48 protein-coding genes, 2 riboswitches and 1 other annotated feature (1 of these 51 cut by a window edge) are annotated in these 57,671 nt (G+C 31.4%); of the genes, 41 read left to right on the plus strand and 7 right to left on the minus strand.

The window, feature by feature from the left end; translation table 11 throughout:
* Window positions 1-123: 123 nt before the first annotated feature.
* On the minus strand, window positions 124-684 hold the full coding sequence (locus JHL18_RS25465; protein ID WP_200274565.1) for a class IV adenylate cyclase: 561 nt from the start codon (window positions 682-684) through the stop codon (window positions 124-126).
* A 292-nt stretch (window positions 685-976) separates the two neighbouring features.
* Between JHL18_RS25465 and JHL18_RS25470 the strand changes: the two genes are divergently transcribed.
* From JHL18_RS25470 to JHL18_RS25515, 10 genes are all read left to right on the plus strand, one after another.
* Window positions 977-1,474: a DUF6106 family protein gene (locus JHL18_RS25470; RefSeq protein WP_200274567.1), complete on the plus strand. Its 498-nt coding sequence runs from the start codon at window positions 977-979 to the stop codon at window positions 1,472-1,474.
* Window positions 1,475-1,490: 16 nt separating this feature from the next.
* The gene (locus JHL18_RS25475) at window positions 1,491-2,531 is read left to right on the plus strand and encodes a nucleoid-associated protein (protein WP_200274569.1); all 1,041 of its coding nucleotides are present in this window, start codon (window positions 1,491-1,493) and stop codon (window positions 2,529-2,531) included.
* Window positions 2,532-2,767: 236 nt separating this feature from the next.
* Window positions 2,768-3,214, plus strand: a complete 447-nt coding sequence (locus JHL18_RS25480; protein WP_200274572.1) for a MarR family winged helix-turn-helix transcriptional regulator — start codon at window positions 2,768-2,770, stop codon at window positions 3,212-3,214.
* Window positions 3,215-3,243: 29 nt separating this feature from the next.
* Complete coding sequence (locus JHL18_RS25485) at window positions 3,244-3,873, plus strand: class I SAM-dependent methyltransferase (RefSeq protein WP_338025509.1); 630 nt, start codon at window positions 3,244-3,246, stop codon at window positions 3,871-3,873.
* A 107-nt stretch (window positions 3,874-3,980) separates the two neighbouring features.
* Window positions 3,981-4,481, plus strand: coding sequence for a GNAT family N-acetyltransferase (locus JHL18_RS25490; RefSeq protein ID WP_200274576.1), 501 nt, complete (start codon window positions 3,981-3,983; stop codon window positions 4,479-4,481).
* Window positions 4,482-5,134: 653 nt separating this feature from the next.
* Window positions 5,135-5,833 carry an ABC transporter ATP-binding protein gene (locus JHL18_RS25495; protein WP_200274578.1) on the plus strand — a complete coding sequence of 233 codons (699 nt, stop codon included), beginning with the start codon at window positions 5,135-5,137 and terminating at the stop codon, window positions 5,831-5,833.
* The gene (locus tag JHL18_RS25500; protein WP_200274580.1) at window positions 5,823-7,145 is read left to right on the plus strand and encodes an ABC transporter permease; all 1,323 of its coding nucleotides are present in this window, start codon (window positions 5,823-5,825) and stop codon (window positions 7,143-7,145) included. The genes JHL18_RS25495 and JHL18_RS25500 overlap by 11 nt, the downstream gene beginning before the upstream one ends.
* 12 nt (window positions 7,146-7,157) lie before the next feature.
* A complete protein-coding gene (locus JHL18_RS25505; RefSeq protein WP_200274582.1) occupies window positions 7,158-8,465 on the plus strand; it encodes an ABC transporter permease in 1,308 nt (435 codons plus the stop codon).
* A 220-nt stretch (window positions 8,466-8,685) separates the two neighbouring features.
* Complete coding sequence (locus tag JHL18_RS25510; RefSeq protein WP_200274583.1) at window positions 8,686-9,399, plus strand: response regulator transcription factor; 714 nt, start codon at window positions 8,686-8,688, stop codon at window positions 9,397-9,399.
* Window positions 9,400-10,857: a HAMP domain-containing sensor histidine kinase gene (locus JHL18_RS25515; protein WP_200274585.1), complete on the plus strand. Its 1,458-nt coding sequence runs from the start codon at window positions 9,400-9,402 to the stop codon at window positions 10,855-10,857.
* A gap of 95 nt (window positions 10,858-10,952) precedes the next feature.
* Here the strand turns inward: JHL18_RS25515 and fba are convergent, their stop codons facing one another.
* The 3 genes from fba to JHL18_RS25530 all read right to left on the minus strand — a co-directional run bounded on the left by fba (window position 10,953) and on the right by JHL18_RS25530 (window position 13,032).
* Complete coding sequence (gene fba, locus JHL18_RS25520) at window positions 10,953-11,819, minus strand: class II fructose-1,6-bisphosphate aldolase (RefSeq protein WP_200274587.1); 867 nt, start codon at window positions 11,817-11,819, stop codon at window positions 10,953-10,955.
* Between the two features lie 134 nt (window positions 11,820-11,953).
* The gene (locus JHL18_RS25525; RefSeq protein WP_200274589.1) at window positions 11,954-12,334 is read right to left on the minus strand and encodes a DUF4363 family protein; all 381 of its coding nucleotides are present in this window, start codon (window positions 12,332-12,334) and stop codon (window positions 11,954-11,956) included.
* On the minus strand, window positions 12,331-13,032 hold the full coding sequence (locus JHL18_RS25530; protein WP_200274591.1) for a YetF domain-containing protein: 702 nt from the start codon (window positions 13,030-13,032) through the stop codon (window positions 12,331-12,333). Before JHL18_RS25530 ends, JHL18_RS25525 begins: the two co-directional genes overlap by 4 nt.
* A 191-nt stretch (window positions 13,033-13,223) precedes the next feature.
* Between JHL18_RS25530 and JHL18_RS25535 the strand changes: the two genes are divergently transcribed.
* The 13 genes from JHL18_RS25535 to JHL18_RS25595 all read left to right on the plus strand — a co-directional run bounded on the left by JHL18_RS25535 (window position 13,224) and on the right by JHL18_RS25595 (window position 28,055).
* The gene (locus tag JHL18_RS25535) at window positions 13,224-14,879 is read left to right on the plus strand and encodes a nucleoside kinase (RefSeq protein ID WP_200274592.1); all 1,656 of its coding nucleotides are present in this window, start codon (window positions 13,224-13,226) and stop codon (window positions 14,877-14,879) included.
* Window positions 14,880-14,901: 22 nt separating this feature from the next.
* On the plus strand, window positions 14,902-15,576 hold the full coding sequence (gene sdaAB, locus JHL18_RS25540; RefSeq protein ID WP_200274593.1) for an L-serine ammonia-lyase, iron-sulfur-dependent subunit beta: 675 nt from the start codon (window positions 14,902-14,904) through the stop codon (window positions 15,574-15,576).
* Between the two features lie 38 nt (window positions 15,577-15,614).
* On the plus strand, window positions 15,615-16,490 hold the full coding sequence (gene sdaAA, locus JHL18_RS25545; RefSeq protein ID WP_200274594.1) for an L-serine ammonia-lyase, iron-sulfur-dependent, subunit alpha: 876 nt from the start codon (window positions 15,615-15,617) through the stop codon (window positions 16,488-16,490).
* 114 nt (window positions 16,491-16,604) lie between these two features.
* A riboswitch (TPP riboswitch) is annotated at window positions 16,605-16,714 on the plus strand.
* A 163-nt stretch (window positions 16,715-16,877) separates the two neighbouring features.
* Window positions 16,878-17,405, plus strand: coding sequence for an energy coupling factor transporter S component ThiW (thiW, locus tag JHL18_RS25550; protein ID WP_243278168.1), 528 nt, complete (start codon window positions 16,878-16,880; stop codon window positions 17,403-17,405).
* A gap of 3 nt (window positions 17,406-17,408) precedes the next feature.
* Window positions 17,409-18,218: a bifunctional hydroxymethylpyrimidine kinase/phosphomethylpyrimidine kinase gene (gene thiD, locus JHL18_RS25555; protein ID WP_200274627.1), complete on the plus strand. Its 810-nt coding sequence runs from the start codon at window positions 17,409-17,411 to the stop codon at window positions 18,216-18,218.
* A gap of 266 nt (window positions 18,219-18,484) precedes the next feature.
* Window positions 18,485-20,266, plus strand: coding sequence for a DNA helicase RecQ (gene recQ / locus JHL18_RS25560; protein ID WP_200274595.1), 1,782 nt, complete (start codon window positions 18,485-18,487; stop codon window positions 20,264-20,266).
* Window positions 20,267-20,709: 443 nt separating this feature from the next.
* The gene (locus tag JHL18_RS25565) at window positions 20,710-21,603 is read left to right on the plus strand and encodes an ROK family protein (protein ID WP_200274596.1); all 894 of its coding nucleotides are present in this window, start codon (window positions 20,710-20,712) and stop codon (window positions 21,601-21,603) included.
* 323 nt (window positions 21,604-21,926) lie between these two features.
* Complete coding sequence (locus JHL18_RS25570) at window positions 21,927-23,849, plus strand: PrkA family serine protein kinase (protein WP_200274597.1); 1,923 nt, start codon at window positions 21,927-21,929, stop codon at window positions 23,847-23,849.
* Window positions 23,850-23,853: 4 nt separating this feature from the next.
* Window positions 23,854-25,029 carry a sporulation protein YhbH gene (gene yhbH, locus JHL18_RS25575; protein ID WP_200274598.1) on the plus strand — a complete coding sequence of 392 codons (1,176 nt, stop codon included), beginning with the start codon at window positions 23,854-23,856 and terminating at the stop codon, window positions 25,027-25,029.
* Window positions 25,029-26,399 (plus strand): SpoVR family protein, encoded by a 1,371-nt coding sequence (locus JHL18_RS25580; protein ID WP_200274599.1) that lies wholly within the window; start codon window positions 25,029-25,031, stop codon window positions 26,397-26,399. The genes yhbH and JHL18_RS25580 overlap by 1 nt, the downstream gene beginning before the upstream one ends.
* A gap of 198 nt (window positions 26,400-26,597) precedes the next feature.
* Entirely contained in the window at window positions 26,598-27,140 is a 543-nt protein-coding gene (locus JHL18_RS25585) for a rubrerythrin family protein (RefSeq protein WP_200274600.1), read from the plus strand.
* A 12-nt stretch (window positions 27,141-27,152) separates the two neighbouring features.
* Window positions 27,153-27,341 carry a hypothetical protein gene (locus tag JHL18_RS25590; protein ID WP_200274601.1) on the plus strand — a complete coding sequence of 63 codons (189 nt, stop codon included), beginning with the start codon at window positions 27,153-27,155 and terminating at the stop codon, window positions 27,339-27,341.
* A gap of 135 nt (window positions 27,342-27,476) precedes the next feature.
* Window positions 27,477-28,055, plus strand: coding sequence for a hypothetical protein (locus JHL18_RS25595; RefSeq protein WP_200274602.1), 579 nt, complete (start codon window positions 27,477-27,479; stop codon window positions 28,053-28,055).
* Window positions 28,056-28,090: 35 nt separating this feature from the next.
* Here JHL18_RS25595 and pssA read toward each other — a convergent pair whose 3' ends face one another.
* Entirely contained in the window at window positions 28,091-28,612 is a 522-nt protein-coding gene (gene pssA / locus JHL18_RS25600) for a CDP-diacylglycerol--serine O-phosphatidyltransferase (RefSeq protein WP_200274603.1), read from the minus strand.
* Window positions 28,613-29,119: 507 nt separating this feature from the next.
* Here pssA and JHL18_RS25605 point away from each other — a divergent pair.
* Together JHL18_RS25605 and JHL18_RS25610 are read left to right on the plus strand one after the other, a co-directional pair.
* On the plus strand, window positions 29,120-29,998 hold the full coding sequence (locus JHL18_RS25605) for a YegS/Rv2252/BmrU family lipid kinase (RefSeq protein WP_200274604.1): 879 nt from the start codon (window positions 29,120-29,122) through the stop codon (window positions 29,996-29,998).
* A 558-nt stretch (window positions 29,999-30,556) separates the two neighbouring features.
* On the plus strand, window positions 30,557-30,814 hold the full coding sequence (locus JHL18_RS25610; protein WP_200274605.1) for a hypothetical protein: 258 nt from the start codon (window positions 30,557-30,559) through the stop codon (window positions 30,812-30,814).
* Window positions 30,815-30,929: 115 nt separating this feature from the next.
* Here the strand turns inward: JHL18_RS25610 and JHL18_RS25615 are convergent, their stop codons facing one another.
* On the minus strand, window positions 30,930-32,951 hold the full coding sequence (locus JHL18_RS25615; protein ID WP_200274606.1) for a YgiQ family radical SAM protein: 2,022 nt from the start codon (window positions 32,949-32,951) through the stop codon (window positions 30,930-30,932).
* Between the two features lie 395 nt (window positions 32,952-33,346).
* Window positions 33,347-33,512, plus strand: a riboswitch (M-box (ykoK) riboswitch).
* Window positions 33,513-33,869: 357 nt separating this feature from the next.
* Between JHL18_RS25615 and JHL18_RS25620 the strand changes: the two genes are divergently transcribed.
* From JHL18_RS25620 to JHL18_RS25675, 12 genes are all read left to right on the plus strand, one after another.
* A complete protein-coding gene (locus JHL18_RS25620) occupies window positions 33,870-35,135 on the plus strand; it encodes a magnesium transporter (protein ID WP_200274628.1) in 1,266 nt (421 codons plus the stop codon).
* 80 nt (window positions 35,136-35,215) lie between these two features.
* Window positions 35,216-35,445, plus strand: a binding site (T-box leader).
* A 168-nt stretch (window positions 35,446-35,613) separates the two neighbouring features.
* Window positions 35,614-36,522 carry a cysteine synthase A gene (gene cysK / locus JHL18_RS25625; protein ID WP_200274607.1) on the plus strand — a complete coding sequence of 303 codons (909 nt, stop codon included), beginning with the start codon at window positions 35,614-35,616 and terminating at the stop codon, window positions 36,520-36,522.
* Window positions 36,523-36,541: 19 nt separating this feature from the next.
* On the plus strand, window positions 36,542-37,123 hold the full coding sequence (gene epsC / locus JHL18_RS25630; RefSeq protein WP_200274608.1) for a serine O-acetyltransferase EpsC: 582 nt from the start codon (window positions 36,542-36,544) through the stop codon (window positions 37,121-37,123).
* A 3-nt stretch (window positions 37,124-37,126) separates the two neighbouring features.
* The gene (gene queG / locus JHL18_RS25635; protein WP_200274609.1) at window positions 37,127-38,119 is read left to right on the plus strand and encodes a tRNA epoxyqueuosine(34) reductase QueG; all 993 of its coding nucleotides are present in this window, start codon (window positions 37,127-37,129) and stop codon (window positions 38,117-38,119) included.
* A 308-nt stretch (window positions 38,120-38,427) separates the two neighbouring features.
* Window positions 38,428-39,063 carry an endonuclease III gene (gene nth / locus JHL18_RS25640; RefSeq protein ID WP_200274610.1) on the plus strand — a complete coding sequence of 212 codons (636 nt, stop codon included), beginning with the start codon at window positions 38,428-38,430 and terminating at the stop codon, window positions 39,061-39,063.
* 527 nt (window positions 39,064-39,590) lie between these two features.
* Window positions 39,591-40,787 (plus strand): PAS domain S-box protein, encoded by a 1,197-nt coding sequence (locus tag JHL18_RS25645; RefSeq protein ID WP_207753118.1) that lies wholly within the window; start codon window positions 39,591-39,593, stop codon window positions 40,785-40,787.
* Window positions 40,788-40,810: 23 nt separating this feature from the next.
* On the plus strand, window positions 40,811-43,588 hold the full coding sequence (locus JHL18_RS25650) for a sensor histidine kinase (protein WP_200274612.1): 2,778 nt from the start codon (window positions 40,811-40,813) through the stop codon (window positions 43,586-43,588).
* A 232-nt stretch (window positions 43,589-43,820) separates the two neighbouring features.
* Window positions 43,821-44,723 (plus strand): D-alanine--D-alanine ligase, encoded by a 903-nt coding sequence (locus JHL18_RS25655; protein WP_200274613.1) that lies wholly within the window; start codon window positions 43,821-43,823, stop codon window positions 44,721-44,723.
* A gap of 587 nt (window positions 44,724-45,310) precedes the next feature.
* Window positions 45,311-45,973, plus strand: coding sequence for a phosphatase PAP2 family protein (locus JHL18_RS25660; protein WP_200274614.1), 663 nt, complete (start codon window positions 45,311-45,313; stop codon window positions 45,971-45,973).
* Entirely contained in the window at window positions 45,919-46,620 is a 702-nt protein-coding gene (locus JHL18_RS25665) for a response regulator transcription factor (protein ID WP_200274615.1), read from the plus strand. Before JHL18_RS25660 ends, JHL18_RS25665 begins: the two co-directional genes overlap by 55 nt.
* Complete coding sequence (locus JHL18_RS25670; protein ID WP_243278169.1) at window positions 46,610-48,139, plus strand: sensor histidine kinase; 1,530 nt, start codon at window positions 46,610-46,612, stop codon at window positions 48,137-48,139. The genes JHL18_RS25665 and JHL18_RS25670 overlap by 11 nt, the downstream gene beginning before the upstream one ends.
* Before the next feature lie 344 nt (window positions 48,140-48,483).
* Entirely contained in the window at window positions 48,484-49,506 is a 1,023-nt protein-coding gene (locus JHL18_RS25675; RefSeq protein ID WP_200274616.1) for a glycoside hydrolase family 25 protein, read from the plus strand.
* Window positions 49,507-49,572: 66 nt separating this feature from the next.
* Here JHL18_RS25675 and JHL18_RS25680 read toward each other — a convergent pair whose 3' ends face one another.
* The gene (locus JHL18_RS25680; protein WP_200274617.1) at window positions 49,573-50,613 is read right to left on the minus strand and encodes a M42 family metallopeptidase; all 1,041 of its coding nucleotides are present in this window, start codon (window positions 50,611-50,613) and stop codon (window positions 49,573-49,575) included.
* Window positions 50,614-51,032: 419 nt separating this feature from the next.
* Between JHL18_RS25680 and JHL18_RS25685 the strand changes: the two genes are divergently transcribed.
* The 4 genes from JHL18_RS25685 to JHL18_RS25700 form a co-directional block, all read left to right on the plus strand.
* Window positions 51,033-52,517, plus strand: a complete 1,485-nt coding sequence (locus JHL18_RS25685) for a VanW family protein (protein ID WP_200274618.1) — start codon at window positions 51,033-51,035, stop codon at window positions 52,515-52,517.
* 413 nt (window positions 52,518-52,930) lie between these two features.
* On the plus strand, window positions 52,931-54,274 hold the full coding sequence (locus tag JHL18_RS25690) for a glycoside hydrolase family 1 protein (protein ID WP_200274619.1): 1,344 nt from the start codon (window positions 52,931-52,933) through the stop codon (window positions 54,272-54,274).
* A 295-nt stretch (window positions 54,275-54,569) separates the two neighbouring features.
* On the plus strand, window positions 54,570-55,598 hold the full coding sequence (locus tag JHL18_RS25695) for a LacI family DNA-binding transcriptional regulator (protein WP_200274620.1): 1,029 nt from the start codon (window positions 54,570-54,572) through the stop codon (window positions 55,596-55,598).
* A gap of 289 nt (window positions 55,599-55,887) precedes the next feature.
* Window positions 55,888-57,671, plus strand: part of the annotated coding region (locus tag JHL18_RS25700; RefSeq protein WP_200274621.1) for a discoidin domain-containing protein (this coding region is incomplete at its 3' end). 2,235 nt of the annotated region lie beyond the right edge of the window; 1,784 of its 4,019 annotated nt are in view.

A 57,671-nucleotide genomic window follows, 5' to 3' on the forward strand; every position in this document is an offset into this window, starting at 1 on the left:
TGTTAGATCATATAGCATCTCCTGTAGTAATATCTAAATTTAATACGTAACAGCGTATATAACTAAAGATTAAGTAGTGTTAACATATATTCTATGAGTTTCGAAGATAATTAGTATGCTTTCTTAAAGTCCTTTCTGATCTCCTTTAGCAAGGCCTCTTTCTTCTAGTATCTCGTAGATTGTCTTTGAGGTAGTGTCTGACATTGTGTAGCCTAGAGCTTCAACAACTTCTTGTAATTCATCTTCATAAGCTGTTTCTATCTCTATGTAAGGGAAAGGACAGAAGTTTTTGTCGTTGATATCTATTTCAACTAATGTGTTTTTGTATTTATAGCTTTCTCGAGATTTTTTTATAGTTTCAACTAAAGTTAGTCCTAGAGCATTAAATAGCTTTTCTGCAGTATCACCGTCGTCAACTATTATTTCGTTTTCTTCCATTACTTTATATTTTTCTTGAGATAGCATCTTTTTAGTGGTCATAAAATAAACTATTTTGTTGTTAAGCTTGTCGTCAATAGTTCTAACTCTAGCGTAGCCTTTAGCTGATAATAGTCTTCTGTCTGGAAAATCGAAAATCTTATTTACTTGATCTTCATCTTTAACTTTATATCCTCCAAGAGCAGTTATTTTATTTTTGATTTCTTCAACATCAATATCTAAAATTCTTGTTTCTAATTCTTGCATAGTATCCTCCAAGTTTCTTTAAGTTATATAAAATGTATTTAAGATTTAATATAAACCTTAGTTTATCTCTAATAATAGTTTATCAAAGTGCTTGCAAAGTTCAATCTTTAAATTTATTAGTTTTTTATAAAGCCATTTTTTTACTGTATTGTACGAAATATATAAGAACTTAAGCTTATTTTAGTCAAAGTAACTAAAATGAAAATCCTTACGGAAAGGATTACATTTTATGCTATAATGATATCATTAAGGTATTCCATAATGGAAAAACAATGGTTGAGGGGGATGTTATATGGATCAATTTAAGGAACAATTAGTCAGAGCACAAAATCCAGGAAAATATAAGGTAGCAAAAATGGTTATGTACATAATAGGTGTACTTGCGGTACTTTCTTTGTTTACTGGAAACCTTATATTAGGGTTGCTACTTGTTGTGATTGCAGGTATACTTTTTTATGTGAAACGATTCTTCTATCTTGAATTTGAGTATGTAATAACCAATGGAGAAGTTGATGTTGATGTTATATATGAAACAACAACAAGAAAGAAGAAGATGTCCTTTAACATGAAGGAAGTTTCACTTTTAGCGCCTTATGAAAGTGATGAGTATAAGGCATTAAATAACAAACCTTCGAAGATAATAAATGCAATACCGGAAGGAAATAAAGATAGAGTTTATGTAGCCGTAGTTACAGAAGGAAATGATAAGGCTCAACTAATTTTTGTTCCTAATCAAGAATTTGTGAATATTTGCTTTTTATTCAATCCGAAGGTGGTAAAGAAAAATTAGTGCCAGAGGTGAGTAGATGGAGTACGTAAATGACATTAGTATCGTAGAGGCTGTAATTCATATATTGGATACAAATGGGGATGAACCTATATTAAATGAATATAGGTTAGAACTAAACGAAGATACATACAAATTTTTATACAGACATATTGAAAGAGCTTTTAAGGATGAAGAGCTTAAATATGCTGTATTTAATCCAGAAAGAAATATAGTAAAAGAAGTTTCTCAAGACTATCTAGATGGAATTAACTCAGATATTGTGTCTATTTCTAAGGAACTTGCAAGACAGATGTTTGCTGTAATGAAGGGCAATGTGAACATCCCATCCTGTGACCTTATAGTTGTAGCTATTTCCACAGATCAAGGACCAATGCTTGCAATTATGAAGATGGATTATGTAAGAAATTTTACTCATAAGATAGATTTTATTGAAGATAAGATTGGAATTGATATAATAGAACAGGCTTCAGGTCTTCCTGCAAGCAGCTCAAGACTTCAAAAGTGTGCATTTATAAAACCATTAAGAGAAGAGCATACAATTAATCTAATGGTTATAGATAAGCAAAAGAAGTCAAAAGAAGAGGAAGAATATGGAGCAAATTACTTTATAAATAATTATCTAGGCTGCTCAATTGTTACCAATGAGAGAGATATGACTAAAACCTTTGTAAAGGCTGCAGAAGCATGGACGAGGAATAATGTGAATGAAGATGCGGATAAAGCAGAGAAGATAAGAAGCACTATTAAAAGTAAGCTAAAAGAAGAAGATACAATAAATGTGCAAGAACTATCTCATGAGCTTTTTAAAGAAGAGCCTCAAGTTAAGGAAAGCTTCAACCAATTTGTATCTGCTCAAGGGTTAGACGAGGAAATAGCAGTAGATAAGCAATGGGTAGAGAAAAAGCTCAAAAGGGTAAGGCTTAAGATTGATAAAGATATAGATTTATATTTGACGGAAGAAGCCTATAATGATCCTCAAAGATTTGAAATACAGCGTAATGGTGATGGAAGTATAAACCTTGTGGTAAAGCATGTTATAAACTATATAGAAAAATAGATTTATGCCTGAAATTTAATATAAGTTAATGAAGAAAGACTGTGGGAGACTGCGGTCTTTCTTTGTCGTAAAAGAAAATATATGATTTTTGAGTTGGCGAAACCTAGATATTTCAATAGATTTTTCTCATATACATTCGTAAAGGCAGATGCGTTAAAAAATATGGTATGTTATGAAAATGATAGTTGTATGTTGCAACTATTGTGTGATACAATAATTGCAAGGAGTGATTGAATATGGTTTTTATGGATGATCCAAAGAAGTTAAGAGAACTGATAAGAATGCTTGAAAGAAAGCTTGGAATTTTACAAGATAATGGGTATTCGTGTTGTAAAATAACAATGTCACAGTGTCATGCTTTAGTAGAGATTGGTCGTGCAAAAGGCATTGCTCTAAATAAGCTAGCAGAATTATTAAATTTAGAGAATAGCACTATGAGCAGGACGGTAAATAATCTTGTAGCAAACGAGCTTGTAAAGAGAGATATTGATCCACAAGATAGAAGATACGTAACTATATCACTTACTGATAAAGGTAATGATATTTATCAAGGGATTGAAGAAGAAATGAATTTATACTTCGCAAAAGTTTATGAAACAATACCTTCTGATAAAAGACAGCAAGTTTTGGAAAGTATTGATATTCTTCTTGAAGCAATCGACAAAAGTAATTGCTGTGAATAATAGATTAAGAATATATGGGAGGGGTATGGGTGAGTAGTAAAGTTTATTTTAAAGAAGTAGCTAAAGAATGGGATAACATGAGACAAGAGTTTTTCTCAGAATCCGTAAGAGATAAGGCTTATGAGGTAGCGAATGTAAAAGAAGAAGAATTAGCGGCAGATATTGGAGCGGGAACAGGCTTTATAACAGAAGGGCTTTTACAAAAGGGTTTAAAGGTAATAGCTGTTGATCAATCTTATGAGATGCTTGAGGAGATGAAACAGAAATTTAATTCCTTTAATCAAGTAGAATATCGACAAGGTGATGCGGAGAGATTACCAATTGATGATGATACAGTAGATTATACAATGGCAAATATGTACCTACATCACGTAGAAGATCCATTTACAGCAATTAAAGAAATGGTAAGAATACTAAAACCTTCTGGAAAACTTGTTATTACAGATTTAGATCAGCATAATCATGAGTTTTTAAGAACTGAACAGCATGATAGATGGATGGGATTTGATCGAAAAGATATTGAAGATTGGTTTGTAGAAGCAGGCTTATCCAATGTATTTGTTGATTGTGTAGGTGGAAATTGTTGTGCAACCTCAAGTTGTGGATGTGAAAGTGCAAGCATAAGTATTTTTGTAGCTTATGGTGAGAAGTATAGATAAACCAGTTCCAAATGAAATGTATCTATAAATATAAAAAGTAATATATATTATAAAGACAAGTGACTCTCTATATAAAGTTGCTTGTCTTTATTAGAAGGAGAGTATAAATGAAATATAGTATAGAAGAGATGAAGCCATCGGATTGGGAACAGGTTAAGGATATTTATTTAGAAGGAATTAACACAGGAATAGCAACCTTTCAAAGTGAGGCACCAGCTTGGAATGCGTGGGATAGAGGACATGTTGACTCCTGTAGATTGGTTGCTCGTTTAGATGACAAGGTATTAGGTTGGGTTGCATTGAGTCCAACTTCTACTAGAGAATGTTATTCAGGAGTAGTAGAAGTAAGTATTTATGTAGGGGAGAAATATAGGGGCAACGCTATAGGCACAAACCTTTTAAAAAGAATAGTAGAGCAGTCAGAAGAAAAAGGAATCTGGACATTATATTGTGCTATTATCAGAGAAAACATTAAAAGTATAGAAATGCATAAGAAATGTGGATTCAGAGAAATTGGTATAAGAGAAAGGATTGCTAAGATGCCAAATGGTATGTGGCATGACGTTGTGCTAATGGAACGAAGGAGTAAGGTGGTTGGGATAGGATAATAGATGGAGATGAGGTGGCAGATAAATTTAAAGTTGATTTAATCGATGAGGATAATGGGCAATCGTTAAAATATGATTGTGCACTACATGAAGAATTCTTTGGATATCTGTTAGAAAACCAATAGTATCTAAATGCATAAGACTAGGTAAACTAACTCCATAAAATTAAATATATTGTGATTTTCAATATAGCATATATAAATATCAATCATATAAGCAATAAATAAACACTGCATAATATAAATTCTGCAGTGAGAGGTAACAATGTAAAAGAAGAGAAAGATTATTTGATGGGCTTACTTGAAAGTTACCCAATGGAGATACCAAAAAAATTAATATAGTTTTAAATGGAGTGTATTGGGAACCACAAATTTATTTTTAAGATGATTTGGTTAAATCCAATATTCTTGAGAGTCTATCTATACAACTAAAGAGTATTTTTGAATAAATAAGATTGAAAGCTTACCTTTGGAATATTTAATTGCAGAGGTAGGCTTTATTTTTTCATATTATCTAATCCACAACCCAATCTTAAGGTAATCTTAAGATAGTATTAATAACCGCTTAAACAAAAGTGGTTACAATTAATAATGTAGATAAACGTTGAAATAATGATTGCTACTAAAAGTAATAATGGTTTTGGGAGGATAAAGATGATTGAAATAAAGGAATTATCAAAGGTTTATAGGATGGGAAAGGAAAAAGTAATAGCTTTAAATAAAGTGTCTTTTAATATTGAAGATGGTGAGTTTGTAGCTATAGTTGGACCATCAGGATCAGGTAAATCAACTTTGATGCATCTTGTAGGGGGACTGGATACTCCAACTAAGGGAAGTATAGAGGTTGATGGTAAGGATATTGCAAAGCTTAAGGATAGAGATATGGCTAAATACAGAAATGAGAAAATCGGATTTGTATTTCAGGCCTTTAACTTAGAGAACACTCAAACTGCCTTAGAAAATGTTATGATGCCTCTTATATTTTCTGGAGTAGGAAAGAAGGAGAGAAAAGAGAGAGCTCTTAAAGCTTTAGAGCTTGTAGGATTAAAGGACAAGGTTAAGCATAAACCTACTGAGATGTCCGGTGGTCAGAGACAGAGAGTTTCTATTGCTAGAGCTATAGTAAATAATCCTCAGATTATCTTTGCTGATGAACCTACTGGTAACCTAGATTCTAAAACTGGTGAAAATATAATGAACTTGTTCCAAGAGTTAAATGATAAAGGCTACACAATAATAATGGTTACCCACAATCAGGTTGAGGCTCAAAAGGCAAAGAGAATGATAAAGATTATGGATGGCGTTATAACTGATGATTTGGTCACTGAAAGGGGAATAGAAAATGCGATTTAGGGACAATATAGGCATGGCCCTCCAGGACCTGAAAAGAAGAAAAGGAAGAACCTTTTTAACTTCACTAGGTATAGCCATCGGAACAATGTTAGTACTTATAATGGTAGGACTTGGTTTCACTTTAAAGAATTTTATAGTTGATGCTATGAATGGAGAGTTAAGCTCTAAGGTTATTACTGTATCTTCTATAAAGAAGGATGCAGAAGAATTAGATAATGCTGCAGACTATGAAGAATGGAATGAAAAGAATTTTAAAAAGATTGATAGCAGCATGTTAGATAAGTTCAGTGCCATAAGCGGTGTTAAAGAATTAAAAGCATCTATGACAACTATGGTTGAAAAGCTTAAAATAAATGACAGTACAAAGGAAGGTACTTTTAGCGTACAAGGCTTTGATTTAAATCACTCAATATTCTTCGAAGATGAAGTAGAAAATAAGAAGAAGGTTGAAAAGGATGATAATCTAAAAACTATAGTAAGTGGGAGCATGTTAAACAAGAACTCTAAAGCAGAAGCAATTATAAGTGAAGATATGCTTTCTCCTTTAGGTTTTAGCAAAGCTGAAGAAGCTGTAGGTAAAAATATATCCATAATAGTTGATAAAGCTAAAGGAATTTCTATAAAACCTGTAGAGAAGAATCTGAAGATTGTAGGAGTTGTAAATAAAAAGTTATTACCTGGAAACAGTATAATAACTTCCTCTAAAGATGCAGCTGAGATAATAGGTTTAACCACCTTAGAAGAAAACTACGAAAAGGAAAAAGGTTTTAGTTCTGTTCAGATTTCAGCTGATAATATTAAGAATGTTGAAAAGGTAAAAAATGAAGTACTTGCAGAAGGATACCAAGCAATCTCTAATCAAGATATGATAAAAGAGATAACTAAAGCTTTTGACAACATCAGCTTGGCGTTATCAGTGCTTGGAATAATAGTATTATTTGTTGCTGCCTTAGGTATAGTAAATACGATGGTAATGGCAATATATGAAAGAACTAGAAGTATTGGAGTAATGAAATCCGTAGGAGCAAACAATTTGAGTATAAGAAATATATTCTTAGTTCAATCGGGAACTATAGGCTTCTTAGGTGGAATTACTGGTATTGTTCTAAGTCTCGGAATATTTAAGATAGTAGAGTTTGGATTGGAAGCTTATTTAAAAGCTAAGGCTATAAGTATGAGTTTGAATTTTAGTATACCGCTATGGCTGATAGGGGCTACTTTAGGTTTCTCTATTGTTATTGCAGTACTCGCAGGATTATACCCAGCTATGAGAGCATCAAGATTAGATCCTATCGATGCACTTAAGGGTTAGGAGGAAAGATAAATGAAACTATCAGATGGTTTTTCAATGGCAGTAAATGATATAAGAAAAAGAAAGATAAGAACTGTTTTAACTGTAGTAGCTTTATCCGTAGGAAGTTTTTTAATGGTTACTATGATGGGGGTAGGAGATTCTATAAATAAAGGAGCTTCTAATCTATTTTTAAGTTTTGGAGATACGAAGCAGATTGGTGTACAACCAGAGAAATATGATAAGGCATCTTCTCCGATAAATGTTACCGTGAATACAGGAACAAGTAGTACCTCAACTACTCCTGAAAAGAAAGAAGATAAGTTTAAGAAAATTGATAAAGATGCATTAACAAAAATGTCAAAGCTAGATGGAGTGGATAAGCTTTATGCCTATCTCAACTCACAAATAACTGCTGTTGATATTGAAGGAAACAGTAGTATAAAGAAGAAGAGCACAAATATAGTGGGAGTATCTTTTGATTTTGATTATAAAACAGACGATAACGTAGCTTATGGTAGTGAGCTTTCTGGGAAAAATGATGATATTATTGTTGGTGAAAAGTACCTAAGTAAGATAGGAATAACAGATTATCAATCAGTTATAGGTAAAAAAATAACACTAAAAGTTGAGTTCCCTAAGATCAATGGAGTTGAGATTAAGAAACCTTATTCTATTGATGGAAAGATTGTTGGTATAGCTAAAGGTAAAAGTGATTTTGGAAATGAAATCTTAACCTCTGATTACCTAGTAAATAAAATTCAAGGGTATTATGAAGATAAAGATAACTACTTAAGTGAAAAAGGGTATTCAGGTGTAGCTCTGAAGGCTAAGAATGAAGACAGTGTAAAGCCTATCACAGATAAGGTTAGAAAAGATTTAGGTTATTCTGCGTCTAACATGGTAGAGATGCTAGATATGGTAAATTCTATGACTAAGGTTGTAAAGAGTATACTTTCGGTAGCTGGTATTATCGTACTTTTAGTTGCAAGTTTAGGACTTATAAATACCATGACAATGACCATTCAAGAAAAGAAAAAATCCATTGGAGTTATGAAGGCTGTGGGAGCTTCAAAGAATCAAATACGTTATATATTTATATTTCAATGTTTAGTTTTAGGACTACTAGGAGGCCTTGTTGGATGCTTATCATCCTCAGCTGCAATATATGGAATAAACTTATATATGAAGTCAGTATCTAGTACATTAACCTTAACTTTAAATATTAATAATGTTTTAATAGCACTTGGAGTATCAGTTGTTGTAGCCTTCTTTGCGGGTATAATACCAGCAGGTAGGGCTGCAAAGTTAAATGTAGTTGAGATACTAAGTTATGAGTAATAGGAAGTCTATTTAAAATAATCCAATGACAACTTGTGGATAAAAGCATAATTTTATCTGAAAAGATTATAATAAATTATAGATATTTTGCTTCACCTTTAGGTGGAGCAAATTTTTCTTGTGCCTAAGACCTCATTAAATTATAATATTTCTTATAACTAGAAAAAAATGTATAGTAGTAATTAAATTACATTACTATAAAGCTAATTTGGGGGTATTTATGGCAAAGAACATATTAATTGCTGATGATGAAGTTGAGATAGTTGAATTGGTTGAACTTTATCTTGAGAAGGAAGACTACAACATAATAAAATGTTTCAACGGAATAGATGCATGGAATATCATGTGTGAAAAAAATATTGATTTGGCCATATTCGATATAATGATGCCTGGTATTGATGGATATCAGCTTATAAAAAAGGCCAGGGAAAAACTTAATATCCCAATAATATTGATATCTGCAAAAAGTGATTTTAGTGATAAGATACTAGGATTAGGACTAGGCGCAGATGATTATGTAACTAAACCATTCAATCCACTTGAACTAATTGCTAGAGTTCAAGCACAACTTAGAAGGTATTACCTTTTAAAAGGGGATAGTAATAATGGGCTGAAGGCTGAAAGAATAGTGTATGGGGATATTGAACTTGATGAAGGAAGCTGCGAGGCTTTTAAAGGTGGAAAGCTTTTAGAGCTTACTTCAACTGAATACAAAATACTTAGTCTTTTTATAAAAAATATTGATAAGGTATTTACTAAGAAACAAATATTTGAAACTGTATGGGAAGAAGTATACTACGGTGATGACAATACAATAATGGTTCATATAAGTAATCTTAGAGATAAGATTGAAGATAATCCTAAAAAACCAGAATATCTAAAGACTGTGAGAGGATTAGGGTACAAGTTTACTGGAAAGTCAAAGGTGGACTAGATGAAAACAATTAAGAGGAAAAGAAAACCTAAGAGTATATACCTAAAAATAATGCTAGGATATTTTATATTTGGAGTTGTAACCATAGTTCTTCTTTTTACTCTTATAATAGCACTTGCTTTTTTTACACTATTTTCAGCAAGAAGACATAATGAAAATGATTTTCCAAAGTCTACAGCAAAGGCTATTGTATGCAGTGATTACAAAAATATTGATTCTACTTACATAGAAAAAAGTGGTGGATGGGTAGAGATACTAAATGATAATAAAGTTGTTTTTGTAAAAGGAGAAAAGAAGGATAATATAAATGAATATACGGAAGAACAGCTTATTAACTATACTTCCACAGATCTGAAGTCAAGCTTTGATTTTAACAGAGTAACATACTCAGCAGCAGCTTTTAAAGGGCAGGATGGGAAAAGCTATATCTGTCTTGTTAAGTTTCCACCGAAAAGTGGTGATATGACCTTTGGAGGGCAACTGAGTGGCTCTCCGCTTGAAAAGGAAATAGAGATGTTTACAACTTCGATCTTTAGTGGCGCAGCTCTTATACTTTTAATTATAATGTTTATACTTAGTAAAATAGTTGCGAAGCAAATAAGCAATCCAATTAAACATATAGTGAAAGGTATACAAACAATAAGTACTGGTGAATATGATTATAGAATTAAGTGTAAGGCGGATAGTGAGCTTGCTATGATAAGAGATGCACTTAATGACATGTCTAAAAGAATACAAGAGGCAGAGGCTGAGAAAAAACTTGCAGAGGAAAGTAAGCGAATGATTATAGCTGATATCTCTCATGATTTAAAAACACCAATAACTTCTATTCAGGGCTATGCAAGAGCTTTAAATGATGGACTTGTTGTAGATGAAGAAAAAAAGAAAAAGTACTTAAATTATATATATGAAAAATCTAATAGGATGAACTACTTAATAGATGAATTATTTACTTTTTCAAAAATGGATGCTCCGTCCTATAAACTTAACCTTATAGAAGGGGATTTAGCTAATTTCTTTAGGGAAAGCATAATAGGATTTATTCCAGACTTTGAAAAGTGCAATTTTAATTATAATGTAGACGTAAGAGAAGAGTATATAAAATATAGCTTTGATAGAGATGAACTGTACCGTGCTATATCAAATATAATAATAAATGCACTGAAGTATAATCCTCCCGGCACATCTTTAAACTTCTTTCTGATAAAAGAAGAAGATAAGATAACTATGTCTATAGAAGATGATGGAATTGGAATATCAGAAGAAGTCAGAAAGACTATCTTTAATGAATTTACGAGAGGAGATAGTGCTAGAAGGTCCGATGGTGGAAGTGGTTTAGGTATGGCTATTACTAAAAAGGTTATAGAACTCCATGGAGGAAATATAGGAATAGAAAGTGAACTCGGACAAGGAACCAAGTTTATAATTAATCTCCCAACTGTGGAGGATGAAAGTTAAGTTTGATTTAGTGCTTAAACACAAAAATAGAATAGTGATTTGGGAAGACAGATATAAAAAACCACTGAAGAAAGACACTTCAGTGGTTTTTTATATTAAGCTTGGTTAACTGAACCGAAAAGTTCCATCTTTTCTTTAACTGTAGCCTTTATAGCTTCGAATCCAGGTCCTAAAACCTTACGTGGGTCAAAGCCTTTTCCTTCTAAATCTTTACCAGCTTCTATATACTTACGAGTAGCTTCAGCAAATGCTAATTGACATTCAGTGTTAACATTGATTTTTGCAACTCCTAAAGATATTGCTTTTTTGATCATTTCTGCAGGTATACCTGTACCACCATGTAGAACTAGTGGAACTTCGCCTGTAGCATCATTGATCTTTTCTAAAGCATCGAAAGCTAAGCCTTTCCAGTTTGAAGGGTATTTTCCGTGGATATTACCAATACCAGCAGCAAGCATTGTTACTCCTAGATCAGATATTTGCTTACATTCGTTAGCATCAGCTATTTCACCAGCACCAACAACTCCATCTTCTTCTCCACCAATTGAACCAACTTCAGCTTCTAATGAAAGACCTTTTTCACTAGTTACTTTTACTAATTCAGTTGTTTTTGCTATATTTTCATCTATTGGATAGTGAGATCCATCAAACATTATTGAAGAGAATCCAGCTTCCATAGCTTTGTAAGATCCTTCGTAGCTACCGTGGTCTAGGTGTAATGCAACTGGAACAGTTATCTTTAAGTCTTCTAATAATCCATTAACCATTCCTACAACAGTCTTATATCCGCCCATGTACTTTCCAGCACCTTCAGATACACCAAGGATTACTGGTGAATTATTTTCTTGAGCAGTTAATAGTATAGCCTTAGTCCATTCTAAGTTGTTGATGTTGAATTGACCAACAGCATATTTTCCATCTCTAGCTTTATTTAACATTTCTTTAGCACTTACTAATGACATGTTTATACCACCTTTCTTCTCTATAAAAATCATATGGTAAGGGACTTATTGAGTCCCAGTGGGACTGTTTATCCCTTTATTACATTATATACTATTATTTTTATATTTTCTACCAGAAAATAATAAAAATAATTTTAAAATATATTTTCTATACTTGGTGTTTGAAGAGCTTTTATTGCTTTAGTAGAATATTTTATAAGATGAATACTTGAGAGAGCTTCGGATTTATCTTTGTATTTACTGTATTGGGATAGCTTTAGAGATTCATTTACAAGGACATCGCCTTCTTGATGATTGATGTAAACAGATAGCGGTTCAAAGCTTGTTTCTATGTACTCTTTAAGATCTACAGCAAGTTTATAGGAATCATCCCAGTTATCTTCTTGTAAGGATTTTTCTAGCACAGTACATTTTTCAGATATAGTATCACATATTTTTATAAGATTACTATGAGAATAAAAGATAAAACCTAATATACATAAAAAAATAAAAAGTGATGTAAGTGTATTTTTCATAAGTCTTCATCTCCAAAATCAATGACATCATCTTTCTTTTGAAGAAAAAATTGTGCATTTGAATCAGTCATAGCTATATATACATCTTTTATGCTTTCTACATTATTTTCTTTCAACATATCTTGAAGCCAATTTGAATCCCTATTTATTCGCTGAAGAGCCTTTTTCTCTAACTTACCATTTATAATCAAAATAACTGGAAGTTTGTCCTCTTCCCCTTCTACTTTTACATCTTCCTTTGTAGCAGGAGATACAGCTTTTTTAGGAATAACTGAAACCTGCCCGTTATTCTCTAAAATCGCATATTGTATGTCCTTGATATTAAAATAACCGCTTAATCTTAGCTCTTCCATAAGGTCATCTACATTTATTCTTTGACTTATAAGTGCCTCAAAGTTTACTTTACCTTCCTTTATAAGGACACAAGGAGTTCCATCAATAACCCTTCTAGCTATCTTGCTTTTTAACTGTATTTCTGATAAAAGGGTTTTTAGCATTAGTAATGTTATTATCGGTATAACTCCTAAAAGCAGCGGTAGCCTAGTATCTTGCATTGGTAATGCAGCAAGATCTGATATCATCATGGTTATTACAAATTCATAAGGTTGAAGTTCACCTATTTGTCTTTTTCCCATAAGTCTCATAACTAAAACTACTACAGAGTAAAGTATTACAGTCCTTATAAGTACTATTAGCAATTAAATCACCTCTCCAAAGTTATAGTTTGTTATACTAGTTTAAATTATTCAAATATTAGGATTTTTTTAAATGTAAAGATGTATAATATTATTAGAAAAATATTATTTTGAAAATTAAATTCAAACTTCTAAGGTAGTGTAAAAATATAAATTAAGTTTTTCATAAAATTGAGAGTTTTAGGAGTGGATACATGATGGTATTGAGACTTGAGATTAATAATCAAATTATCGAAGTGGAAAAGGGAACTACATTTAAGGAACTTGTTAATACTTATTACCAAGGGAATAACGTTCCTATAGTGTTAGGCAAGTTGAACAATAAGTACTATGAGCTTAGTTGCTTCGTAGAAGAGCCAGGTAAGGTGGAGTTTGTAGCTGCTGACGATAGAATTGGAAATAGAGCTTATGCGAGGACCTTACAATTTTTATTTATAAAAGCGACTTTAGACTTATTTCCAGGTGCTAAGATAACAATAGAACATTCTTTGAGTAAGGGTTTATTTGGAGAAGTTCATATGGAGAAGGCTTTGGATGCAGAAGATATCATATTGATTAAAAAGAAAATGGATGAACTTATAGAAAAGGATATTCCAATTAAAACTCTTAAAGTAAAAAAGGAAAAAGCAATAAAGATATTTTCTTCATATGGTATGGAGGATAAGTTAAAACTTCTTAAGAATCTTAAAAATAATGAACTTAGATTATACGAATTAGACGGAAGATATGATTATTTTTATGGTAAATTAGGCTATTCTACGGGAGCTCTTAAGCATTATGAACTTACTTATCATGAACCTGGTTTTTTGCTTAGATTTCCTGAAGAAGGAAAAGGGCTAGAGATTCCTGTTTTTGAACCTCAAGAAAAGCTTGAGAAGATATTTCAAGAAACAGAACAGTGGCTAAATATACTAGATATTGCGGATGTAGGCTCCTTAAATCAAAAAGTTCTTAGAAGGGAATTTGATGAAATAATAAGAGTTTCAGAAGCATTGCATGAAAAAAAGATAGCATATATTGCAGATATGATCCATGATAGAAATGAAGTGAAAATAGTACTTATTGCAGGCCCTTCATCTTCAGGAAAGACAACTTTTGCAAAAAGATTAGCTATACAATTAAGGGTTAATGGACTAATTCCAATACCTATTTCTTTAGATGATTATTTTGTAGATAGAGATAAAACTCAGCTTGATGAAGAGGGAAAACCAGATTTTGAATCAATTTATGCATTAGATTTAGAGCTATTTAATAAGCACTTAAACCTTCTGCTTGAAGGAGAAAAGGTAACTATACCATCCTATAATTTTAAAACTGGAACAAGAGATGAAGAAGGGCATGATATGCAGCTTCCTCAAAATGGGGTTTTAATAATTGAAGGAATACACGGGCTAAATGATATATTGACTTCAACTATACCTGATCACAATAAATTTAAAATTTATATAAGTGCCTTGACACAACTTAACGTAGACAATCATAATAGAATTGCAACAGCAGATGTAAGGAAAATAAGAAGAATTGTAAGGGATTTTCTATCTAGAGGTTATGGTGGAGATGAAACACTGAAAATGTGGCCTTCTATAAAGCGAGGAGAAGAAAGAAATATATTTGTATATCAAGAGCAGGCAGATGTTATGTTTAATTCAACTTTAGTTTATGAATTATCGGTTCTTAAAAACTGCGCTATTGAGGAACTATCCAAAATACATCAAGATAGTGAAGTGTACAATGAAGCTGAAAGGCTTATAGATTTTTTAAAACTTTTTGAAGCTATAGATAGTGATATGGTTCCTGAAAATTCTATACTTAGAGAGTTTATAGGCGGTAGTTGCTTTTATAAATATTGATTTTAAATATGGAGTGTGACAAATGAAAAAATACGGAGCTTTTGATATAATAGGCCCTATTATGGTTGGGCCATCAAGCTCTCATACTGCAGGGGCAGCTAGGCTTGCGAAAGTTGCAGCTGCCATTGCTGGCGAGAGAGTAAAAGAGGTTACATTTCTTCTTCATGGGTCTTTTGGTAAGACTTATAAAGGTCATGGTACTGATAGGGCTTTGGTTGCAGGAATACTTGGAATGGAGCCTAGTGATTTAAGACTTAGAGAATCTATTGAGATAGCTAAGGAAAAAGGAATAAAGATTGAATTCAAGGAAAAATATCTAGGAGAAGTACATCCAAACACAGTAAAGTTTGTAATAAAGGATGAAAATGATAGGATTTCCGAGATAACAGGTTCTTCAATTGGTGGAGGAAGTATTGTAATAACTGAAGTAAATGGCCAGGAAGTTAACTTTACAGGTCAGTATCCTACAGTAATAATATCTCATAGAGATGTTCCAGGAGCAGTATCTAAAGTCTCGTCAATTCTTTATGATTATAGTGTAAACATAGCTTTTATGAGCGTATTCAGAACTACAAAGGGTAAGGCTGCTACAATGATATTTGAAGTAGATAGTTTTCTTACAGAAGATGTTATAAATGAGATAAAAAAGGTAGAAGCTGTTGATAATGTTATAAAGATAAATCCAGTTAAAGCTTAATTATAAATTAATCCTATTAGGGAGGGATATAACAAAAGATGGTTAGGAATGGGGAAGAACTTATTAGTTTATGTAAGAAAAATAATTGGACTATTAGTGAATTTGCAATTCAATCAGAGATGGAGAGAAGTGAGGCTACGAGAGAAGCTATCCTTGATGAAATGATGAAAAGCCTTACGGTTATGATTGAAGCAACTACTGAAGGTTGTGAAAAAGAAGTACATTCAGTAAGTGGTTTGATTGGTGGAGATGGATATAGGCTTCAAAATTATTTAAAGCAAGGGAAGAGTTTAACTGGAGATGTGATGGTATCTGCTATGGCAAAGGCTATATCTTGCGCTGAAGTAAATGCATCTATGGGAAGAATTGTTGCGTGTCCTACAGCTGGTTCTTGTGGAATACTTCCAGCAGTACTTCTTACTGTAGGAGAAAAGTTACAACTATCTAATGAGAAGTTAGTTGAGGGCTTATTTGCAGCAGCTGCTATTGGAAGTATAATAGCTCAAAATGCAACAGTTGCTGGTGCAGAAGGTGGATGTCAGGCGGAATGTGGTGCAGCGGCAGCAATGAGTGCAGCTGCAGTTGTGGAACTCATGGGAGGAACACCTGAAATGAGCTTAGATGCTGCTGCTATAGTTATAAAGAACATACTTGGACTCGTATGTGACCCTATAGCTGGACTTGTTGAAGTTCCTTGTGCAAAGAGAAACTTCGCAGGGGCAGTGAGTGCTTTAACTACTGCTGACCTAGTTATGGCAGGAGTAAATTCAAAAATACCTTTTGATGATACTGTTGATGCTATGTATAGAGTAGGTAAGAGTCTGCCAAGTGAACTTAGAGAGACAGCCCAAGGTGGATTAGCCGTTACTAAGACTGGTATAGAACTTAAGAAAAAAGTCTTTGGTGATCAGTAGGGAAAGTTGATAAAAGTGATTTGAAATTAATGGTTAGGATAGGTTTGACATTGATGAAAACAGTGACAACCTATAGCTTTTATGTTAAGATAATTTATATTAAAAATAAATAATAATCTGTGCTAGGGGGGCTGGTTATGCCGGCTGAGATAGAGAACGATATTCTCTGACTCTTAACACCTGAACTGGTTAAAGCCAGCGTAGGGAAGCAACAATAATTTTGTTAATTAGTGCAGCTTTCTAGGCTGCACTTTTTTGGCTGTCTAGGAAAGTATAAAATTTTTCAGTTAGCTAAACCTAGATATTTCAATTACGATAAGAATTTTAAATAGGCTAAAAACAGAATTTATAACACTTCTTCACAGATTACAAGAAGGAGATCTTTTTATGAAACAGAGTAGTGCTAACACAAAAAACAATCAGAGTATGGTCTATAAGTTAACCCTAAGTGGTTTATTTATAGCTTTTGGTACAGTTACAGGATCGGTTTTTTATATACCTTTTTTAGGTGGAAAGATGTTTCCGGTTCAGCATTTTTTAAATGTAGTTGCAGCAGTGGTGCTTGGACCTTTCTACGGAGTAGCTAATGCTTTTTGCATCTCACTGCTAAGAAATATTTTAGGGACAGGTTCAATACTTGCATTTCCAGGAAGTATGGTTGGAGCTTTTTTAGCAGGAATAGTTTATAAGAAGTTTAAAAATATATATCTTACAGCTTTAGGCGAGTTCATAGGAACAGGGATAATAGGAGCTTTGATAGCATACCCAATGGCTACAATGGTCTTAGGTAAAAAGGTAGCTGCTTTTGCATATGTTTTCCCGTTCTCATTAAGCTGTGCTGGAGGAGCAATTCTTGCAGTAATATTATTATCAGTACCAGTTATAAAAAAAGTTATCAAAAGGGAGGCTTTATAAATGATAAGAAAAGCACTTACAATAGCAGGTTCAGATACTTGTGGAGGAGCTGGAATTCAAGCAGATATAAAATCATTTTCAGCTAATGGAGTTTATGGAATGAGTGTTATAACTGCAATAACAGTTCAAAATACTCAAGGTGTTTTCGGTATACAAGATGTTAATCCAGATATAATAGAGAAGCAAATAGAAGCTATATTCGATGATATTGAAGTTGATGCTATAAAAATAGGAATGGTATCCAAAATAGAATCAATTAATGCAATAGCATCGGCTTTAAAAAAGATAAATAAATTGCCACCGGTAATTTTAGATCCAGTAATGGTTTCAAAAAGTGGCTTTAAGCTTCTTTCTGAGGATGCAAAAGAAACCCTTATAAAAGAGTTATTTCCGCTTGCAGAGGTTATTACACCAAATATACCAGAGGCAGAAGAAATATTAGGATATCAAATAACAAACTTTGAAGAAATGTATAAGGCTGCAAAAGATTTAAAAGAGTTAGGACCTAGATATGTTCTTGTAAAAGGTGGACATCTTGAAGGAGATGCTATAGATTCTTTGTTTGATGGAGAAAGACTCATAAGCTTTAAACAGGAAAGAATAAATACAAAAAATACACATGGTACTGGATGTACATTATCTTCAGCTATAGCAGCTAATGTTGCAAAGGGCATGAGTATGGTTGAAGCGGTAGATGAAGCTAAAAAATATATTACAGTAGCTATTGAACACAGCATAGAGCTTGGTAAAGGGGTAGGTCCGACTAATCATTTTTACGAGCTTTATAAAAAATCTGGGTTTGATGTTGAATAAAAATATTTAATTCTAGTTGCTCGCTCATATAGCATCTCCTGTATAACCAATTAATTTCAATAGTACTAGTAAATATTTAAAATTTAAGAAAAGTATAAGATAAATAATACAAGTCAATAATTAAAGATGATATGAATCAGTTTATTTACAATTAAGCTGATTCATTTTTATTTTAATATAAATCTATACAATTATTTTCTTATAGAAATTGGATTGTATAAAAAGTATAATTAAAGATATAAATGTGACGAGAGCAGAGGTGTCAAATGGACAATTCACTAAAGGTATTAAAGAAAGTATTTGGTTTTTCTAGTTTTAGAGAAGGACAAAGAGAAATAATACAAACCATATTAAGTGGAAGAGATGTATTTGCTGTTATGCCTACCGGTGGTGGAAAGTCTGTTTGTTATCAGATACCAGCAGTTTTAATGGGGGGGATAACTCTAGTAATATCGCCTCTTATTTCTTTAATGAAAGATCAAGTAGATAGTATAAATAATGTAGGAATAAATGCTGCCTTCATAAATAGCACTATAAATAAAAATGAAATCGTTGAAATAATAGAGGATGCTCTTATAGGAAAATACAAGCTCATATATATTGCTCCAGAAAGATTAGAGTTAGATTATTGCGTTAAGCTTATAAGAAGTTTAAACATATCTCAGGTTGCAGTTGATGAGGCTCATTGCGTATCTCAGTGGGGACACGATTTTAGGCAAAGCTATAGATTTATATTGCCCTTTGTAAATTCATTATCAAAAAGGCCTGTAATAACTGCTTTTACCGCTACTGCCACTGAAGAAGTTAGAGCAGATAGTATGAAGCTTTTAGGACTTAACAATCCATATGTACATATAAGCAGTTTTAATAGAGATAATTTATCAATGAATATCCATAAAGAAGTAGATAAACTGGAATTCGTTAAAGATATAATAAGAGAACATGAGGATCAATCAGGGATAATATATTGCTCAAGAAGAAAAGATGTTGATGGACTTTATGAATATCTAAGAGAAAGAGGGTACAGCACTGCAAAGTATCATGGAGGTTTAAAAGACGAAGAAAAGGAATTTTTCCAAGATGAGTTTCTTTTTGATAGGAAAGATATTATGATAGCAACCAATGCCTTTGGAATGGGCATAGATAAGTCAAATGTCAGATATATTGTTCATTTCTCTTTACCTAAAAATATAGAAAACTACTACCAAGAGATCGGAAGAGGGGGAAGAGATGGCGAAAAGTGTCAATGCCATTTACTGTATTCAAGAGAGGATATACCTTCTTTAGAGTATATGATAAATACCTCCACTTTATTAAATCGAAGAGAAATTGAACTTAGAAAGCTTCAAGCAATGGTTGATTTTTGTGAGTCACATAATTGCTACAGGCATTTTATATTACAATACTTTGGAGAAAGCGATATAAAAGAATACTGTAATAATTGCTCTAATTGCCTAAGTAATGACGAACTTAGAGATATAACTGTGGAAGCACAAAAGATTCTTTCTTGTGTTTATAGAACTAAAGAACGTTATGGAATATCTGTGATGGTAGATATACTTAGAGGGTATTCAGGCCCTAAGATACTAGACAACAAATTAAATGAACTTTCAACTTACGGTATTATGAAAGAATATAGTACAAAGTTTATTAAAGATATAGTACAAACTTTAATAGATGAGGGCTTTGTAGATAAAAAAGAAGGTACTTATTCTATGCTGAAGCTTAATAAAAAGTCTGTAGATATTCTTAAGGGCAAAGAAAAGGTAATGGCGAAGCTTAAAGATACTAATGATGATACTGTTCTAGATGAAGAACTATTTAAAAAGCTAAGAATACTTAGACGTGATTTATCTCAAAGTGAAAATGTAAAACCATACATAATATTCTCTGATTCTACTTTAATACAGATTGCTAACTTAAGGCCACAAACAAAAGAGGAGCTTAAAGAGATACGTGGTGTAGGAGAGAAAAAGATTGATAGATATGGTGAACGAGTTCTTAGGGTAGTTCATAATCATATTTTGATGAAAAGCAAAGTTAATTAGTTAATTTCAATAAGCTTATTAAGCACAAGAAAGATTATAACAATATAAAATTTTATAAATATATAGTTATATCAAGGTTTTGAAAGGTCATTGCGTTAAAAAATATATTATAAGTTGTTGTTAATGAATGAGTACATCTATATGAATACAAAAATCAAAGACTAAAAATAAAAAAATAGGTCTTTGATTTTTTTGATTTTTCTATCATAATAAATATATACAAGTTAAAATCTTAAATAAATTTTGGTGTGTCAAAATGCTTTGGTGTGTGTGTAAATTTAATCATCACTTCTCCGATACTTTAATGAAGTTCGGTGATAGTAATGCCTAAATTTAAATAATATTAAAAAGGATTTAAGTTTTTAGTAGCAAGCTAAAAAGTATACTGTAAATATGAAGAAATATACCTTGATATGGTAATGTTTACAATGGAGGAGATTTTTATGAGTAAGTATGTGGTTATTGACGTTGGAGGATCAGCAATAAAGTATTCTATTATGGATGGTGAGGGTGTTTCTTATGAAAAAGGGAGTATTCCTACACCTAAGAGTGGGATAAATGAGTTCATTGAAGTAGTGGGAAATCTAGTAGAAGGTTTTAAGAACAGTTATGAAATTAGTGGATTAGCTTGTAGTATGCCAGGAGCAGTAGAACCAAAAAGCGGAATTATTTATGGTGCTAGTGCTGTAGATTATATACATGGTCCTAATATAAAAGAATTGCTTTCACAAAGAACAGGCTTAAGAGTATCCATTGAAAATGATGCTAATTGTGCTGGGCTTGCTGAAGGCTGGCTTGGGGCAGCGAAGGACTGCGAAAACTTTATGTGTGTAGTAATAGGAACAGGTATTGGCGGTTGTATTATAGTTAATAAAAAGATTCTTAGAGGGAAAAATCTCCATGGAGGAGAATTTGGATTTATGCTTGTTGATTACAGTGATGAGATAGAAGGGCATACTTGGAGTAATAATGCATCAACTTTTGGGTTAGTAAAAAAAGTTGCTGAAGCAAAGAATTTAAATGTAGATGAACTAAATGGTAAAAAAGTTTTTGAAATGGCTGAAAGTGGAGACGAGGACGTAAAGAATATCATAGATAAATGGTATAACTATTTAGTAAGAGGAATATTTAATCTAAAATATATCATAGACCCAGAAAAAATATTAATTGGTGGTGCTATAAGTAGTAGGTCAGATTTCTATGATACCGTAAATGAAAAACTTAGTAAAATGAAAAGTTATTATGCAAAGTTAGATATTGCTGTAGAAAAATGTGCTTTTGAAAATGATTCTAACTTAATAGGTGCTTTATACAATTTCTTGTACTGTGATAACTAAAATGAATTTTACTGTATAAAAGAGTATAAGATATCTATATGGATTAAACATAGATATTCAAATAGTTTTATAAGATTAAGAAGCTAGAAAGTTTTTATAACTTAATAGCTTTTTTTCTTTTAAATATAAAGTCTTCTAAATTTACAAATATAAAACTAAATTTTTTAAAACACGCTAAGAAAAGATAGTTTTAGTAGTACTAGTCTAGGTTTGATAAAAGTATGCACGATAAAAATAATTCTTATTTAACAAATATTCAAATCAGATTAGTCATAGATGGTTTGTCCCTCTGAATATATTTTTATAAAAGGAGGGAGATGTATATGGATTTTAAGCAATTTATTGAGAGTGATAGAGAAAAACATAATAAGCATAAGTTTAAGGGGACATTTCTAGATTATCTGGAAATAGTAAAGGAAAACCCAGATGTAGCAAAGTTGGCGCACAAGAGAGTCTATGACATCATAGTTGATAAGGGTGTAAAGATATTAAAACCTGAAGAGAACGCAAGGGTTAGAAAAATATATGGCAATGAAATGATAAAAAGGTATAACTTTTTTGAAAATGACTTCTTCGGAATAGATAAGATATTGATGAAGCTTGTTAATTATTTTTATTCAGCTTCAATGAAGGGAGAAGAAGCTAGGCAGGTGCTTTATTTAGTAGGACCAGTTGGAGCAGGAAAGTCATCATTGGTTGAAGCTTTAAAGAAGGCTTTAGAAATGGCAGATCCAATATATGCTATCGAAGGTTGCCCTATGCATGAAGAACCACTTCACCTTATTCCAAAGCATCTTAGACCTCAGTTTGAAGAATCGCTTGGAGTTCAAATAGAAGGAGATCTTTGTCCTGTATGCAGATATAGACTAATGAATGAGTTTAATGGAAGATATGAGGACTTTCCAGTAGAAACAAAAGGGTTCTCAATCAGATCAAGAAAGGGTATAGGTGTAGTTCCTCCTGTAGATCCAAATAATCAAGATACATCAATTTTAACTGGTGCAGTTGATATATCTAAGATGGATATGTACCCTGAGGATGATCCAAGAATATTCTCACTTAATGGAGCATTTAATGTAGGTAATAGAGGTCTTGTTGAATTTATAGAAGTATTCAAAAATGACGTTGAATATCTTCATACAATAATTACAGCAACTCAAGAAAAATCAGTTCCATCACCTGGAAAAGGATCTATGATATACTTTGATGGCCTTATAATAGCTCACTCAAATGAGGCTGAGTGGAACAAATTTAAATCAGATCATACTAATGAAGCGATACTTGATAGAATAGTAAAGATTGAAGTTCCATATTGTATGGAGTTAAGCGAGGAAAAGAAAATATATGAGAAGATAATAAAGAAGAGTAACTTTAACGCTCATATAGCTCCTCATACCCTAGAAATTGCGGCAATGTTTGCAATTCTTTCTAGATTAGCTCCATCAGCAAAGGTAGATCCAATAACTAAGCTTAAGATATACAACGGTGAAGATATCGTAGAAAAAGGTTCTACAAAGAGATTAGATCTGTTAGAACTTAAGGAAGAAGCAGGTCCTAATGAAGGAATGAAAGGAATATCAACTAGATTTATAATTAAAGCTATTGATAATGCTCTTTCAAGTTCTGAATATCCATGTATAAATCCTTTGAGTATTATGGAAAACATAATAAAGTCAGTTAAGGATTTAGATACTTCACAGGAAGATAAGAAAAAGTATCTTGGTTTTATACAGGATACATTAAGAAAGGAATATAATAAAATACTTGAAAAAGAAATAACTAAGGCGTTTATACATTCATTTAGAGAGCAAGCTGAGAGTTTATTTAACAACTATATAGATAATGCAGAAGCATATGTTAATAAAACTAAGCTTAAAGATAATTCTACTGGAGAAGAGTTAAATCCAGATGAAAGCTTTATGAGAAGTATAGAAGAGCAGATTGGTATTTCAGAAAGTTCAGCTAAAGGATTTAGATCTGATGTAACTTCATATATGTTCTATGTTGTGAGAAATGGTGGTCATATAGATTATACTGCTTACGAACCTTTGAAGGAAGCTATAGAGAAAAAGCTTACAGCTTCAGTTAAGGATCTTTCTAGAATCATAACTAAATCTAGAGTTAGAGATAAGGAACAGGATGAGAAGTATAATGCTATGGTAGAAGAAATGAAGGAAAATGGATATTGCCCACATTGCTGCGATGTTATATTAAAATACGCTGCAAACAATTTGTGGAAGGATTGATAATATGGCAATCTTCAGAGACCATGCTGAAAATCCTGTTGAACATGATAGAGCAATAGAAGATAGAAGAAGACATCGGCAATTAGTTGAAAAATCTATAAAGGAAAATCTCGGAGATGTACTTTCTGAGGAAAGTATAATTGGAGAATCAAAAAATAAGAAATTTAAGATTCCTATAAGAGGGATAAAAGAGTATCAATTTGTGTACGGAAACAATAATGGCGGGGTAGCAAATGGTACTGGTGAAGAGAAAAGAGGAGATAAGGTAGGTAAAGCTTCAGAGCAAGGGGGCAATGGCCCCGGCTCTGCTGGCAACCAAGAGGGTGAAGATGTATATGAAACTGAAATAACTCTAGAAGAGTTATTAGATTATATAGTAGAAGATCTTGACCTTCCTAACCTAGATAGAAAAAAATATTCTGAGATAATCGTAGAAAGCTCTGGTCGTAAGAGAGGCTATCAAAGATATGGAATAAATCCAAGGCTTGCTAAAAAGAAGACTGTAATGGCCAAGATTGCTAGAAAGCAAGGAAAGAAAAGAGCATTAGCTGAAATTGGAAAAGGCGAAGAAATTGAAAGATTTCCATTTAGAGAAGAAGACATGAGATATTATAAGGTTAAGAAAAAACCTAAAAAAGAGAGTAACGCAGTTATGCTTTTTATAATGGACGTATCTGGTTCAATGGATAATTCTAAGAAGTTCCTTGCAAGATCTTTCTTCTTTGTATTATCTAGGTTTATTAGAAGAAAGTATAATAATATAGCTTTTGAATTTATATCTCATACTACTTTGTCTAAGGTTGTTAATGAGTATGAATTTTTCCACAAGGCTGAATCTGGTGGAACCTATATATCTTCAGGACTTAATAAAGCCTTAGAGGTTATAAGGGAAAAGTATCCTCCAGATATGTGGAATATATACCCTTTCTATGCTTCAGATGGAGATAACTGGAGTGAAGACAATGAGAGAGCAATAAAAGCAGTAAATGATCTATGTGAGATAAGTAATCTATTTGGTTATGCAGAACTGTTGCCTTCTACTTACTCTACAACTATGTACTATAGGTTCTTAAAGGAAATAAAAAAGAAAAATTTTGCAATGGTTGTTGTGAAAGAAAAGAAAGACCTATGGAACGCATTGAAATACATGCTGTCTAAGGAGCTTAAGGAGGAAGGGTGATGGATTATACAGTTAAAGACTTAGAACGATGGAATGTAATAATAGAGGATATGGCTAAAGAAGTTGGTCTTGACTTTTATCCTCAAGAATTTGAAATAATAGGTTACAATGAAATGTTAAGCTACGAAGCTTATGTAGGAATGCCATCAAGATATCCTCATTGGAGCTACGGGAAATCCTATGAAAAAAATAAAACTTTATATAATCTAAATCTTACTGGATTGCCTTATGAGATGGTAATAAACTCTAATCCAAGTTTAGCATATCTTATGAAGGATAACACTTTGCTTCTTCAAATTCTAACAATGGCTCATGTATATGGACATAATGACTTTTTTAAGAATAACAGATTGTTTAAGGAAGGTACTGATGCAGACAATACCTTAGAGATGTTCAAGTTAGATGCGGAGACTGTGAGACGATATATTAATAATCCAAGCATAGGATATCAGAGAGTTGAAAGGGTATTAGATGCAGCTCATGCAATAAGATATCAGATTAGCCGTGTTATCGGCGAGAAAAAGATATCACAGAGTGACCAAAGGAGAAGACTTATAGAGGATTATTCACGAAAAGTTGAAAGCAGAGGAATCTTAGATAGTAATGATCCTATTGAGGAGCCGAATTTATCAAAAATTCCTTTAAGTCCAGAAGATGATTTGCTACAGTTCATAATAGATTATGGTGATTTGGAAGATTGGGAGAAGAGTCTTTTAACTATAGTAAGAAGAGAAACGTTATACTTCTTACCACAGATTGAAACAAAAACAATGAATGAAGGATGGGCGAGTTTTTGGCATTATAATATACTAAAGAAGCTCAATCTTCCTCAGGAATTGCATTTTGAATTCTTAAAAAGACATAATGATGTAGTTGCTCCGATGCTAGGAGGTTTAAATCCTTATTATATTGGATTTAGGGTTCTTGAGGATATCGAAAAGAGATATGGCAGAGATAAGATTTTTGAGGTTAGAGCTATAGAGAGAGATAATTCGTTTTTAAGAAAATATCTTACTGAAGAATTATGTGCTGAACTTAATTTGTTCCAATATGCTAAAAAAGGCTTTGATTATGTAGTTGATGAAGTAGCTGACGAGTCAGGATGGAAAAAAATAAGAGATACTATAGCGTCTAACACTGGGGTCGGAAGTATACCGTATATAAGAGTTATAGATTTGAATAGAAGAGATAATACTCTTACTTTAGAGCATGTATTTGATGGTAGAGAGTTAGATATAGGTTACGCAAAAGAAACTTTAAAGTATGTCCAAGAATTATGGGGTTATAAAGTTGTATTGGTTACTAAGACCAAAGAAATGCAGGATATATCCATAGTTTGTGATGAAACAAAAAAGATAATTACAAAATAAGAAATCGCGGGAAACCGCGATTTTTTTACTGTAAAGAAAGATATAAAATTTTTATGCTGATTAAACCGAGATATTTCAATGCTTTCAGAGGGGCGCTTCAGCGACTTTTTATAGCTTTACTCTAACAGAAGTATAGTTGGTAACAATTGTAATATGTTTGAATATATTAATGTGTGTAGTATTTTTAGGAGAATTTTTATGAAAATAAAGGATAGTGAAACCTTAAAGAATTTGCTAAAAACCTTCGCAGGAGAGTCGAGAGCAAGAAATAAATACAATCTATATGCTGAAAAAGCAAGGCAAGAAGGATTTGTATGGATAGGCCAAGTTTTTGATTTAACTGCGTCAAATGAATATACTCATGCAAGAGAGGTATGGGCAAAGTATTTAAGTATGGTGAAATCAACAGAAGAAAATCTGTTGGATGCAATGGAAGGTGAAGGGGAAGAAACTGATAAAATCTATAAGGAATTTGAAGAAGTAGCTAGAAAAGAAGGTTTCGAAGCTATTGCAGATTTTTATAAAGAACTTAGAGAGGTAGAAGAAAGTCATAGAGAAAGATTTAAAGATATATATGAAAAGGTAAGATGTGGAGCGGTATTTAAATCTAGTACTGAATCAGTTTGGAGATGTATGAATTGCGGCTATATTTATGAAGGAAAACAAGTTCCAGAAGTATGTCCTTTATGTAAGTTTCCTAGAGCATATTTTGAACCACTTACAGAATGTAAAGATAAATAGGAGGAAAATACCATGAAATTTTCTTATGCAGATGAATACTTTTTTCCAGTTGTAATGAAAAATATAGAATTGTTTGATTTTGTTGACAATGAGACAGAAGAAGAACTCTTAAGAAAGAAGAAAGATGAAGATCTATTCAATGAACTTTTTAGGGCTGTAGATGATGAGTTTATAGATGAATTATTGCGAAGTAACATATAAAATGTATTGGCTTGTTCTTTATTGAGCAAGCTAATATATTTTTGTAGAAGGCACTATAAAGTTGACGTTTTTTGTAAGGAATTAAATAATAGATAGATTAATATATTGTTATGATAGCAATAATAGGGTGATTGAATGGAAAGCTATAAAGAGTTATTTGATTCATATTTTATTGAGGTAAATAATTTAACTGATCTCTTAACAAAATACGTTAATTCATATAGATTGCTTATAGGTGGTGCAGGTGAGCTAAATGGAATTGCACTTGCTAGAAAAAAGGAAGTAAGAGATGCTATAAAAAGGGCTAATCAGCTTGGTGATATTATAGATGTACTACTTAATGTTATTCAAAGTGTTGAGTGCTGCTATCTTGATTACATACGAATCAAAGCAGATGTAATTGCGTTAAAAACTGCTCAAAAATCTATAATACTAACAGAGATAGATAATGAGTTGCTATTCCAAAATTCAAGCGGAGGTCCTGGTCAAAATGGTCCTGGAGGAAGGCAGCCTATTCATCCGCCCAATACAAGAAAGAGGCGTAAAAAGAAAAAAGACGAAAAAGACGATGAGTGTGAAGATCATGATGAAAATAGAGATGATGAGAATGACAACTGCGAACCTTGTGATGATAAGGATACGGAGCATGAAGAGGGGAATTTTGAAGAACATCATGAGGATGAAAATGATCATAAGGATTTTGAACATGATTAAAGGACCTAAAAGGTCCTCTAATCTGTAAGCTTATATTAAAGTTTTTTAAGTTTAAAATTCGATACCATTAGATAAGAGAAAATTAAAAGTAATATTATAGGTAAAGCCATTGGTACAGTATATCTTGTTGTTATCAGAGCGAATATAGCCATTAAGCTACCTGCTATTGTTATTGGAACGCCTCTAAAAACACCATCAAATTCAGCTAAGTTATATCTAGCGAGTCTAAAAGCTCCACAAATAGGGAATATAATAAGCACACAATATCCTAGTAAACCTTTTGGGCCAAAGCTGTTGAAGCTGAATTGTGAGTAAATTAATATAGAAGGAGCTACACCGAAAGATACTAAATCTGCTAAAGAATCTAGTTCTTTACCTAGCTCACTAGATACATTAAGAAAACGAGCAACTCTTCCATCATATCTATCAATAAGTGCAGCTATAATTACGAATATTGCTGCTAAAAAATAATCCTCATTTAGCGTTGCAAGTATTGAGAATACTCCAAAAGATAAGTTTGCAAATGTAAATAAATTAGGTATACTACTTTTTCTCATATAATCACTCCTAGTAAAATAAATATAATTCCATCATCAATAAATAATTATAACTCATTTTTAATAAAAGTATAAGAGGTAAAATCTCATATATTCATCATTAAATGTAGATATTTAATGATTTTTACTTGTTTTACTAATAAAATGCCATTTGGACACTGCGTAAATCTATAATAATCTTGAAATTGGCTATAATATATTATGATATATTAAAAATTTAGATAAAGCTACTTTTAAAATATAAATTATATAATCAATTAATGCATGTGAAAAATAAGTTGAATTAATTAAAAGTTTACTAGTACATAAAAATCGTTAATTAAATAGTTTGTTATTTGATATTTGGAATATATAACTAATATATTATAATTAAATCAAAATTTCAGGCTGACTGGACAACCTCGACATAAGTTTATAATTCTGTTATAATGTTTAATGATTGATTTTAAAAAGAATATGATGTAAAAAATGCAATAATTTTACATAGTGTTATTATGGAGGTATTGTATGAGAAAGGTGAAATTTATATATAATCCATTTTCAGGTGAAAATGTTATTCTAGATGAATTAGATAAAGTTATAAGTATACATCAAGAATATGGATATATAATTGTTCCCTACAGAATAAATAAAGAATCTGATATATCAGAAGCTCTACAGGATATTGATGAAGAATATTACTACATTTTGGTAGCTGGTGGAGACGGAACTGTGGATTCATTAGTGAACGCTATGAAGTCTAAAAATATAGATTTGCCAATTGGAATATTACCAGTAGGAACTGCAAATGATTTTGCAAAGTTTTTAGATATACCATCAGATGTAGGTTCAGCTTGTAAGAAAATATTAGATAGCTCTCCTAGGCCAGTGGATATAGGAAAAATAAATGACAAGTATTTTATAAATGTAGCAAGTACAGGTCTATTTACAGATGTTTCTCAAAAAACTGACGAAAACTTAAAAAATATGATAGGTAAGCTTGCCTATTATCTAAAAGGTTTTGAACAACTACCTAACTTCAGAAAACTTAAAGTTAAGATTTCATCTAAAGAATTAGAATATGATGGACATATGTATCTGATGTTAGTATTTAATGGGCAAACAGCAGGAAATTTTAAACTAGCTACTCGTGCTGACGCTATGGATGGCTACTTAGATGTAATAATATTTAAGGCTGTTTCTATAAAGGATTTAATACCTTTATTTATTAGAGTTATTAGAGGGGAACATTTAGATGATCCTAAGGTTATATATTATAAGACTAAAGAAATTACTATAGAAACAGATGAAGATATTGTTACTGATATAGATGGTGAAAAAGGACCAGGATTTCCGCTACGTTTAGAATGTATTGAAGGTGGCATAAAGGTTTTAGGAATAAATTAAATAATATATTAATAAATTATAAGTAAGAGTTTCTTTAAGCTTTGCAAGCATTATCATAAATAGAAAGGTATATTAGATTTTCTTTTGTTACTTATAGTAATGAAAGTGGTATATTAAGATTTGTGAAGGCTTAAGGCTAAGAACCAAAATATTAAGAGGTGTGATATGGTAGGGATATATCTATACTTTGTAATATTATTACTTATAATTTTTTTATGTATGTTTATATTGGACAAGTTGTTAAGGTGGGCACCTATAAAGATTAAGATAATATCCATTTTTATGATCTTATTTGTTATGCTAAAATATATTACTTTAATCTTACTTGCCATATTAGAAAATCAAAAATATATATATTATATTAAGTACTTAGTTTTTCTACATTATATTTATATTCCAGCAATTTTGTATATTATATATTACATTTGTAGAAGGAATGATAAGATTAAGTTTTCTAATACTTATAGTATTATAGCTATCTTTACGATATTTTACTCCATGCTGCTGGCTATTTACGAGCCTGGTATAAGCATATCGTTAAGATTTGGGTATATAATTATGTTAAAATCAGAATATGTATTTACATTAGCCTTTATTGTAGTTCCAACAATAATTCTAGCCCTAGCGATTTTAGCTTTAGATAGAAAATTTGTAAATAAGCCTGGAATTAGACTAATTATAATTGCAACTGTATTTATAATATTAGATAACTTAGTAGAGCTCTTCGGAGTAAGCTTGTATCCTTATAGTATTATAAGCGAGCTAGTGACATTATTAGTATTTAATTACTGTATGGGGTTATTTAAGAAGTTATGATACAGCAAAAAACTCACTGAAGTTATCTTCAGTGAGTTTTTTGCTGTATAGGAAAGCATAAAATTTTTATGCCGATTAAACATAGACATATCAATGATTTTAAAAGTTTTTTATTCTAGTGTACTCTTTTGCTTTTTGCTTTTGCAGAATTGCTCCTGCCATTAGTGTTTTTATCTGACTTATTACCAAAGCTCTTAACATCTTTAACATGATTTTTTTCTGAAGCTCTATTATTATGTTTTGAGTTAGAGGCTTTGTTGTTATTACTATTTTTTGTACTAGAAGAATCAGCTTTATTTGTTTTTTTACCACTACTTTTATGACTTCTTTCTTTAGCTGGAGTCCAGTCTATTAGACAGTTTTTATCTTTACCTATAAGATCTTCTCTTCCAGCTTTAAGCAATGCTTTTTTAACTAGAGAGTGATTTTTAGGAACTGCAAACTGCAGTAATGCTCTCTGCATACTTTTTTCTTCTTGGGTTTTTGGGGTATAAACATTTTCTCCGGTAAAAGGATTTACTCCAGTATAATATATTGTTGTTGATATACTTCCAGGTGTTGGGTAAAAATCTTGTACCTGTTCTGGAGTATACCCCATCTCTTTTATATAAAGTGCTAATTCAATAGCAGCTTTTAGGTCACTTCCAGGATGGGAACTCATTAGATAAGGAACTAAAAACTGTTTCATACCTATCTTCTCATTTACTTGGTAGTATTTCTTTACAAATCTATCATAGACTTCTCTTGTAGGTTTTCCCATTTGAGCTAATACTTTATCGCTAACATGTTCAGGAGCAACTTTTAGCTGTCCGCTTATATGATGTTTACAAAGTTCAGAGAAGAATTCGTTGTTTTTATCATGAATTAAATAATCATATCTTATTCCAGAACGTATAAATACCTTTTTAATACCTGGCAAAGTTCTAACTCGTCTAAGCACTCCTAAGTATTCGCTATGATCGGTTATAAGATTGCTACAAGGCTTTGGAAACATGCATTGTTTATCCTTACAAGTTCCGAACTTTTCTTGTTTTTTACAAGATTTATGCCTAAAGTTAGCAGTAGGACCACCTATATCATGTATGTATCCTTTAAAATCATCTAGAGTAGTAAGCAGTTTTGCTTCATCTACTATTGAGTCTCCACTTCTATTTTGTATTATTCTTCCTTGATGGAAAGTTAAGGCACAGAAAGAACATGAACCATAGCAGCCACGATGGCTTGTAATTGAAAACTTAACTTCATTTATTGCAGGAATTCCACCCTTTGCTTCATATATAGGATGATAGGTTCTAGTGTACGGAAGGTTATATGTTATATCCATCTCTTCTTCAGTTAAAGGAAGTTGAGGAGGATTTTGAACTAGATATCTATCTCCATGTGGTTGAATAACAGTCTTGCCGATTATTGGGTCTTGTTCGTAAGATTCTAATTTATAGCTTTCGCCATAAGCTTCCTTACTGCTTACAGTTTCTTCAAAGGAAGGAACTAATACATATTTACTAAGATCGCTTATATCTTTAGTTAGATAACATGTTCCTTTTACATCGGTAATCTTTTTTACATCCATACCGTAAGACAAAAGGTTAGCGATTTGGACTATGGTCTTTTCACCCATTCCATAACTCAACAAATCAGCCTTTGAGTCTAGGAGGATACTTCTTCTTACTTTGTTATCCCAGTAATCATAGTGAGCAAATCTTCTAAGTGATGCTTCAATACCTCCAATTACTATTGGAACATCTTTAAAGGCTTCTCTTATTCTGTTGCAATAAACAATGACAGCTCTATCTGGTCTATGGTCTGCTTCACCACCGGGTGAATAGAAGTCATCTCTTCTTTTTTTCTTTGCAGCAGTATAGTGGTTTACCATAGAATCAATATTTCCTGAGTTTACTAGGAAACCATATTTTGGTCTTCCTAACTTCTTAAAATCCTCAGAATCATGCCAATTTGGTTGAGGTATTATTCCCACGGTAAAACCATTTGCTTCTAAGGTTCTTCCGATTATAGCAGTTCCAAAGGAAGGATGGTCTACATAAGCGTCGCCAGTAACTATTATAAAATCTAATTGCTCTATATTACGTCTTTTTAAATCTTCTTTACTGATAGGTAAAAATTCTTTTGATAAATTCATTATAAGACTCCTTAAAATTATTAAATTAGTCATTTGTTATGAGATGTCTTTAAATTTAGGGTCTGTGCTACATTAACTCCAAATCTAAAAAGTAGTACATATAGGTAGACTAATTATAAAAAATGAAAAATATAAATCTATTTTGCATTATGTATATCAAATTAGTGTATTTTTATTTTTTAGTGGCATTAGCGATTTTTTCATATCACTAAGTTATATTATCATAATGCCCAATAAAATAAAAGTGGAATAAGTCAAATGGAAGAATATAAAGTAAAACGGAGAATTCCTGCGAAATTTTGTAAAAATAGATGATAAACAAATTCATATTGTAAATTTGGAGATTTTAGGTTGCATTTTGGACCTAAAGTAATATAATATATTATAGAAAGTGAATATTTCATTGTTAGGTGAGGCTCCTACAAGAATGCACGCTACTGCCCGGAAACATCGAGAGATGCCAATGGGTCAACAGGTTTTATCGAAGCAAGGTATAACTTAATGTAGCTAGACCACTTGGTCTTAAGTTTTGTAGTGCTAAAACTCAACGTAATGATATTAAGATATTAAGTTGAATTTTAGAGGCCTTATAGGGCCTTTTTCTATTTTTATGACACTAGTTATGATCTAGAATACTGATTTACTACTATACGAAAGGCTATTAAAGCATAGAGATATCTCTAATGTTAATGGTTTTTTTTAGTAAGTTAACCTTATTGGCCTGTAATTATAATGAAGATTTAACAATAAATAAATTGTTATCAGGGTGGTGAAATTAAATGGAGGGTGGCCCTCATAGTAGGTCGCAAAAAAAATTAAATAAAGTAATCTTCAATGAGTGGCTTCAGCGAAATTTATCATGAACCTTGTGTATGCTCTAGCTAAAGCCCTTATTGGATATTGAGGGAGGTTAGAATGATGAAAAGATTGTCTGTATTTCTTTATAGTTCTATACTAAATAAAAAGATCTACGATGAGTTTGATGATGTACTTGGTATCTTAAAGGATGTTTATGTTACTACAGAGGATGGGTATCCAAGAATTATTGGATATAAGATAAAGAGAGATGGCTCAGTATTTGATTATGAATTTAGAAACGTAGATGTTTATATAAAGGATAGCAGTAAGATAAGAATTGAGACCAGAGGAAGTAAGGAGATATTGCCAAGAAAATATACTTATTTGCTTACACAAAACCTTTTAGATAAAAAGATAGTTGATATAAACGGAAAAAAGGTAGTTAGAGTGAATGATTTAAGAATTGCAGAAATTGCAGGTGAGTATAGGGTTGTAGCTGTTGAAGCTGGTCAAATTGCAAGATATAGGAGAGTTGGATTAGAAAGCTTCGGAAAAATGATGCTTAAGTTTATGAAACAAGAAACTACTGATCAAGCACTAATGTGGGATGATGTAGAAACGTTAGAACTAATAAATGATAGTTTACAGCTTTCGGTACCTTATAAAAAGTTATCAAATTTACATCCAGCTGATTTGGCCGATATATTAGAAGAACTTGATGATAAGCAGAGAAAACAAGTATTTGAAAATCTGGATGATGACTTAGTAGCTGATGCTCTCGAAGAGATAGAACCAGAGTTTAAGGGGTCTATAATAAGAGATTTAAGTGTATCAAAGACAGCAGAAATACTTGAAAATATGCCAAATGATGAAATTGCAGATTTATTAGATGAGCTTAATGAAGAAGAAAGAGAAAAAATCTTAGTATCTTTAGAATCAGAAGATGCTGAGGAGGTAAAAGAACTATTAGGTTACGAAGATGAAACTGTTGGTAGTATAATGAATAAAGATTTTATATCCTTTAATATAGATGTCACAATTGAAGAAACTATAGATTTGTTAAGAGAGATGCAACCTGATGAGGAAGTTATGCATTCTGTATATATAACTGATGAAAATGAAAGGCTTCAAGGGGCAGTGACTATAAGACAGTTAGTTATGAATGGCAGAGAAATTAAGCTGCAGGATATAATGGATAAGAATATATTAAAATTTAAGCCTGATTTCCATATAGAGGATGCTATAGAACTCATAACTAAATATGATCTACTATCTGTTCCTGTAGTAGACGAAGATGATAAGCTTGTAGGTATGGTTTTAATTCATGATATTGTAGATGAATTTTTATTGCCTATCTGGAAAAAGAAAGCAAAAAAAGCGGTTTAAATTTATATAAAATTATTGTTGACATTTAATGCAATTAGCATATAATGAAATTAAGACTAAACATATCAAAATACTCAACATTAAATGCAAAGAAAAAGAAAAGTATCATAAATGAAGGTTTCAGAGAGGAAGAGATGGTGTGAATCTTCTACTTAGATTTTATGAGAAGTGCGCTTTGGAGCAGGTAGCTGAAAGTTTTAGTAGGCGATCCCGGGATGCCCGTTATAGCAAGAAAGCATGCTAGTGCTTATCGTGAGTGAGATCATTTTGATCTAAGTAGAGTGGAAACGCGAATATCTTCGTCTCTAATAAGGGATGAAGTTTTTTTTATTCTTTATTCAATTAAAAGGTTGTAGATAACTAATTTTTATATAAGATAAAGAATAGTTATTGCAAAATAAAGAATAAAAGTCTGTGGATAAATTAAAAAATAAGATAATTAATAAAATAATAAATATAATATTTGGAGGTTAGATATATGTTATTTAATAATGCATTAGAATTGCTTGGAAACACACCAGTATTAAAAGTAAATACTTTAACAGGAGAAAATTCAGCTCAGGTATACGTGAAGCTTGAAAAGTTTAATCCAGGCGGAAGTGTTAAAGATAGAGCTGCATACGGTATGATAGAAAAAGCTGAAGCTTTAGGGCTATTAAAAGTTGGAGATACTATAGTAGAACCTACAAGCGGTAATACTGGAATAGCATTAGCTATGATTGGAAAATTAAAAGGATATAAAGTTGTAATAGTAATGCCTGAGACAATGAGTAAGGAAAGAAGAGACTTAATAAAAGCTTATGGAGCTGAACTTGTATTAACAGAAGGCGCTAAGGGAATGAAAGGTGCTATAGCAAAGGCAGAAGAATTAGTAAAAGAAAATGGATATTTTATGCCACAACAATTCTTAAATGTAGCTAATCCAGAAAAGCACTATGCAACTACAGCTGAAGAAATACTTAAGGATTTACCAGACATAGATGTATTTGTTGCTGGAGTTGGTACAGGCGGAACAATATCAGGTGTTGGTAAGAAATTAAAAGAATTAAAGAGTGACGTTGTAGTAGTTGCGGTTGAACCAGAAAAATCCCCAGTAATTTCAGGAGGAGCACCTGGACCACATAAGATTCAAGGTATAGGCGCAGGGTTCATTCCAGAGATATATAACAGTGCAGTAGTTGATAAAGTTGTTCAAGTTAAAGAGGAAGATTCCTTTGCAGCTGCTAGAAACTTTGGAGCTAACGAAGGCGTACTTATAGGCATATCATCAGGTGGTGCGCTTCATGTTGCTTTAGAACTGGCTAAGGAATATGGTCCAGATAAAAAAATATTAGTAGTAGCACCAGATGGAGGAGAAAAATATCTTTCAATGGGCCTATATGAATAATATAAAGGTGTGATAATAGGTGTTTAAGAACCTTAGGTACGATATAAAAAAGATACTTGAAAATGATCCAGCAGCAAGAAGTTGGCTTGAAGTTTTACTACTTTATCCAAGTGTTCATGCAGTAAATGGGCACAGAGTATCTAGTTGGTTTTATAAAAGGAAGATGTTCTTTATAGCAAGATTAATATCTCAAGTAGTAAGACTTTTTACAGGTATAGAGATACATCCAGGTGCTCAAATAGGAAGAGGTTTGTTTATAGATCATGGTATGGGAGTGGTTATCGGAGAAACTAGTGTTATAGGTAACGATGTTGTCATATATCATGGGGTTACCCTTGGAGGCACTGGAAAAGATAAAGGTAAAAGGCACCCTACAGTTGGTGATAATGTGGTTATAGGAACAGGGGCTAAGGTTCTAGGGCCTATAAATATAGGAAATGATGTGAAAATTGGCGCTAACTCGGTGGTGCTTACAGATATACCAGCTGGTGCAACCGCTGTGGGTATACCAGCAAGATTTATTGTAAGAAATTTACCTATAATCGAGATAGAAGATTTTAGAGGTAGAAGAAAGAAAATATATAATGATATGGTGATTTAGTTTATGAATCTATCAGTTGAAATAAAAAAGTTTTGTATGAATTTGGGATTAGATACTGTTGGTTTTACTAAGTGTAGAACTTTCCATGAATTAAGAGAGTTTTATACTGAAAGAAAATTACAAGGTATAGAAAATGAATTTGAAGAAACAGATATAGAAAAAAGAATAAATCCAAATCATTATATGAGTGAGGGGAAGACTATAATATCTATAGCTTTCCCTTATCTTCATAATGCGGATTATATAGAAAATGGATTTTCTGTTTATACTAGAGGGATGGATTACCATACTGTAGTACATAGTTATCTAGAAAAAATAGTAGCTTTTATCAATGAATTAGGTGGAAGAGCAGTTGCATTTACAGACAGCAATACATTACCTGAAAGATATATTGCATATCTATCAGGGGTAGGGTTTATTGGTAAAAACAATATGATTATAACTGAAAAGTATGGATCATATGTTTTTTTAGGTGAAATAATAACAGATCTGGATATTCCAGAGTCTACAAATCGTATTTTTAATGATATAAAATATTTTACTAAGTGCGGTAGTTGCGAGATTTGTTATGAAGAATGTCCTACAAGATCAATTAATAAAAAAAAGAAGAATCCTAATATATGTATGTCTTACATAACACAGAAAAAGGAGATAGACGATAAATTTGCAAAACTAATGAATGGAAGAGTATTTGGTTGTGATAGTTGTCAAAAGAAGTGTCCGTTTAATAGAGGAAAAGAGTTTTCGCATATAAAAGAGTTTTATCCTATGAATTTTATGAATTATGATGATGTGGATAACATAATAAGTATATCTAATTCAGACTTTAAAAGTAGTTTTAAAATAACCTCCTGTGGATGGAGAGGCAAAAATGTTTTAAGAAGGAACGCTCTTATACGGAAGGCTTTGTTCCAAAACAAGGATATTGCAAATGAAGAACTTAACTCTCCATATTTAGAGCAGTATAAACTAATGATTGAAAAGCTTAAGGAATAGATTTCAATAAGCGTTTTACTAAAATTAATGTGTCACTCCTCCGATACTTTGATGAGTTTCGCAAAGAATTAATATGATTTTCTACAATGGAATAGCTAAAATTGTATAACTCACTACGTTCGGACAATACAAAATCCTTACGCTATTCCATTTCCGAAAATCATTTAATTCTAATAGCTCACTCATATAGTATCTCCAGTGTAACACATTAATTTTAAGCTACTATTTTGATTGTATATATTTAAATTTACACTAAATCTAGAGGAACTAATCAATATAATTATGGGTTCATAAATGGAGGGTACAAAATGAAGAAAAGCACGAAAAATATACTGGAACTACTAAAAGAACAGTATCCTGATGCTAAGTGTGAACTTGATTATGGGACGCCATTTCAACTTCTTGTAGCTACCATACTTTCAGCTCAGACTACTGATAAAAAAGTAAACGAAGTAACGAAAGATTTGTTTGAGAAATATCCTACGGTAGATGACTTTTTGCTTATATCTCAAGAAGAATTAGAAGATAGGATAAAACAGATAGGACTTTATAGAAATAAAGCTAAAAATATAATGATGATGTGTAGGCAGCTTAAAGAAAATTTTAATGGAGAAGTACCGGATACTATGGAAGGTATAACTTCTCTTGCTGGAGCTGGTAGGAAAACTGCTAATGTAGTGCTTTCTAATGCATTTGGAGTTCCGTCAATTGCAGTAGATACTCATGTGTTTAGAGTTTCTAATAGAATTGGCCTTGCCGATTCACAGAATGTGTATGATGTTGAGCTACAGCTTCAAAAAGAGCTTCCAAAGAAAGAATGGTCTTTGGCTCATCATTTATTAATATTTCATGGTAGAAGATGTTGTATTGCTAGAAATCCTAAATGTGAAGTATGCCCTATAAAACATATGTGTAAGTATTATAGATGTACCACTTCGATCTAAAAACTTTTTTCAAAACTCCTCTGGGTTCTGAGCGGAGAATTTGAAAATATAAACTTTATGAATTGGTACGTCCATATAATGGTAAAATTTAAAGAAAAAGCTAATGATCAGATATGGATCGTTAGCTTTTTTACTGTAAAGACCAGTTATACAAAAAAATAAAAAATTCAAGTTAGCTTAACCCAGATATTTCAATGATTCCAGAAACTTTTCAAAAAATGCTACAAAAATATACATTATTAATAAAAATGTGATTTTTTTCTGTACTTTTATAGAGAATGTGAAGGATTTTATAAGCATTTATTTTATGCATTATTATTTAATTAAAAACCCTGATAAATTTAAATAAAAAAATACAACTATATATCGATAATTGCGATAATTAAATTTTAAAAAAATGATAATTGATAGTATAATTAATTAGTAAATTACAATTTTTATAATAGGTGGATAATAATATGGGCTATTTTCTACATATACACAAAAAAATATCTAAATATGTAAAAATTAATACAAGGATAATTTTTTTGTTAATCATATTATTTGCCATATCTTTAAGGGTTTTAGAAAGATATAAATTTTACAATTTTCATGAAGTGGTAGATATACTTAAGGTTGCAATAGTAATAATATCTTTATTTTTTTTGTATGCATGTTTTAAATATCTTTCATATGAAGAGAGACCAATACCTATAGCTATTTGGTTTAGTTATATGTATTTTTGTTTTGAATTTATGTTTAGACAAGTTTTTATGAACTTAAATATAGGTGGAGCCAACAGTAATCTTATTGAAAGTATTGTTAGCTACCCATTTGCTATAGGGCTTATCTTAAGACCTATAATTATATTGTTTGCATTAATGTATAGTAGAACTAAGCTTTTTCAGACAAGGAACAAAAATAGGTTACTGCTTTTAATTGGATTAGTGCTAGGAATATGTACCACTTTCGTGGATATCTATATAATATTGCCTCGATGCTTGAATTTGTCTGAGCAAAAAATTGTAATAACATATATAAATACTTTGTTAGTAAATTCATTTGTGGTCATAATTTCAATAATATATAACATAAACAATAGAGAAGATTTTTCAAATTTATTGATATATTCAACTTTGCTGCCTATCTTTGCAAAGTATTATGCCTACTATTCGCAGGTGCAAAATTCAGTCTTTATAGTTGCGGCTGAAGTTGTCATGCTCTCTTTACTAATTACTGGGACAGTCTATTTGAAGATTTCATCTAAGAGATTAATAAGTGAAAAGTCCGATTTGGTTAGGGATTGTTATACAAATAATAGTATAATAAATAAAGTTTCTATAGATGAAAAGGTTGGAAATATGATGAAAAGTTATTCGAAAAACGTTGATAGCTTTATCCAGTCATATATGGATATTGAAGATAATTTACAAGAAATATTATTTTTAGTAGATGTATATGGAAGAATAAATTACGCATCAAAAAGATTCTACTCGCTATCTGAACTTGAAGAAGAGCGGGTAGTTGGAGCTAGTTTTTTTACTATAACTCATCCGGAAGAAATATTAAAAGCTAGGGTGCTCATTAACTTAGAAAAAAGCCACACTACACCTATAGTTCATAGAATAAGAAAGAATAATGGAAAATATATTCTTGCTGAGTCAATTGCTGATTTCATTTTTGAAGAAGGTAATATCATGGGCAAGATTATTGTATCAAGAGATATAAGTAATGAAAATCTATAAATTATTATGGAAGGATAACAAGTATGAATCATAAAAATGCAGAGAAGAATCTATCATATTTTAGTATTTATATAGGATTTATTTTTCTAATTCTTTTAGAATATGGTTCTAATATAGATATTAAAATATCCAAATCTTATATAGATGGTATGATACCAGCAGAGACTATAATCACTTTTATAGTAGCATTTATGATTTTAATATACTTTGAAGTATCAAAAAAAAGTTATATATTATTTATCGGATTAAGCACTATGACTTTATTTGGTATAAAGTTTATTGAATGTATTGAACTTATGAGTAATGGTAACGGCTTAATTAGTATATATAATCAAGCTTTTTTATCTACAAGATATAATATAATCAGTTTTATAGTTACTGTTGGCTTTATTTACTTTCTTTATCACAATAAAGAACTTAAACATATAAGTAGAGAAAGCATGTGTATATATGCTGTTTTGAGTTTCTTTATAGGAGTAGTATTTTACTATATAGATATAAAATTCTTATATGGATATTTAAGTGACAGGAGTATATATTGGAGATCAGTAGTTACGATAATAGATCTTCTTGGAATTCTTGTTCTAGCCGTTGTGTTGATTAGAAAGCAAAAAGAATACCAAGACTCTATTATGAGGTTTTTTATTGCTTCAACTATGTTTGAATTTTTTAATCATGTTTATACATTCTGTGATTTAGGACAGAGAACTGCACTTATCTATTTTTCTGATATCTTCTATATTCTATCTATTTCAACAGTTATGATCGGTATAGGTGTTTGTCTAAAAAATAAATATTTAGATGCAAAAAAAATAATAGATAATACTAATGTATTTAGAAGTGACATGCTTAAGTATTACAAGATATTACAGGAGATGCCAAGTGTTATTTTTATTTTAGATAAGCAAGGAATGATACGTTTTACTAATGTAGCTGCTGATGAATTTATTAGGGAAAATTATAGTGATGAACCAGTAGAGGGAAAAAATATTAATGATATTTTACCAAACAGAAAAAATCATTCTTTAAATAAAATTAATAAAGTTATAGATATGGAAAAACAATGGAGCGGAGAAAGTAAGTTAATTGGTAAGGATGGGAAGATTTTTTACTTTAATACATATATAAATGAGTTTGATACAGATGAAGATATCTTCTATTTAGGGGTCATGAATGATAACACTAGCTATATAGATATGTCATTGCAGCTACAGAAGAGTGAGAAAAAGTTTAGACAAATCACAGATAGTGTTCATGACTTGATATGTAAGATTGATATAGAAGGAAGGATAGATTATTGTTCTCCTTCTTATACTAACCTCTTTGGTGGGAAATATGAAGATTATAAGCGGGTACCTTGGGTACATAATGTGGTTGAAAATGATGTTGAACAAGTATTGCAAGATATGAGATTATGCTTGGAAAAAAACAAGATAGTCACAAATGAGTGTAAAATGAAGTCTGGTAAGAATACATATATTTATGTGAATTATGTTATTAATCCTGTGGAAGAAAAAGATAAAATCGATGGTGCTATTATAAGCGCTAGGAATATAACTTATAAGAAGCTAGCTGAGAAAGAATTAAAAGAGAGTGAAAGAAAGTATTCGGAAATATTCAATATGTGTCCGGATATGATATATGTACTTGACTCTAAAAGCTTAAGAATTACAGATGTAAATCCTGCGATGTGCGAACTTTTAGGTAAAAGTAAAGAGAGTATTTTAAATAGATATCTAAAGCAGGTATTTGATGATATTGACTATGAAAGTGAAGTTAATATAATTAAATACTTAAATGAAGGGTTAATAGTTAGGGGCCATGAGATATCATTTTTATTTTACGGAGAGTCTAGATACTTAGAAGTAAACTATTCACCTTTAATAGAGGATGGTGAACTTACAAAGATTATATGTTTAGCAAGAGATATTACTGAAAAGAAGAAAATGGTTGAGCTTAAGGAAGAGCATGAAAAGGATAGAAAAAAGCTAGATGAAGCTTTGCAATATGATCAACTGAAAACAGAATTTTTTGCAAATATATCTCATGAACTAAGAACTCCAATAAATGTTATATTCTCTGTTATACAAGTTTTGGATTTGTATAAGAATAGGGAAGATATAACGAAGATGCCTTACGATAAATATAGTAATGTATTAAGGCAAAACTGTTACAGATTGTTAAGGCTTATAAACAATTTGATAGATATAACTAAAATTGATGCTGGGTACTTAAAACTTAATTGCGGAGTATATGATGTAATTAAGATTGTAGAAGATATAACTATATCTGTTGTTACCTATGCTGAGAACAAAGGTATTGAAGTGATATTTGACACATTTGTAGAAGAGTTATATATCTACTGCGATCCAGACAAAATTGAAAGAATTATACTTAATCTTTTATCAAATGCTATTAAGTTTACAGATTCAAATGGAAAAATATTAGTATTGGTACAACAAATTGAGGATAATGTAAGGATAGTAATAAAAGATGATGGAAGAGGAATTCCAGAAGATCAGATAAATATCATATTTGAAAGATTTAGGCAAGTGGACAAGTCTCTAGCAAGAGAGCATGAGGGAAGTGGAATAGGACTTTCTTTAGTGAAATCTTTAGTTGAGCTACACGGAGGCACGGTCAGTGCTAAAAGTATCTTAAATAAAGGAAGTGAATTTATAATAAATCTACCAATTACTAGAATCAAAGAAATTGAGGAAACTCCAATAGTAATATCTAATGAGGATAATAGAATTGAACGAATTAATATTGAGTTTTCGGATATATATGAAATATGTTAAATAACTTATATCATTTTGAACCATCGTACATAGTATATAGTTAGAGTTGTTTATGGAAATTAAATACAATAGCTTTAAGGAATTTAATTATAGTGATATAATTAACAGGATTTTATTTTTTATCTACTCTTTATAAAATTATATTCTAGATAATCTATAGATAACTTTGTTTGATTATAACAAAAAGTTATTTAAATAAAGAGTAAACAAGAAGTTCTTTGGAGGGATTATAATGAGAGTCGGAGTTATAATGGGGGGAATATCCTCAGAAAGAGAAGTTTCTTTGAATAGCGGACAATCTATATTAGCCAATTTAGATAAGGATAAGTATGAAATTATTCCAATAGTTATAGATGCTAAAGAAGATTTATTTACAAAAGTCAAAGACATAGATTTTGCGCTGTTAGCTTTACATGGGAAATTCGGAGAAGATGGAACGGTCCAAGCGGTCCTTCAGACTATGGGAATACCTTATTCAGGATGTGATACTTTAAGTAGTGCTGTTTGTATGGATAAGGATATGACTAAGAAAATATTAAAATCGAGAGATATAAGAACTGCATCTTGGTTTAATGTTAATTCAGTAGAGGATATTGACTATGTTAAAATAGATGATCTGGGATATCCAGTAGTTGTAAAGCCTAATAATGGAGGATCATCAGTAGCTACCTTTGTAATTAAGGAAAAGTCAGAAATTGAGGGTGCGGTTATTGAGGCTTTAAAATGGGATAAAGAAGTTATGATTGAAAAATATATAAAAGGTGACGAAATAACATGTCCTATATTGGATGGAGAGATGTTTCCAGTGCTTGCCATAAAGCCTAAATCGGCTTTTTTTGATTACACATCAAAGTATTCAGATGGTGGGGCAGATGAGTTTATAGTAGAATTAGAACCTACACTTCATAAACAGGTTGAAGAAATGGCCCTAGCAACCTATAATGCTCTCAAATGCAGTGTTTATGCAAGAGTTGATATGATAGTTAGTGAGGGTATCCCGTATATATTAGAAGTTAATACATTACCTGGAATGACTAAGAATAGTCTTTTTCCCAAAAGTGCTGCAGGAAAAAATGTGGACTTTAGTAAGTTGTTAGATTTAATAATAGAAACTTCAATAAAAGAACGCGGCTAAAGATAAATTTTATAAACTAAAGCCATGATCTTTTTTACTGTCTGTGCAATTATAGAGTTTTTTGAAAGCTAAATCTATCAATATCAAAAGTTTAGAAGAGTTATTTAGGCTAGACAGTAAAAAAATAAATCGTATTCGCCCGCCAGAATTTCTTCACATACGTTCAGAAAAGGAAGATGAGGAAAAAAAGTCGCTGAAGAAGGATCGCTTCAGCGACTTTTTATTGAGGTCATGGCTTTTAACATCTTTTGGATGAATGGCATACTATTTTTATTATAGAGGTAAGTATAAAAATTGTAAGCTAGATAAATATAGATATTTTAATGCTTATTAAGATAATATTAAGAATTTACCCAATTAATTATTAAGAATTAACATGTATAATAAGAATATAGAATTAGTTGTTTGTACAATCACTATGTTTAATAGTAATATTATAGTGTGGAATTAAAGATGAACCTCCACAGGTTTATGAGAAAAGAATTTGAAAATAATAAAATTTATTACGAAGTGGTTCATCTATATACTATTTCAATGTAAAAAATATAAATTAAAAGATTAATTTGATAAAGATTAGGGAGAGTTTTATGAGAAATAAGTTAAAACATGCGCTTTTTGTTCTACCATATTTTATTATAGGAGTGTTATATCAATATTTCAATAAACCTATTAATGGTAATGTGCATAGTCTCATGACTTCTATTGATAGAAGTATACCCTTTGTTAAGGCATTTATAATTCCATATTATATATGGTATGTTTTTATTGGCTTTACTATTTTATTTCTTTTGGTCAATAATACTAGAGAATATTATAAATATGTGATTTGTTTATGCGTAAGTGAATTGATTTGCATATGTATATACTTAGTTTTTCAAACTACAGTACCTAGACCTATAGTTGATGGTAATGATTTCTTAAGCATTTTAGTAAAAAATATATATGAAATAGATAGACCATATAATTGTTTTCCAAGTATACATGTTCTTACTACATCAATAACTATGATATTTCTGTGGAAAAACAAAGACTTAAAAACTTGGTTCAAAATTATGATTCAAATAGTAGGGATTTCTATAATACTATCTACTCTATTTGTAAAACAACATGCGATTATAGATGCAGTTGCAGGAGGCATACTAGCAGTAAGTACGGTTAGATTTATAAATATTATGGAAGAGGTAGGTGTTAGGTATTGGAAAAAGAGACAATACTTATCGTTGACGACGAAAAAGAAATACGAGATTTAGTAGAGATTTATCTTAAAAACGATGGATATAACACAATAAAGGCTTCTGATGGACAGGAAGCACTTGAAGTTTTAGAAAAAAGTGATGTTGACTTAATAATATTAGATGTTATGATGCCTAAGCTTGATGGTATAGAGGCGTGTATGAAGATAAGAGAAGAAAGAAATACACCTATAATAATGTTATCTGCGAAAAGTGAGGATATGGATAAGATTTTTGGACTCACAACAGGAGCTGATGATTATCTAACTAAACCATTTAATCCATTAGAATTACTTGCAAGGGTAAAATCTCAGCTAAGAAGGTACATTAAGCTAAACAATAATGGTCCTCAGAAAAAGAAAGATAATGTTATAGAAATAGAAGATTTAACAATTAATATAGAAACTCATCAAATAGATATTAATGGTAAAGAAGTGAAACTTACTCCAATTGAGTTCGATATACTAGCTCTCTTAGCCGAAAATAGGGGGAAGGTATTTTCTATTGAAAATATTTATGAGAGTGTTTGGAATGAAAGCTTTATACAATCAGATAATACAGTTATGGTTCATATAAGAAAGATAAGAGAAAAACTTGAGGAGAACCCTAGAAAGCCTAAATATATTAAAACTGTTTGGGGAGTAGGATATAAAATTGAGAAGTAGAAAGTTTCTAAAGTTTAGATTTATCAGATGGGTATGGAACTGGAAGATAATGAAGCCAGTTAGACTAGTATTTAAGATCTTTAAGGAAAGAATGGAAAAAAGCATTAGATTTGAACTTGTTGTTGCTTTTGGAATCTGTTTTGTGATATCACTTTTAGGTTATGGTATATCTAATGATATATTAAGAGATAATTATAAATCGGCTAGCCTTGTATATGATGATAGTGAAATACAGGATAGAGCTCAGAGATTTTCTAATTATTTGATAAATACTAAGGATTTGTCTGTAGCTAATTCTAGTGATATTCAAAAAAGTGTAGAAAGGTTTTATGGTGCTAATGCAAATGAAAAAGTGATATTAACGGATTTAGATGGTAAGATTGTATACAAAACTAAGAATGTAATCCAAAATTCAGTTGATGTCTATGCAACCATAAAATACGCTATGGACTCTTATTCTAATAGGTATAACAATCAATACAGAACTGAAGGAAAGGAATTTGTAATATTTTATCCACTTAATATAAAAGATGAGAAGCTTTATCTATTTATTTTTGCAACTCCGCAAGCTAGGATGGAATATAATGAAACCTATTCATCCGATTCTATAATGGCTTTAATCATTGCAGTAGTAGTATTTGTAACAAGCTTTATATATATAACAAATAAAAAGATGAAATATATAGAGGAAATTTCAGAAGGTTTAAGGAAGATTGCAGCAGGTGATTTGAGCTTTAGGATAAATGGAAAAGGGAAAGATGAACTGAATAATCTAGCGCAAAATATTAACTATATGGCTTCTGAGATAATGAATAGAATTGAAGCAGAAAGAAAGGCTGAGAAGACAAAGAATGAACTTATAACAAATGTTTCTCATGATCTTAGAACACCTCTTACCTCTGTAATGGGATATATAGGACTTCTTAAGGATGGTAAGTACGAAAATGAAGATCAGATGAAAGAGTATATGAACATAGCTTTTAATAAATCAGAGAAAATAAAAGTACTTTTGGAAGATCTTTTTGAGTATACAAAATTAACTAATCAAGGAGTAAGTTTATATAAAGAACAAGTTAATTTAAATGAGTTTTTATCCCAACTTATAGAGGAACTTATGCCTCTTTTTGATGAAAGAGGACTTAGAATACATAAAGACTTTACAGAAGAAAAATTGGAAGCAAATCTTGATGTAAGTAAAATGCTCAGAGCTTTCGAAAATCTATTGGGAAATGCGATAAAATATTCATTTGAGAATACCAATATAACTGTAAGCTTAAAAAGAGAAAATGAATATGCACTTATATCTATAAAAAATAAGGGCGAAAATATACCAAGAGAGAAACTTGAAAAACTATTCGAAAGATTTTATAGAGCAGACGAATCCAGAACCTCTGAAAATGTTAGCGGTAGTGGTCTTGGACTTGCCATATGCAAAAATATAGTAGAGCTTCATGATGGCCGTATATGGGCAGAATGCCGAGGTAATGATATAAAGTTCTCAGTTATGGTTAGATTATAGTTTTTTATGTTGATTAGTATTATATTTGACAATGGTACATCTTTAAATAAATTTAGGTGTTCCTACGAGAGATACTATATGAACGAGCTATTAGAATTAAATGATTTTTGGAGATTAAATGGCGTTAGGAAATTGTATTGTTCGAACGTAGTGAGTTATACAATTTTAGCCATTTAATCGGAAGAAATCATATTAATTCTTTGCGAAGTTCATTAAAGTATCGGTAGTAGGAGCACCTAAATTTATTATGAGTACTATTATAAAGAAAATTTTATTATTTTGTAACGTTACTTGGACTACTTTAATATCTTAATGGTATGAGTATTATTATAGTTGGAGGAACTATGCAAAATAAAACTATGTTTAGTACCTTCGGTGCTGATATAAATGAGTATAAAGAGGGAGTTAATTTTACTATCCTCGCAAGAACTGTAGACTTTCTTTATCTTAGAGCTTCTGGATCTGGATCTGGCAGATTTAGAGTTGATAGAAAGTTTATTGAATTTGCAAGAGGCTCAAGAGCTGTAGGCATTCCAGTAGGTGCATATCACTATGCATTACCTTCTGCAGATTATGCTACAGCAGATAGTCAATGTGATGCCTTTATAGGAATCCTTCAAGATGGATTTGGTCAAGGCGATTATGGAGACTTATTTCCTGTACTTGATGTAGAAGCACCTACTAATAAATCTATTACAACGACTCAACTTGTAAACTGGGTAGATAGATTTAGAAAAAGGTTTGAGAGTAAAACGAGAAGAAGACTTATGCTTTACACAGGAGTATTTTTTGTAAATCTATATGATGATTTTAAGATACCTGGAAAAGGATATCCTCTAAGTAATATGCCACTATGGATTGCTATGTATAAAGAAATTGCAGGTAACCCACCTGTACCACCAGATATAGGCGGATGGAAGAGATGGAGGATATGGCAATATACAGAAAGTGGAGATATTCCAGGGGTTACTCCACCAGTAGACTTGAACTATGGACCGGATAGTATAGATATGCTTATGCCACCAACTGATGTGAAAGGACTTTATGCAAGATCTGATAATAAAAATATATATGTGTCATGGACAAAGAATAAAGATAAGGATCTTTTAGGATACAATATTTTTGTTAATAGTAACTATGCTGGAACTGTAGGAGTAAACGATACTTATTATGTTATACCAAAATCCAAATTTACACTTCCTGCTGGAAGACCTATAGAAATAGGTATAGAAGCGTTTGACTTTGATGGAGATTTTTCAAAGAAGAGAAACAAGTTTTTAATTCAACCAACAAGAAGTGATGATCAATTAGAATATGGAACTTATTTTGATGGAGATTATTTTATATTTGGAGAAGGTGAAAAGTAGAATAATTTATAGAATTAATAAAAAATGCCCAAATTAATTTGGGCATTTTTTTGCTGCAAATATAGATTATTTAGTTTCTGAATACTTTAATACTAGTTTTAGAGTTTCGACAAGTGAATCTAAGTGAGTTCGTTCATAGGCGTGGGACGCAAATACTCCAGGGCCTATTAAAGCGGTTCTTATATCCCATCCTGCATTTACTGCTGCTGAGGCATCAGAGCCATAGTGAGGGTATATATCTATCTTATAATTTATATCATTCTCTTTACATAAATTGATGATTTTTTTTCTTAAGTCATAATCATAAGGACCAGAAGAATCCTTTGCACATATACAAACAGCATATTCAGAGGAATTTTGCCCAGGACCAGGAGCACCCATGTCCACAGCTATAAATTCTTTTGTGTTTTCAGGTAATCCTGCTTTAGCACCATGTCCAACTTCTTCGTAAGTAGAAATGAAAAAGTATGTGTTGTATGGAAGTTTAAGATTTTTTTCGGAGATATATTTTATTGCAGTTAATAGAACTGCTACGCTAGCCTTGTCATCAAGATGTCTGCTTTTTACAAACCCTTTTTCTGTTATAGTAGCTCTAGAATCAAAGCAAATAAAATCACCAACATTTATACCTAGGCTTTCAGTATCCTCTTTGCTAAATACTTTTTCATCAAGTATCACTTCCATATTTGGAGCGATTCTCTTTAAATCCCTAGCGTCATCCCCACTTATATGAACTGATGGTTTTATAGTTTGTATAGTGCCAGTATAAGAGTTACCGTCTAAAGTTTCTATAGTACAGTTTTCACCGTCTATAGATGTCATCATAAAGCCACCAACTGGTGTGAGTTCTAAAGCACCATTACTCTTTATCTCTTTTACCATCGCACCGAGAGTGTCTATATGGCCAGAAAACACTCTATCAAAGTTTTTATCTTCTCCTTTGAAGCTTACAAGGATAGCACCTTTATTGGTTACAGTATAACTAACATTAAGTTTTTCTAGTTCGTTTATTACATATTTACGGATGTTATCAGTATATCCAGTAGGACTAGGAGTTGTTAGAAGGCTCATTAAATAAGTTTTTAATACATCTAAATCAAATTTCATTTTTTATCCCCCAAGAAAATTTTCTATATAGATTTCGGTTCGAAGTGGTACATCTATAGATTATACATCTAAAGTTATTGTATTTCCAAGTGAAGGTAAAAAATAAGCTTAGCTCGCAGTAGACTTAGACTGATTTGTGGATAATTAAATAATAAGTTTTAAGTTTTATGATAAAAATGAAAAAATATCACATTATAGATAATAAGATAAAATATCTTTGTAACTTCTACCTAAATATAAAGTTTACAATAAAAGTATATTTATTATTATTTTTTTTTATAGTATAATTAGGAGTACCATAAAGGATATACCAATCTAATTGTTAAATATTTGAAAACATTTATAATCTATTACTCATATAAGATGAAAATATGTCAAATTACTTTTAGGTGGTTCATTTATAAGAGAGGAGAAAATATATGAGCAACGAAGTAAGAAAAAATAAGAAGTTAAAGTTGGTAGTTGCTGGAACTGTAGCTGTAGTAGTGATTGGATTATCTGGAGCTGGTGTATACGCCATGACTGTAAAGAATCAAGTTGCAAAATGGGATAATAAGATATACCAAGGTGTAAAGGTTAATGATGTTGATCTTTCGGGTAAGACAAAAGAAGAAGCAGTAAAACTATTAGAAGATAGTTTTTCAAATACAATAAAGCAAAAAAAGCTTGTTGTTAAGGCATTAGACCAAAACTTTGAGCTTGACTATTCTAATTTAAATCCTCAATTTAACGTTCAAGAAATGGCTCAAAAAGCTTTAGAAGAGGGAAAAAAATTAAGTTTATTTCAGAAAAATAATATTATAAAAAACGGCACTAATAAAAATCTTCCTCTAGAGTTTAAATATGATGACAGTAAGATTAAGGCATTTGAACAGCAAATTGAGAGCAAAATAAATAAAGATCCTATAGATGCAAAAATCTCCATAAATGGAGGTAAAATAAATATTACTGATGATCAAATTGGTCGCAAAGTAAATGCCGAAGAATTGGACAAGTTGATCAAAACTAACATTAATGGCAAAATTGAGCAACAGGCGGTTGTAGAGGCTCCGATACAAGAAGCTAAACCTAAGTATCAAAAAGCAGAACTTGAAAAGATAGATGGTAAGATTTCAACATTTTCAACTAGTTTTGCTACGTCAAACGAAGGAAGATCAGCTAATGTAACCTTAGCAAGTAAATTTATAAATGCTAAGCTCTTAATGCCAGGAGATACATTTAGCTATAATGAAGCTCTTGGAGAAAGAACTATAGCTAGAGGCTATAAAGATGCAGCCATATTTGTAGGAGATAAAGTTGAACAAGGTATTGGCGGCGGTATATGCCAAGTTTCAACTACACTATATAGAGCAGCTATGAGAGCTGGTATAAGATCAACTGAAAGATATAATCATTCTATGCCTACAAGCTATTCACCTGTAGGATTAGATGCAACTGTTTATTGGGGATCATTAGACTATAAGTTTAAAAATACATATAACTTCCCTGTATATATAGAATCATATACAAGCAATAAAAATGTTTATGTTAATTTTTATGGAAGCGCATCAGGAATGGGTGGTAAAACCTATGAATTATTTGCTGATACTTTAGCAAAGTATGAACCTACAATATCAAAAGTAGATGATAGCTCACTTATGGAAGGTCAAACTCAATGGGATAAACAACCAGTTACTGGTTATAAAGTAAAGAGCTATTTAGTAACTTATCAAGATGGAAAAGAAATAGCAAGAGAAAATATAGCTACTGATAATTATCAAAAGGTAAATGGAGTTATGAAGGTAGGAACAAAGAAAGCTACACCTCCACCTGCGGCACCTCCAGCACCTCCGGCAACAACTCAAAATCCTCCAGCAACTCAAACATCAACACCACCAACAACACCACCAGCAACAAATCAATAAAAGATATTTAATTAAAAGTCATCCTTTGGGATGGCTTTTTTTACTGTAAAGAGTAGTTATACAAAAAAATAAAAAAATTATAAAATTTATTAAAAGCTAAACCTAGCAATGCCAAGGGTTTAGAACAGTTATTCAGGGTAAACAGTAAAAAGAATAAGACTTATTCACCTGTAAGTTTCCTCATATACATTCGGAAAGGCAGATGCTTTAAAAAAGCTCACTGAAGAAGGGGGGGCTTCAGCGACTTTTTTACGTTTAAAGATAATTCAAGTGAAAAGTACTTTTTTCAAGTAAAATACAGTTGCTATTCAAGTGAATCATTGACATAATAAGCTTGTATAAACAATGTGTATTTATATGATATAGATTCTTATTGTATTATTTAATAAATGAAACTCAAAGGAGAAAGACAAATGCTACGAAAAGATTTCTTATGGGGTGGAGCGGTTACGGCTCATCAAAGTGAAGGTGGCTATACTGAAGGTGGAAAGGTACCAGCAGTTTGCGATTTGACGACAACAGGAGAGTTCTCTGACTTTAAGGATGGCATTGATTCCTATCATAGATATGAAGAGGATTTTGATTTATTTAAAGAAATGGGCTTTAATGCTTATCGATTCTCTATTGACTGGTCTAGAATGATGAGTGATGAAAATACTTATAATGAAGAAGGTTTCGAATTTTATGATAAGTTTATAGACGATTTAATTGAAAGAGGAATGGAGCCTATTCCTACACTTTATCATTTTGAAATGCCAGTTTACTTGCATGAAAAATATAATGGTTTTTATAGTCGCAGGGTTATGTATATTTTTGTACAACTATGCAAGAAGATTGTTGATCGTTATGGGGATAAGATAAAGTATTGGATTATCTTTAATGAACAAAATGGAATATTACAAAAAGGTCCTAAAATGTTCTTTGGCAGCATTTGCCCAGAAGGTTTTAATGCACAACTGTTTGATAATCAAATTATGCATAATACATTGATTGCTCATAGTTTAATAAATGAATATATCCATGTGCAAGGTGGAAAGGTTATGGGAATGGCTACAATCGTTCAAAGTTATCCAGAAACCTGTCATCCGTTGGATACTTTAGAAAGCATGAAAGCACAGAGTGAAGCTTATGTGTTTTTAGATGTTTTTGCAAGAGGCCACTATAATTCTTATTATTATGCTAATATGAAGAACGAAGGAACAATGCCTGAGATTCTAGAAGGTGATTTGGATGTTTTAAAGAAAGGGATCACAGATTATTTGGCTATTAGCTATTATATGTCTACCATATCTCATTATGGAGAAGAAAGCTTAACCAATGTAAATGATGTTGTGATTAAAAAGAATCCATATTTAGAGATGTCTAAGTTCGGCTGGACTGTTGATCCAATTGGGTTAAGAATCACTTTAAGGCAGTTGTATGATCGTTATGAAATGCCTATTTATATCGTAGAAAATGGCTTTGGATATGATGATCAAATAGATGGAGACGGTCAAATTGTGGATGATTATAGAATTGACTATATGAGTAAACATATTGAAGAAATGAAAGAAGCTGTTCGAGAAGGAGTTGATTGCAGAGGTTATCTTGCATGGGGACCAGTAGATATCTTAAGCAGTCGTGCTCAAATGAAGAAAAGATATGGTTTTATCTACGTAAATAGAGATAATGATGATTTAAAAGATATGCGTAGAATCAAGAAAAAATCCTTTGCTTGGTTTAAGCACGTTATTAAAACAAATGGAGAAGAGTTATAGCATAGGGCTCTATAATATATTAGTTTTTAGTAAAATTAAAGTTACTTCAGACATAGTTAAGGAAAAGTATTGAAATTAAATGGTTATGCAGGAGATGCTATATGAGCGAGCTATTAGAATTAAATGATTTTTTCAGATGGAATGGCGTTAATAAACTGTACTGTTCGAACGTAGTGAGTTTACAGTTTTAGCCATGGAATATGACAAAATCATATTAATTCTTTGCGTAAGCTCATTAAAGCATTGGATGAATAACTATTTAATTTCAAGCATAGCTAAGAAAGGATAATAGCTTATGAAAGTCACAATGAAAGATATTGCTAACAGATTAGGAATCTCTATTAATGCTGTATCTATAGCTTTAAATGATAAAGTTGGTGTAAGCGAAGAGATGCGATTAGAGATATTACGTACTGCTGATGAGATGGGGTATATAAATCAAAAAAGACAATATTTATCGGTGTTATCAAAAACTAATATTTGTATTTTGATGCAGAGCTATTATGCTGATACAGGTCATTTCTATTCTATTGTTTTACGCTCTATCGTTGAACAAGCAAAAGCTTTTGGCTATTTCTCTATTTTGAATTATTTTGAGGATACTGAATTTGCTATGCCTAAATGTATTTTGGAAAGAAAGGTAGCTGGGATTTTAGTTGTTGGAAAAATATCTGATTATAATTTGATGCTTTTGAAGAAAACTGGTGTCCCAGTGGTGCTTGTTGACTTTACCTCTTTATGTGATCCTAGTGACTGTGTTTTAACTCATAACAAGCAAGGTGGATATATGGTGGCAAATCATGTGATCCAAAAGGGTTATAAGAAAATAGGTTTCTTTGGTGATTTAGATTATTCCTTTAGCTTTGAAGATAGATTTTTAGGATATAAGCAGGCGCTTCTTAAAAGCAATATAACAGATTATCAAAATATAGATAGCTATATTGATAAATATTCTTTTATAAAAGGGATAGAAAAATTCATATTAGCAAATCAAATTTCCGATATTATAAATATTTTACAGTCAAAAGAATTACCTGAAGTTTTGATCTGCGCCAATGATTCCAACGCATTTGCTGTGATATCAGCGTTAAAGGATATGGGGATAAAAGTTCCAGAGGATATCGGGGTGGTTGGCTTCGATGATACTCCTTTATGCGAAAAGTCAATTCCCCAAATAACAACTGTCCAAGTACAAAAGGAGTTAATGGGGCAAGTTGCTGTTTCTAATTTAATTGATCGTATACATAGAAAAGATAATATACCAATGACACAATTATTAAGTGTAAAAGTGGTTGAAAGAGATTCGTTAAAACTTAGAGATTAATGAATCTCTTTTTTCTTTGGAGTAAACTATAAAACATTTAAAATAATTGACCATAGTTATTTTAATGTTTTTTTAAGTTTTTTATGGCCATATAGTAGAAATAAAACTTATCTGTCTGCTAAATTTTCCTTATGTACATTCGTTAATGTAGCTTGGTTAAAAAAGCTCGCTGAACAAAGTTGCTTCAGCAACTTTTTATTGAGTTTTCAAGTAAATGTTCGTTGAAATTCAAGTGAATTTAAAGAAGAATAAGATTGTAAAGTAAATGTTATCATTGGAGGGAAAGGATATGATGAAAAAACTTGGTAGGATTGTTTTATCTTTAATTATGATCATGACTCTGGTTTTTGATGGTACAAGTATTGCCAAAGCAACAAGTGTTGATGATATGAATTTAATCAAGAGCAGAATTAAAGATTACTTTTTGAAGCTTGATACAATCGATGATGGATCAAAAGTAGAGGCTTGTTATGTAAGTCATGCAGGAGATTATCTTAATTTAATACAGGCGGATGGATCTTTTACAGATGTGGATTATAAAGCCACAAATAATGCTGCAAATGGAGCAGCATGGTCCCCTTATTTAGCATTAGATAGAATGCAAGCTATAGCTATAGCTTATAACAAAGAAGGAAATTCACTTTATAAAAAGCAAGAAGCTGCTGATAAATTGAGTAAAGCTATTGTTTATTGGGGGTCTCAAAATCCGAGTTCAACTAACTGGTGGGAGAACCAAGTAGGTACCCAATTACGTTTTGGTAGAATCGGTGTGTTTATGGAGGATAGTATAAGCAGTGAAGCTTTAAATATTATTCTAAACAAGCTTTTAGAAAAAACTCCAGTTAAATATGGCTCAGGTCAAAATAATTTATGGTTTGATCAAAACTATGTTTATTATGCTCTTATTAAAGAAGATGCTACTCAGTTAAAAGATATGGTTAATAATTATTTAGATTATTGTTTAACAACCCAGTTAGATGATATTACAAAAGAAGCAGTACAAGTTGATAACAGTTACTATATGCATGGAAGACAATTCTATTCAAATGGTTACGGAATGACCATGTTTAGGGATATGAGTTATTGGATCTATATGTTAAAAGGAACAGAGTTTGCAGTAAGCCAAGATGTTGTTGATAGAATGGGAAACTACATGATAAATGGTACAAGTTGGACGGTTAGAGGGGATATCATGGAATTATACCTTGGATATCGTCCATATAAATACGACGTAGGATATGATAATTACTCAGAAGAATACATTGCTCCGCTACAGAGAATGATAGAGGCAGATCCTAAACGTGCTAGTGAATATCAGAAGATTTTAGATAACATTGAAGGTAAAAGCAATTCGAATGGTAAGAATGGTAACTATTATATGTGGCGTTCTGGATATGCATCACATATGAGAGATGGATATGGTGTCAATATAAAGATGGACTCTAAGAACCTTATTGGAGGAGAATGGCGTGGTCCATGGAATGAAGCTGGAAAGCCAAATCAACAATTGATTTATTGGACATCAGCTGCATCTTCTACAATAACTGTAGATGGAGATGAGTATAAATCTGTATACCCAGTATTTGATTGGACACATACTCCAGGAGCAACTGCACCTAATTATATTAGCGGTAAATTCACTTTTGAGAATAATGAACTTTTTAATATTGGTGTAAGTAATGGTAAGTATGGAGCAACTGCTTACAAATTTGATAAGACTAATACTAAAGGTCAAAAAGGATATTTCTTCTTTGACAATGAGTTTGTGGCGTTAGGATCGAATATTTCCTCAACAACTGAATCACCTATTCATACAACCTTAAATCAAAGTAAAGCTAGTAATGTAAAAGTTAATGGTGAGGAAGTTAATGTAGGAACAGTAGCCAAAGAATATACAACAAAGAATATATATAATAATAAGATTGGATACGTTTTCTTAAATGATACAAAGGTTAAAGTATCTTATGATGGACAAAAAAATGTTCCAAGCTTATGGTCAGAAGATATGAAAAAGAATGCTGATTCTGTTTTTACAGCCTATATTGATCATGGTGTAAAACCAACAAATGCTTC

It is taken from the genome of Clostridium yunnanense, assembly GCF_016595795.1.
GTDB lineage: Bacteria > Bacillota > Clostridia > Clostridiales > Clostridiaceae > Clostridium_AR > Clostridium_AR yunnanense.

What these genes read in the sequence shown, in the direction of transcription:
- JHL18_RS25465 (WP_200274565.1), bottom strand. Translation starts at nt 684, where the DNA reads ATGCAAGAATTAGAAACAAGAATTTTAGATATTGATGTTGAAGAAATC.
- JHL18_RS25470 (WP_200274567.1), top strand. Translation starts at nt 977, where the DNA reads ATGGATCAATTTAAGGAACAATTAGTCAGAGCACAAAATCCAGGAAAA.
- JHL18_RS25475 (WP_200274569.1), top strand. Translation starts at nt 1,491, where the DNA reads ATGGAGTACGTAAATGACATTAGTATCGTAGAGGCTGTAATTCATATA.
- JHL18_RS25480 (WP_200274572.1), top strand. Translation starts at nt 2,768, where the DNA reads ATGGTTTTTATGGATGATCCAAAGAAGTTAAGAGAACTGATAAGAATG.
- JHL18_RS25490 (WP_200274576.1), top strand. Translation starts at nt 3,981, where the DNA reads ATGAAATATAGTATAGAAGAGATGAAGCCATCGGATTGGGAACAGGTT.
- JHL18_RS25495 (WP_200274578.1), top strand. Translation starts at nt 5,135, where the DNA reads ATGATTGAAATAAAGGAATTATCAAAGGTTTATAGGATGGGAAAGGAA.
- JHL18_RS25500 (WP_200274580.1), top strand. Translation starts at nt 5,823, where the DNA reads ATGCGATTTAGGGACAATATAGGCATGGCCCTCCAGGACCTGAAAAGA.
- JHL18_RS25505 (WP_200274582.1), top strand. Translation starts at nt 7,158, where the DNA reads ATGAAACTATCAGATGGTTTTTCAATGGCAGTAAATGATATAAGAAAA.
- JHL18_RS25510 (WP_200274583.1), top strand. Translation starts at nt 8,686, where the DNA reads ATGGCAAAGAACATATTAATTGCTGATGATGAAGTTGAGATAGTTGAA.
- JHL18_RS25515 (WP_200274585.1), top strand. Translation starts at nt 9,400, where the DNA reads ATGAAAACAATTAAGAGGAAAAGAAAACCTAAGAGTATATACCTAAAA.
- fba (WP_200274587.1), bottom strand. Translation starts at nt 11,819, where the DNA reads ATGTCATTAGTAAGTGCTAAAGAAATGTTAAATAAAGCTAGAGATGGA.
- JHL18_RS25525 (WP_200274589.1), bottom strand. Translation starts at nt 12,334, where the DNA reads ATGAAAAATACACTTACATCACTTTTTATTTTTTTATGTATATTAGGT.
- JHL18_RS25535 (WP_200274592.1), top strand. Translation starts at nt 13,224, where the DNA reads ATGATGGTATTGAGACTTGAGATTAATAATCAAATTATCGAAGTGGAA.
- sdaAB (WP_200274593.1), top strand. Translation starts at nt 14,902, where the DNA reads ATGAAAAAATACGGAGCTTTTGATATAATAGGCCCTATTATGGTTGGG.
- sdaAA (WP_200274594.1), top strand. Translation starts at nt 15,615, where the DNA reads ATGGTTAGGAATGGGGAAGAACTTATTAGTTTATGTAAGAAAAATAAT.
- thiW (WP_243278168.1), top strand. Translation starts at nt 16,878, where the DNA reads ATGAAACAGAGTAGTGCTAACACAAAAAACAATCAGAGTATGGTCTAT.
- recQ (WP_200274595.1), top strand. Translation starts at nt 18,485, where the DNA reads ATGGACAATTCACTAAAGGTATTAAAGAAAGTATTTGGTTTTTCTAGT.
- JHL18_RS25565 (WP_200274596.1), top strand. Translation starts at nt 20,710, where the DNA reads ATGAGTAAGTATGTGGTTATTGACGTTGGAGGATCAGCAATAAAGTAT.
- JHL18_RS25570 (WP_200274597.1), top strand. Translation starts at nt 21,927, where the DNA reads ATGGATTTTAAGCAATTTATTGAGAGTGATAGAGAAAAACATAATAAG.
- yhbH (WP_200274598.1), top strand. Translation starts at nt 23,854, where the DNA reads ATGGCAATCTTCAGAGACCATGCTGAAAATCCTGTTGAACATGATAGA.
- JHL18_RS25580 (WP_200274599.1), top strand. Translation starts at nt 25,029, where the DNA reads ATGGATTATACAGTTAAAGACTTAGAACGATGGAATGTAATAATAGAG.
- JHL18_RS25585 (WP_200274600.1), top strand. Translation starts at nt 26,598, where the DNA reads ATGAAAATAAAGGATAGTGAAACCTTAAAGAATTTGCTAAAAACCTTC.
- JHL18_RS25590 (WP_200274601.1), top strand. Translation starts at nt 27,153, where the DNA reads ATGAAATTTTCTTATGCAGATGAATACTTTTTTCCAGTTGTAATGAAA.
- JHL18_RS25595 (WP_200274602.1), top strand. Translation starts at nt 27,477, where the DNA reads ATGGAAAGCTATAAAGAGTTATTTGATTCATATTTTATTGAGGTAAAT.
- pssA (WP_200274603.1), bottom strand. Translation starts at nt 28,612, where the DNA reads ATGAGAAAAAGTAGTATACCTAATTTATTTACATTTGCAAACTTATCT.
- JHL18_RS25605 (WP_200274604.1), top strand. Translation starts at nt 29,120, where the DNA reads ATGAGAAAGGTGAAATTTATATATAATCCATTTTCAGGTGAAAATGTT.
- JHL18_RS25610 (WP_200274605.1), top strand. Translation starts at nt 30,557, where the DNA reads ATGTTAAAATCAGAATATGTATTTACATTAGCCTTTATTGTAGTTCCA.
- JHL18_RS25615 (WP_200274606.1), bottom strand. Translation starts at nt 32,951, where the DNA reads ATGAATTTATCAAAAGAATTTTTACCTATCAGTAAAGAAGATTTAAAA.
- JHL18_RS25620 (WP_200274628.1), top strand. Translation starts at nt 33,870, where the DNA reads ATGAAAAGATTGTCTGTATTTCTTTATAGTTCTATACTAAATAAAAAG.
- cysK (WP_200274607.1), top strand. Translation starts at nt 35,614, where the DNA reads ATGTTATTTAATAATGCATTAGAATTGCTTGGAAACACACCAGTATTA.
- queG (WP_200274609.1), top strand. Translation starts at nt 37,127, where the DNA reads ATGAATCTATCAGTTGAAATAAAAAAGTTTTGTATGAATTTGGGATTA.
- nth (WP_200274610.1), top strand. Translation starts at nt 38,428, where the DNA reads ATGAAGAAAAGCACGAAAAATATACTGGAACTACTAAAAGAACAGTAT.
- JHL18_RS25650 (WP_200274612.1), top strand. Translation starts at nt 40,811, where the DNA reads ATGAATCATAAAAATGCAGAGAAGAATCTATCATATTTTAGTATTTAT.
- JHL18_RS25655 (WP_200274613.1), top strand. Translation starts at nt 43,821, where the DNA reads ATGAGAGTCGGAGTTATAATGGGGGGAATATCCTCAGAAAGAGAAGTT.
- JHL18_RS25660 (WP_200274614.1), top strand. Translation starts at nt 45,311, where the DNA reads ATGAGAAATAAGTTAAAACATGCGCTTTTTGTTCTACCATATTTTATT.
- JHL18_RS25675 (WP_200274616.1), top strand. Translation starts at nt 48,484, where the DNA reads ATGCAAAATAAAACTATGTTTAGTACCTTCGGTGCTGATATAAATGAG.
- JHL18_RS25680 (WP_200274617.1), bottom strand. Translation starts at nt 50,613, where the DNA reads ATGAAATTTGATTTAGATGTATTAAAAACTTATTTAATGAGCCTTCTA.
- JHL18_RS25685 (WP_200274618.1), top strand. Translation starts at nt 51,033, where the DNA reads ATGAGCAACGAAGTAAGAAAAAATAAGAAGTTAAAGTTGGTAGTTGCT.
- JHL18_RS25690 (WP_200274619.1), top strand. Translation starts at nt 52,931, where the DNA reads ATGCTACGAAAAGATTTCTTATGGGGTGGAGCGGTTACGGCTCATCAA.
- JHL18_RS25695 (WP_200274620.1), top strand. Translation starts at nt 54,570, where the DNA reads ATGAAAGTCACAATGAAAGATATTGCTAACAGATTAGGAATCTCTATT.